Source organism: Haladaptatus sp. T7 (assembly GCF_026008575.1).
Lineage (GTDB): Archaea > Halobacteriota > Halobacteria > Halobacteriales > Haladaptataceae > Haladaptatus > Haladaptatus paucihalophilus.
Window position 1 is genome coordinate 1 of record NZ_BROP01000012.1, and the last position, 57,671, is coordinate 57,671.

Genomic DNA, 57,671 nt, shown 5'->3' on the forward strand with positions numbered 1-57,671 from the left:
TCGTGTCGTTCTCCCACGCGGCGACCTGCTCCGCGAGGTCGCGCATCTCGACCGTCCCGTCGCGTCCCTTGAGATACCGTAGTACGTGACGCCGACGAGGCGTTTGAAGGAGGTGGAAGATTTTATCCTTTGAGAGCTCAGTCTCGGCACTTACTTCCGGAACGGTATGCGTTCCTCCATCATTGGTGTGAACTTCTGTAGCGCTCATGACGGCTGAATTATCGCTAGAATAGGTAATAAACCAATAATGCGCTCCCAATTTGTTGCGAACGGTTGTGATGGCTTGTTATGCCGCTTAGCACACCTATAAGTTGTATGTCGTATTACTTGTCATTTATACTAAAATTACGTGAACTAACATGTGTGGGCGTGTCACTATCCTCGACACTACCGCTAGAAAACACCGTTTTCTGGCCCTGTACGGATGGTTTTACGACAGTGGTTGGTTCCTTCTATGACCCGTCTGTCTGCACTTGTCGGACCGTATTGTCCAATTACTGGCCGTACTATCTCTCGATTGGTCTATATTGTCGTACGAGATGTCTGCTGAAACAATTGTGGACGATGTTCCTCTCTTGCCCTCTCGTCTGTTAATTCCAACATTAAAATTATGAAATTTAAAGTTCGATTAATCGCCCTATAGTAAACAGGGAACGAGACGTAGAAAGATACGCCCAGCACGGAGGCGGGGTCTTACAATATCCGGCCGCGAGGGTCGTTAGCGCTCATGACTCCAATACCCCTCGTGCTCAGTTCTCTATCCACGAGCGGCGTCGAACGGCGTCCTGTCTTGCCCTTCGACGACCCACGTAATCGGTGGTCGGTGTGACATTCCGGTTGAATCTTAGCCCATGTTCGATTCCCGAAAGTTTAATGTGACGTAATGAAATACCACAACCGAGTTCGGGTTCCTCGACAATGGCACATGGCGCATCTAACTCCGATGGCCCTCTCAACGAACCGGACGGCTCGTCGAAGGGCGCTGCACAGGACGATTCCGCTCTTTCCGCTCCACCGAGAACTCTCTTTGCCGAAATTTTTGTCTCACATGGGCGTCTCATTCTCGTTCCGACGATAGAATCGTCCCCTGAAGTGACCATTCAGATGGAAGAAACGCCGATGGCCGACGGCTCGCTTTTGTTCGTTTCCGTCGTCGGGGACGATTTTTCCCCGTTCGAGCGATCGCTTGAGACGGATGCGACCGTCCGTGCGGCGACACTTTTCTCCGCCGCCGCCGACCGGCGCGTGTATCGGATTCGGCCCGAATCGGATGTCGTTCCGTTCCTCCCTACCGCCGCCGACCTCGGTATTCGCGTCCTCGACGTAAAGAGCGGCACCGGTGGTTGGGTAATCCGTATCCAGATGCTCTCGCGTGAACCACTCATCCAACTCCGGAAAGCGTGTCTGGAGCACGGGATCACGTTCCGTGTGCGGCAACTATTCGATGCGGACCCGAACACGGACCCTGACGGCGCTCGGCTGACCGGTCGCCAGCGCGACACGGTTCTCACCGCGTATCAATCGGGCTACTACGACGTGCCCCGTGGTATCTCACAGGGCGAACTCGCCGAGGAACTCGACGTCTCTACGTCGGCGATTTCGCAACAACTTCGGCGTGCAACCCGGCAGCTTATCGCCAGTACGTTTGCCGTCGAACAGGATTAGGCTTCGAACGGGGATTTCGACGCTTCCGGTTCGGACCCGTTGAGGAAGACGAGATTCCCGCGTCCGATTTGTACCCGTGTTATCTCGTCGTTTTCCTCCATCTTCGAGAGTTTTCTGCTCACGGTCGATTTCGACCACGAGGTTTCGGTCGTGATATCTGCCTGCTTCATCCGGCCGCCGTACTGGATGAGGAGCGACCGAATTCTCTCTTCGTCGGTGAGCATCTCCTCGTCGGCCAGATTTCCGACCGGCGGCTGTTCTGGTTCCCGTCTTTGTTCCGTTTGTTGGGGTGATTCTTCCGTGGTGGTTGCCACGGTCGTTTCCTCTTTCTCATCTTCCGGTTTCTTTCGCTCGAACAGCCCGGACAGGACGGAACGGATGGAAGAAAGCGGTCCGTCGCTCGGCTTGTCGTTCGATTCGGCGGACTCTTCGGTTTCGTTCGATTCGCTCGCCTCGTCGTCCGGAGAGTAGGCTGGAGTGGTCGTCCACTGGGCACCGTTGTCGGAAATCTCGACGACGACATCGAACAGCGTTTTCAGGGTATTCGTCGTCTCGGGGTCGTGAATGTCGGGGTCCATCTGGAAATAGCCGATGCCCCCCGCGGCCTGTATTCGGTGAGTGAGTATGTGGAGATATCGGAATGCGGTATCGAAATCGACGTATTCGAGGAGGACGGTCAGCGTCTGTACCGAGACGACCGGCTGCGTTTCCCCGTTCGACCACTCCTTCAGTCGGTCGCTCAACGGGACGATTATCTCCATCGGGTCGGTCGGATCGACGACCTCCGTCGTCACGTTGGACGTCTGTTCGTCGTACGTTTCGGACTGTGCCATCCCGCTCGCGTGGATGAAACGAACCTCTCGCGGTGATCTGCCCACGCTCCGTTCCCAGTCCCCGAGCCACTGTCCCGGTGGTTGCGTGTAGGTGACGGCCGCGAGGCTGACGTTTTCGGGTCGCGTCGAAGCTACGAGCTCCATATGTGCCCGGTTGCCATCAGGCGTAAGAGGGGCGAGGACGAGAACGTTTGACGCTCCCTGGAGATCTTCTTCTATTTTGCGGACGTTCATTTATTCCATTTCCCAATATATAATTTTATTTTTACATTACCGAGGCTATTTTGCATGCTAAATACACTGGAACTCGATATCAATGTATTGCTCTCCTATACTATCCCCTAATATACGTTTGTATTCTTGGTCGTTGAATCCCCAGCCGTTCCATCATCTTTGGCCGATTTTTTATAGAAATTCGAACCGTTTTTGTCTCGTCGTTTTCGGCGCAAGTGTGAGGATATTTCGCAAGACGTTCGGATAGACATGGAGGTGTACACGTGCCTTCTCCGTCGCCTCGTACCCATCTATCGTTATTCATACCTGCGAGCCGTTGTGACAACCCGTATTCGTTATAAGCCATACAGTAGCCTACCCTAAAGCCAGTGTGTGACTATTACCATCCCTTATTAGCTACCCGGTTGTCAAAAAGTATTGGCTTGCAAATGCAGGTACTATCCTTCATGTCGCAGTGTGTTCGTGATAAGATTTGCATGCCCACGGCGTAATCGTGTCGAAAGTGCGTTCGGTGATATGTCGAGTTCCCCGGCCACGTGTTTCAACGTCGCTCCACGAGGGACGCTGAAGTAGCCGGAATCGAGCGCCGTTACCAGTGCTTCCCGCTGTTTCGGCGTCACTTCGTACTTCCCGAACGCGTTCGGATGTCGTGATTCGTACATTCGAATCAACTGAAACGAGAGGTCGTAACTCGAACAGTAGTCGTGGAACTCCGTCAGCGACGACTCGCTCGGAAACAACAGTTTGAGATACCAGTCGTTTCCATCGCTCGTCGCCTCCAGAATGCTAGCTTTCAACTCCGAGGCGGCGTGACCGACGGTCCCCGTGCGCTGCCGCCACGAGACGCGATAGAACCGTTCGTTGTCGTGGTTTTCGAGCAACGTTATCGTCTCGACGGTTACGTCCTCGCCGAGTGCACGCTCGAACCGCTCGACCGATTCCCCGCTCGCCCAGAAATACGGTGTCACGTACTCGCTGTCCGCAACGACGCGCTCTATTTCGACGTGAATATCGGAGATTCGCTCCAGCGTCTCGTGAAGGATGAACTCCTCCGATGGCACGGCGAACTCGGTCAAAACGCTCATCTCTCTAGCCGAGGCATGCGTTCGGGGATATTGTAGTTACCGGCGGCTCACTCGGTTTCTCTCCGCCATCTTTAGAACCCCTTCCGAAAAACTTTTATAAAAATGCGATCCATCGGTTTATTGATTGCAAGACGAGTGAGTGTCGTTTATGGATTATATTCGAAGACACTGCCGGTGTATGGATTGCAACCTTACATTTGATATAGCAACGGCAGTGAACCTCAACGCAACCAATGTCTGACGAGCCAACTGTTCTCATCGTTGACGACGAACATGCTATCACTGACTTACACGCACGCTGGCTCGAAGATTCCTACGAAGTCCGGAAGGCGTACAACGGAACCGAGGCTCTAGAAACTATCGACGAGGACGTCGATATCGTTCTTCTCGACCGTCGGATGCCCGACCGCTCCGGGCAGGAGGTTCTCGACGAAATCCGCGAGCAGGCGTTCGACTGTCGGGTGGCGATGGTGACCGCCGTCGAACCGGATTTTGACATTCTCGAACTCGGATTCGATGCCTACATCTGTAAACCGGTTTCCGACCCGGAACAGCTCCGTGAAATCGTCGCGTCGCTCGAAACCCGCTCGACGTACGACTCGCAAGTACAGGAACTGCTTGCGTTGTCGTCGAAGAAAGCGGCGCTCGAAGAACGCAAGGAATCGGACGAGTTGTCGAAAAACGAGGATTACACCGAACTCGAGACGCGGTTAGCATCGCTTCGAAACGAGCTTTCGTCCACGGCTATGGAGTTGGACGACGACGACCTTCGTGCGGAGTTTCACGACCGCAACGACTCGGGGTCCAAACTCATGAAATCCGCAGAGGGGGGGAACGCGTCGGAGTCCAGAGACTAAGGGTTCCGAACGTGCGGTTGTGTCGGATAGTCGATTAAATTGTGAATCTCGGTCATGAATCCACTACGAAAATAACATCTATGATACTGGCCTCCACGGCGCGTCTCCAGAGGGGTTTCGCGTCATCTCCTTTGAGACACTCCGCGTTCCGACGGCTCCGTTTGGCCGACTACGTACGGGAACGATAACATGAGCGAAAATCGGTCGGCATCCAGTCTGGAGTCGGTCACGAAGGGGAGTATCCTTCTGCTTATCGACCACCGCCGAAACCGTCGTTTGTTGGCCGACTGGCTCACGTCGGAGTACGAAGTGGTGCTTCCGAAACACGGCGTCGATACGTCGTTCGACCTGTGTATCGTCGACGAAGCGTCGTTCAGTCGCTATCGTGACGAACTCGAAGCCAAAAAGGAGGCGTCCCTCCCGACGTTCCTTCCCTATCTCCTCGTCACATCGACGAATTCCCCGGCGCGGACGCCGGAAGTGTGGCAGGGCGTCGACGAGGTTATCACGACACCCATCGAGAAGGCGGTGTTACAGGCGCGCCTGGACGGATTGCTCGAACGGCGGCGGCTTTCCGTCGAAATCGAGCGGGAGAAAGAACAGAGCGAACATCGGTTCCGAACGCTGTTCCAGACGGCCCCCGACCCCGTGTTCGTTCTCGATGCGGACGGAAGGATTCAGTCGGTAAACGACGCGTTTTGTCACGTTTCCGGACGCAACCGGTCTGCTGTTCTCGGCGAGCGGCTCGAAAACATCGATGCGTTCCCCAACGATTCCATCGACGAACTCACCGCGGATATGCGCGAACGGAAGCGAGGTAACTCCTCTCCGTACTCGGTGACGTACATGACCCCGGACGGGGAAAACCGCTACGCCGAAATTAACACGACGCGGATGCGTTTCGACGAGGAGAACCCGGAAATCATCGGCATAATTCGGGACGTGACCGAACACAAGCGCCGAAAGCAGGAACTACAGCGCCAAAACGAGCGCCTCGACGAGTTCGCCAGCATGCTCGCCCACGAGCTCCGCAATCCCCTCGGTATCGCCCAGGGGTACCTCCGCGTTGCGAGGGCGGAAGACTCCGAGGACGCCTTCGAGGAGGTCAGCGGTGCGCTCGACCGAATGGAACGGATGATAAACGAAATGCTCGACCTCGCGCGCAAACCCGATGCGCTCACGGAGAAGGAGGTGACGGAGTTTCACGAAATCGTCGAGGACGCGTGGTCACGTGCCGCTCCGCCCGAGGCGACGTTGATGCTGGAGAACGTGGAAGAGGAGATTTCGGCGGACATCGACAGGTTGAGTCAGGTGTTCGAAAACCTGTTCCGGAACGCCATCGAGCACGTCGGACGGGACGTCACCGTTCACGTCAAACGTATCTCGAACGGCGTCTGTATCGTTGACGACGGTCCCGGAATCTCGGACGACGAGCGCGAATTGGTGTTCCAGAGCGGGTACACGACGGACAACGGAACCGGTTTGGGCCTGTCGATTGTCCAGCAAATCGTGGAAGCGCACGGCTGGGAGATTAACGTATTGGAAGGAAGTGCCGGTGGTTCGCGGTTCGAAATCACCGGTATCGATTTCGAATAGCGGGTGAAGGGACCACCCGCCGTGTTGGAAACAAAATCGGGGGGTTCGCGCGGGATGGTAGTCGCGTCCCCCGCGGGTACTCCCGCGCTCGAATCGACGTGGTTCACCTGAAAAGAGCTTGCTCTTACCCGGGGTGAAAGTGAAGCGATACTGTTCGGCGTGTGGGAGAGGGCGGTGGTATCGACGTTCCCCGTCGAACGACGAACACGCTATCGCCAGTCCCTATCGACGCGATGGTCGATAGTCGGGTCTGCGGCGGCTCCGCGCTTCAAGGCCGCCCAGCGGGTACACTCTGGGCAGGCGAAAACGATGCCATCCTCGGTTCCCATCGTTCGCGCGAACGTGGGGTCGACGTGCTCGTTTCGGCAGTTCGGATTGCGACAGCGCCGACTTGAACGGCTGTGTCGGTTCCAGATACCGTGGCGGCCGGAACCGTCGGCGTCCTCCCGATCTGCCTTAGCCATGGATACTCACCTTTTCGCGTGCGAGTCGTTCGCCCGTCTTCCTGTCTAGAAGCTTCCAGAATTCGGCGTCCGTTCCGGATGATCGACTACACTGGTGACACCAAAAGTGGCTGTTCGTCGGTTCCCAGCTGGTGTGGCCGTTCGGACAGGTGTAGCGCCACTTCGAAATCGGTCCGTCGATGTCGTGTACGCTCATACCGCACCGTACGATAATTTCGTCCTAAATATCGACTCTTACCCGAGGCGAAAGTAAACGGCCGGCTGTTCCCGCCGCTTACCCTCCCTCTCCCCGCGTTTCGGACGCGTCTCGATTCACTGCCGAGTGAAAGTGAACGCCCGAAATCGCCCCGATGAATTCGAAATTTAGCAGTTTGGATGGTTTTTATGGTTTTTCTATTTTTTCTAGTTTTGCTAGTTTTTACGGTTTTGATAGCCCTTTCGATGGGTCCGCTATCTCGTGTTCGACCACGTTTCGCGTTCGTACGCCATGCCCCAGAACGCTGTTTCGAGGCGCGTGCTGGTCAGAAACGCGTCCTCCATCGCGTCGTGCATGCCGGGGAACGCCTCGGCCTGCTGGTCAACGAAGGTCCGCATCCACGCGACGGAGTTCCGAAACTCGTCGCTCGTGTACTTCTCGATGAACGGCGTGTAACGGTGGTCGCCGTCCGCGATGGATGCCATGTGGTCTGCGATATCGAGGTATCCCTGTCCACAGGGGTAGACGGCCGCCGCGAGTTCGGCGAGAGTTCCCTCGTAGGCCACCCGAAGAAGGTAGTTCGTGTACGCGAGGCAGGTCGGTGCCTTCTCCACCGATTCGAGTTCCGCACGGGAGATTCCGTACTCGGCGGCGAACGCCCGGTGGAGGTCCATCTCGTCGGCGAGAATCGCGTGAGCGACGTCGAACGCGTGGGTCATCGTCTCTTCGTCGCGCGCCTTGCATCCGGCGAGTGCGAATACGCGGGCGTAGTCTTTGAGATATAGATAATCCTGTTCGACCCAGTGACGGAACGCCGCCGGGTCGAGCGTTCCGTCGGCCAGTTCGACGACGAACGGGTGTGCTTTCTGTTCCTCCCAGAGTCGGTCGCCTGCCGCGAGCAGTCGGTCGCTAAACGCCATGTCTCACGGTTTATTCTCCTGTGGTATAATCTAGTGGTATCGGCGGCGAATCACCCACCTCGTCGCCGGACCATCTCCGCCATCTCCGCGAATAGAGCGTGGAAAACGCCGGAACTACGGAGCTACGGAAAAACGGAACGCCAGAACGGCCCAAAGCGGACCGAGTTGGTTTACAGTCGGTCGAGCACGTTCTCGACGACTTCGTTCTTCGGTACTTGCTCTTCCTCGCCGGAATCCATGTTCTGGACGGTTACGACGCCCTCGTTCAAGTCGCGTTCGCCGACGACGACGGTGTACTCGGCGTTGATGCGGTCGGCGTAGCCGAACTGCTCGCCGACGCTTCGTCCGGTGAGGTCGGTTTCGACGGTCAATCCGGCACTGCGCAACCCCTTCGCGTACTCCAGTCCGATTTCGCGCACCGAATCCGAAATCGTCAGCACGTAGGCGTCGGTCGAAAGCGCCTCGTCGGGCCACTCGCCCAGTTCCTTGAGCAAGTGCATCGTCGTGGAGTAACCGAACGCGAAGCCGATGGCCGGTACTTCGCGGCTTCCGAACTGCTCGATGAGGTGGTCGTAGCGTCCGCCGCCGAACAGCGCGCGGAGGTCACCTTCCGTCGAAAACGCCTCGAAGACGAGGCCGGTGTAGTAGTCCATCCCGCGCACGATGGAGAGGTCGAACGTACACATATCCTCGACGCCGTAGGCCGACAGCACGTCGTAGAGGTCGTGCATCCGCTCGATGGCGTCGTCCGCCGCGTCGCCCTCGGGCGCTTTGTCCGAAAGTTCGACCAGCGCGCTCTCCATCTCGCCGCTGATGGCCGTGAGTTCGTCTATCTCCTCGGCGGTCGCGCGGTCCACGCCTTCGAGTTCGAGGTTGTCGAGGAACTCCTCGCGGCTGAGCTTTTCCTTCTTGTCGATGACGCGCATCACGTCCTTGCTCCCCTCCACGTCCATCGCTTTGAGGAGGGCGTCGAGCAGTTGCCGGTCGTTCAGCCTGAACTCCACCGCGTCGGCGACGCCGAGTTTCTCGTAGATGGTGGCCGCACAGGCGATGATTTCCGCGTCCGCTTCGACCGATTCGACGCCGAAGATGTCGATGTCGGTCTGGAAGAACTCGCGGTCGCGGCCCTTCTGGACCGCCTCGTAGCGCCAGCGTTTCGACGTGTCGAACCACTTTATCGGCGTTCCGAGGTCTTTTCGCTGTTGAACCAACCGTGAACGGGTCGGCGTCTGCTCGGGAATGAGCGTGACTTCGCGTCCGCCCTTGTCCTCGAAGCTGTAGGTCTGCTCGACGATTTCGTCGCCCGATTTCACTCGGAAGAGGTCGGTCGGTTCGACGCTCGGGGCGTCGATTTCGCGGAAGCCGAACTCGCGGGCCGTCTCCTCGACGGTATCCACGATTTCGCGCCACGCCGCCCACTCCTCGGGGTAGCGGTCGTAAAAGCCCTTGAGGCTCTCGAGTTCGTCCATGCTTCGGGTATCGAAGGCGAGCGATTTACGTTTGGCTATCTCGTGCGTCTTCCTGCTCGATTTCGAACACCGCGGCGATATCGTCGCCCCGCGTCTTCGAACCGCCGAGTTCGAGGTCGATCCGCGTCCCGGACCCTCGGAACTGGCGTCGTTCGGTCCGTGAGAGGGCGGCGGAGCCACAGGACATGTTTTCTTTTCTATTCGCTTGCTTCGTAACGCCGCGCTACGGGTTTGACGACCCCTGTTTCGCTTCAGGCGACGTATAACAAAACGCCATCCCCTCGACGGCATTGTCGATGGGGTCTGTGGGTCTGGTTTCCGGGAGGACAGTTGCACTGCTACTCGTGTTGTCGCTCGTCGCCGGGACGTTCGTCCCGCCAGCGACGGCGCAGTCGTCGTCGGATCCACCGCGAGTCTCGATTTCCGTCGAGCGCCGTCCGGCGAATCACGGGGTGGTTCGGTACCACCTCGATTTCGAGACGCCGGGTGACGCACACCGATTCTGGCTCATCAATTACACCGGAAACGTGGTGTCTTCCGAGGGATTCGTCGCCGACAGCACGAAGAACGGAAACCACGCGCTCCGGTGGGACGGGGAGACGGAATCGCCCTCGATGACGATAACCACGAGCGTGAAATCGGGGAACGGCCGGGAGTTCGCGGCCACCGACGACTGGACGCTCGCGCCGACGCCGCGGGTGTCGGTCGCGTGGGGGGAGAGCGGGGACGACGAGTGGAGCTACTTCCATCCGTTTCAGGACGAGTATCCTAATCGAGACGTCTCGTTCGCCGACGCCGGTGTTCTCGGGTCGGCGTTCACCTACGTGGGCAAGTACGACGAGCACGTCCGCAGTGAGAACGGGCAGCGATTCCGGATGATAGTCGCCGCCGACGCGTCTCCCGCCGAGTCGCCGCGGAACGTTTTCGACTCGCTCGCCGCGGCGAGCAAACGGATTCCGGGGGAGACTCCGAACGACGTGTTGCTGTTCGTCCTCCCCGACCCGATATGGCGCGGCGGGTACGCCTCGCCGAGGTACGACGAACTGTGGGTACACGAGGCCGCTCGGCTCGACGACCCCCAGAACCTCTGGCTGCACGAGTACATCCACACGCGTCAGTCGTTCGACCTCGGCGACCGAATGAGCTGGTTCCGCGAGGCGAGCGCCGCGTACTTCGCGTCCGACTTGGCCATGCAGCAGGGTCGGACGTCGAAATCCGCCGTCGCCGATACGCTCTCGTTGAAGTCGTACGACGAGTCCGTGCTCTCGAACACGGACACGTGGGCGAACCGCGAGGTGCCGTACTACCGCGGTGCGCTCACTCTCTGGGCGCTCGACGAGAAGATACAGAAGGCAACGGACGGAAAGCGGAGTCTCATGGACGTGTTCGACCGGATGAACCGACGGGACGGGACGGTCACCTACGCCGACTTCACGAAAATCGTCGCCGACGTGGCCGGACAGTCGATGACACCGTGGTTGGACGAACACGTCACGACCACCACGAAGCCGAACCTCGAGCCGTTGCGAAATTCGGATAGTGCGGGATCGAACGTCGGGAAGGCCGCTAGCGATTCGAACGACAACGGCAACTCCGGGAAGGAATCCGACGGATTGAGCGACGTCCAGCCCCCCGCCAAGACGGGCGACCTTCCTTCGACACTCGTCCTCTGGGGCGGGCTCGGTCTCGTCGGGTTGGTGTTCGGGTTGACGCTCGCACAGTACGTCTCGGGCTTCGTGTCCCGCTTCCGTGGGGGGGAGTAGACGGGGGATCCGTCTTCCGCTTTTAGGTCAGTGGAGCGGGAGCGACCGCAACAGCGTCGCCAGTCCGACGACCAGCAGCCCGAGTATTTTCAGCCACACTTCGATAGCACTTCCCCACACCTTCAGCAACTCGCCGAACCGACGCCACCGCGTCATCGATTCGGCGGGCGATTCGTCTCTCGAATCGTTTGACGGGGAGTCCCCCGTCGTTGTACTACTGATTCTCATACAACCATTCCTCGATTCAAAGGACGGACCGTGACGGACCGGCCTCCTCACCGAACTTTATTTACTACGTACGGGTATAAAAACCATTTTCTAACGTTCGGTGAAAGTGCAACGGGACGACGTAGCACGTTCCGCTCACTTCGACAGTACACCCTCGTAGTTCGCCGCGAGCGGATACCGCCACCCGACGCCGAACGCCTTCGGCGACACCTTCAGCACGGGGGCGGCCTGAAAGCGCTTGTATTCGGCGCGATGGAGCATCGAAAGCACGCGCTCGACGGTTTCGCGGTCGTGACCCGATTCGACCAGTTCGTCGGTCGTTTGTCCCTCGTCCACGTATCCCGCGAGAATCGAATCGAGTATCTCGTACGGCGGGAGGTCGTCCTCGTCCGTTTGGTCCGCTCGAAGCTCGGCGGAGGGCGGTTTCTCGATGACGCGCTCGGGAATGGTTTCCTCATGCTCGTTCAGGTGTCTTGCGAGGTCGTAGACGAACGTCTTCGGGCAGTCGGCGATGGGAGCGAGCGCTCCGCACATGTCGCCGTAGAGGGTGGTGTACCCCACCGCGAGTTCGCTCCGGTTGCTCGTGGCGAGAAGCAGACGACCCTGTTCGTTGGCGATCGCCATCAGCGTCGTCGCCCGGATTCGAGCCTGTACGTTCTCCTCCGTGACGCCCGGCGTCTCGTCGAGAATCGGCGTCAGTTCGCGCTCGAACGCTTCGAAGGTGTCCTCTATCGGGAGGTCGAGAAAGTCGATGCCGAGGTTTTCGGCGAGCTCGCGGGCGTCGATTTCACTCGCGTCGCTGGTGTATCGGGTCGGCATGCCGACCCCGAGGACGTTCTCCGGGCCGAGCGCGTCGGCGGCCAGCGCGGCCGTTATCGAGGAGTCGATACCGCCCGAGAGACCGACGACGACGTTTTCGAACCCCGTCTTGCGGACGTAATCCCGGATTCCGAGGGCGAGCGCCGACCGGATTTCGGCCGGACCCGTCGCGGGTTCGTCGGCGACGTCGTGCGTCGCGGGTGACTCGACATCGAGCGGGACGTCGTAGACGGCGAAATCCTCCTCGAAGGCGGCGAGTCGGCAGGCTATCGTCCCGTCGGGTGCGACGACGAACGACCGACCGTCGAAGACGAGTTCGTCGTTCGCTCCGACTTGGTTCACGAAGACGAGCCATTTGCCGTGGTCGTTCGCGTGTGCGCCGAACAGTCGCTCTCGAAACGCACCTTTCCCGCCGTAGAACGGACTCGCGGAGCAGTTCACGAGCAGATCCGCTCCCGCGTCAACGAGGTCTTCGATGGGGTCCTCGTCGTACTCCGGCCGTTCCCACACGTCGGGTTCGTTCCACGCGTCCTCACAGATGCTCACGCCGAGTTCGGTTCCGTCGGGGAGCGCGTGGACCGATTGCCGCGTCGCCGGTTGGAAGAATCTGTCCTCGTCGAACACGTCGTAGGTCGGGAGGAGTCGCTTTTCGGTTTGGCCGGTGACTTCGCCATCCCGACAGACCGCAACCGCGTTTTGTACTTCCTTCCCGTACGGCTCCGGATTTCGGGCGACGAACCCGACGAGGGCGGTGATGTCGGTCGTCTCCGCCGCGATTCGGTCGAGCGCGTCGCGTTGTGCGTCGACGAACGCCGTTCGTTTCACGAGGTCCTGTGGCGGGTAGCCGACCAGCGCGAGTTCCGAAAACACAACGAGGTCGGCGTTCGCTTCGCGTGCGCGGTGGATTCCGTCCACGATTTTTCGTTCGTTTCCCGCGATATCACCCACGGTGTAGTTCTGCTGTCCCAGTGCGACCCGAACTGTGCTCATCTCTCCCACTGTGTATCGAACGACGCCGAACGGGAAAATCGTACTGTCGTCGTGACCTACGTCGGCTAGGAACGCGGCTACCGACGATGGACGAGGCGTGATGAAGCGACCTCGCTCTCTCCCGGTTCGATTTTCCTCGCGTTCGCGGCAAAAGATAAAGGTACTCGCCGTTCTCGTTCTGGCATATCATGGCAAGAGATTTCGACGTGCCGTGGCTTCACCTCACACCTGACGAAGAGGTACTGTGGGCTGGCCATCGAAGCGTCTATCTCGTCCTCCCGCCCATCGTTCTCGGTATCGTCCTCCTCTTGATCGGTGCAGGAATCGCTGGAAGCGACGTCTTCGGCGGGTTCAGTTGGGTCGGCATCCTCCTCATCCCGGTCGGTTTCGCCATCGCCATTCCCCCGTTCGTTCGGTGGCGGAGCGAGTGGTTCGTCCTCACGACGGAAGAAGTGTATCACAAACGCGGCGTTTTCGCACAGGACGTCACGCAGATACGACTCGACCGAGTACGAAACACCGCCTTCTCACAGTCGCTTTTGGAGCGCATACTCGACTATGGAACGGTAACAATACACACGGCGGGCGTTACGACGGACAATCTAGTGTTCGAAAACGTTTCCAATCCGCAATCTGTCAACGGACTGTTGACTGAACAGCTAGATCGCGTCTCTCCTCGACGGTGAATTTCGGGGCGTCTGTTTTCGGTTTTCAGGCTCCGAAACCGCAACATACGCGGTTTGAAACTAACTGAAACGGTGCACGACGAGTTTCTGTTTTTATTACCCCCCGAAGAGATGGCAAAATCGAGGACAGCGAAAAATGAGCCAAACTGACAGTGCATCTCTCTGGACAGGTCCCCAAGAATTCGAGGGTTCGTTGAAAGCCCTCTTAGATGCGGCCCGCCGCGGTGGCGTCACCTTCGACCGTTCGTGGGCGTTTCGCCGCGACGACGACCATCCCGACCTCATGGTCGAAGTGACGCGACTCGTGACCGACTCCGACACCGCGCATTCCTGTGACGAATACGCCCCGACGATGGGGGAAACGGAGTTCGAAACCGAACTGTCATCCCTCCTCCGTAGTGCCTCTCGGTCGGGTATCGGCTTCGACCGTGCGTGGACGTTCCGTTGTGCCGATGGTATCGACCTGATGGTCGAAATCACGCGGCTCGCCAAGCGATAAGAACAGTCCTCCTCCAAACGGCTCACCCTAACGCCGCTCTCCCTGGCGCCTTTTCACACCGCTTCGACGTCCTGTAGCTTGCCGAGCGGCTGTCGCTCTTCCGCCACTGGCTTGAGTCGGTCCACTTGCGGGTCGAGCCATCCACCGGCCCACTGGGTTTCGACGCGGAGATAGTCCCCGGCAAACGTTTTCACGAGGATGGTGAATCGGTCGTTCGTCCGGTCGATGTCGTGAACGTGACAATCGATATCGACATCTGCGACGGTAACGCGGAGGGGGTCTTCGATTTCGAGGCCGACGAACGAATCAACCAAGTCGGAAACCTCGTGGCGGCTTTCGGTCGCACTCATTACACCTCCCTTTTTTCTCTAGACGCAAAAAGGGGGAATACGGTTTCACACCGTTCTATTCGTTACCCGACAGCAGAAAAGTCGCCTCCATCTTGCGATTTTAGTTATTTTATGTTGAACTGACGCCAATATAGCTGACCCTATATAAAGAATGGGAACACGAAGGTCAACACCTTTCCCCTGTTCTCCGAAATGAGTTGATAGAGATGATTCGGGTGTGCCACGACGCAAGCGAGGGATATCTATGAGTCAGGTCGCCAGCCACGTCGTCAAGGAGGCGGACGGGTACCACGGCGCTATTCCGGTCTGTCTCGGCGATTATCGGCTTCTGCGGAACGTCTACGGTGCCATCGAGTGGTCGGATGGGAAGGAGTCGGTGTTCTGTCGTCGCGTCGGCGACGAGTGGCAAGCCCTCGTCGCTCGGGAGGGTGTCACGCGGACACTTCTCGCCGGACTCGGGTCGAAGAATCACGCGCTGTGGCTGCTCCGTGAATACATGGAGTTCGGCCGAACCTACGAGGGAACGGACGTCTGGTCGGAACTGCCATCCCGCGAGCAATCGAACCCGTTTCGTGACATCCTTTCGTCTGACCGCTCCCCGACGCGACTGTAGTCCCGACGTTAGTCCGTGAATAATTATACGCCTTCTAGCGGAAGGTACTGCTATGCAGGCAATCGTTCTGGCTGCGGGTGAGGGTACACGAATGCGACCGCTTTCCGCATCGTGTCCGAAACCCATGTTGCCGGTCGCAGAGGAACCACTCGTCGCACATACCGCGCGCGCCGCCGTCGAGGCGGGTGCGGACGAACTCGTCCTCGTCGTCGGGTACGAAGCTGACACGGTTCGGGAGTACTTCGGCGCGGAGTACGCCGGTATCCCGGTCAAATACTCGGTACAGGAAGAACAGCGCGGGACCGCGGACGCGGTTCGTGCGGCACGCGAACACATCGACGGCCCGTTCGCCGTCCTCAACGGCGACAACCTCTATGACACCGCGGCCGTGAAACGACTCCTCTCGAACGGTCCGGGGGTCGGGACGTATCACGTCGAGGACCCCTCGAACTACGGCGTCATCTCGACGGACGGCCCGCGCGCGACGGGCATCGTCGAGAAACCGGACGACCCGCCGACGAACCTCGCCAACACGGGGGCCTACGTCTTCCCCGAGGAAGCACGCGACTGGCTCGACGTGGGCGAAAGCGAACGCGGGGAGTTCGAAATCACGGACGTCGTGGAACGCGTCATCGAGGAGTACGACGTCACCGCCGTCGAAGTGGAGCGATGGCTCGACGTGGGTCGTCCGTGGGAACTGCTCGAAGCGAACGAGTGGAAACTCGACGAATTGGAACGCGACGTCCGCGGGGACGTGAGCGAGCGAGCCACGCTCGACGGGAACGTCGTCGTCGAGGAGGGTGCCACCGTCAAATCCGGCGTCGTCATCGAGGGACCGGCACTTATCCGCTCGGGCGCGTCCGTCGGCCCGAACGCCTACATCCGCGGGGCGACGCTCGTGGACGAGAATGCGAAAGTCGGCCACAGCGTCGAAGTCAAAAACAGCGTCCTGTCGCCCGGTGCGACCGTCGGCCATCTCTCGTACGTCGGGGATAGCGTCCTCGGCCGGGACGTGAACTTCGGTGCGGGGACGAACGTCGCCAACCTCCGCCACGACGGAGAGTCGGTAAAACACACCGTGAAGGGCGACCGCGTTTCGACGGGGCGACGGAAGTTCGGCGTCGTCGTCGGCGACGACGTGAAAACCGGTATCAACACCAGCCTCTATCCCGGCGTCTCGCTCTCGGAGGGGTCGATGACACACCCGAACGAGGAAGTCTCTCGCGACAAGTAGTACACCCGCTGCGCTTTTCGTTACGATTCGGTTTCAGTAGTCACTCGCATCGTTCGCGTCCGAGAGAACTGCGGTGGAGAAAAGGTGCCTAACGGACACTACCGCATTTCCTCACGGGCGCGGTTGGCTTCCACCGGGTCGTTGGCGCGACCTTTCTTCACTTCGGTCGCCGTCATACATTCGAAACACCCGTACACTTCGTTTCGGTTGTTCCCGAACACGCGGGCGAACTGCGGCGTCACGAACGAATCGCAATTGCGACACTGCGTATCGGCCATCGTGCTGTCGTCGGCGTTCCGGGAACTGCTCATGTCTATCGACATCGTTTCCGCCATCACAGGGTACCACCATTATTATCCAGCAATTAAGGAGCTGAAACTGGGTGAAACAGTGTCGAAACTTTGTACTGTTGAAACCGTTTCCCCTTGCCTGTGCGTGGTTTTTTAGTATCTATTTAGCTATACGAATCCTCTTCGTGTGGCGACCGTGCGCCGCTGGGTTTCGCTCCATCGAGGTACACAATGTTCCCCCGACCGACGCGCAATCGGTTGATGTCGCCCCGTTCTTCCATCCGGGAGAGAAGTCTGCTGACTTTCGACTTCGACCACCCGGTTTCGTCGACGATATCGACTTGTTTCATCCGTCCGCGGTTCTCGTTGAGCAGCTTGAGCACGAGTCCTTCGTCTGTGAGGATGTCGTCCTCCTTCTCGTTCTCCGCCGGTTCGGTCGGTGACGGTGGTGGTGTGTCACCGACAACCGGCGTCGATGCGTTTGCATTCGGTTCGTCGTTATCGTGGTTGTTTCGCCAGAAGGCAACCGCACCACCGCCGATAGCGAATCCGAGGAGGCCGATAAGGAACCATTGTAGGCCGGAGAATCCTCCAGATTTTCCCTGACCTCCACCCGTGGTCGCCGTGGACGACGTGGTGTCCGCCGTGCTCATCGGTTTCGGGTCCGTTCCGTCGTCTATCCCGTCACCGTCGCTGTCCGCGTTCCTCGGGTTCGTCCCGACGAGGATCTCCTTTCCGTCGAGGAGACCGTCGCCGTCGGTGTCGTTGCTGATCGGATTCGTCTTCCGTTTGTGTATCTCTTCCCCGTCGTTGATGCCGTCACTGTCCATGTCGGGGTCGTTGAACGCGTCCTTCGGCCAATCGTCCGTTCGTATTTTCGAGACCTCGAACTCGTTCGTCAGACCGTCCTGGTCGAGGTCGCCCTCTTTCGTGATGACCGTCTGATTGATACTGCGGCTGTCGAACGTGGGGACGTTGCTCCCGAAAGTCGGTCGAAGGCGGAAGTAGAGCGTTCGCTCGCCGGTTTTCGTCGCGTTGGAACCGTTGAGCGAGACGGTCGCTTTCGACCCGTTTCCGATCGTCGTGCTCTGACAGTCGAGTTCCTCCGGGTCGCTGCCGGTACGGTTATCGTACAGGCAGACCGAGTACTTTCCCTCGCTCGCGTTTATCTGATATGTGACATTGGCGGTGTATTTCTCCGATTGCCAGACGTACGTCACGCCGTTCGTCGTCGTGACGACGCCGTTACCGGTTCGATTTATCGAGATAATCCGTCCGGTATCTGCCTCGCCTTTCCCTCCGACTGACGCCGGAACCAACGCGACACCGACGACGAGGAAAGCGACAAGGATAGCGCAGATAGACCACCAGTCACGGTTCCGGGGACCGAACATTTGTTTCGACTACGTAGTGGGGTGCTTAGTTCCTTTGGCATATAGTTCTGTGTCAGACAAATGTTAATCATATACATTTATATTTAATAATACACATATTAAAACAGACTATTCAGCGACGATCAGACCGGGGCCTGAACCTTACCGAAGTATGAACTGCATCGCGGAGATCATCGCGTAGAGACCGACGACGAACGCACCGAGAGCGTTGGTCGAGGCGGCGGAAATGAGCGGCGCGTTCAGCCACGCGGCCGCGAACGTTCCCGCGCTCAGTGCGGTCGCCCAACGGTAGTAACTGAACCAGCGGTCGTCCTCCGACTCGATGTCGATATCGGTTTCCGACACGTCGGTGTCGGCGTCGGTGTCTTCAGTCGGTTCGAGATAGGGGTCGAACTCGTCGGCTAACTGGCCGCGTTCGACGATGCCGCGGCTTTTGTTGTACTCGATGATACCTTCTTCGTCGAGTTTCGGCAGGTGGGATTGGTACAGGGCGATGTACACGCGCTGGCGTTCGTCCGAGGCGAGCGCCTGCACGGTCGTGTCGTTCTCCCACGCGGCGACCTGTTCTGCCAAATCGCGCATTTCGACCGGCGTGTCGTGTTTTTTCAGGTATCGGAGTGCGTGTCGCCGACGTTGCGTCTGGAGGATGTGGAAGATTTTGTCCTTCGTCAGCGTGACCGGTTCATCCTCGTTCGGCAACGACGGGGCTTCAGAGAGAGTTTGCGTCGTAGCGCTCATGGTTCTTCGATGGATTGCATACGGCGACACATCATAAATCAGACCGACTCTCTCGCTTTCTTGCGAGCCGTTGCATTCCGTTCACGTCTTGCGATTGTACGGTTTGAACAGAGTGAACTGAGCACGAATTTATGTTTCTTCGGAGAGTATTCACTAGATTCGAAAAGTGTGTGGGAGTGTCTATCTTTTTGCCACTGACTGAAAAATAGTCAGTGCCATGAACGATACGATTACTACCCCCGTCGTTTCCGTCGGTGACAGCATCCCCAACGGGCCAAAATTGAAGACGCTACCACCGAATAAGAGCGTCGAGAGTACCGAGAGCGCCAGATAGTAGTGTGCGTATCGCGGTTGTGTCATCCGATGTTTTCTTTGACTCCCTTATAGAGGTTCAACAGCAGTCCCGGAAGCTGTCGTGGTTCCGGCCGACGCGACTGACGGAGGTATCGAAATCCCGTCCGGAACTGACCCTCGTCCAAATAGTGGCGGGCGAGAATGTAATGATGTGCACCGGTCACGTCGATTCCCTGCTGCTCGAGCCGTTCGACTTCCTCGGAGAACGTCCGACGGAAGTGTTCGTCGGCTTTGGCGACCGAATCGGCCGGTGGCGACCCTGTTTCGTACCGGAGCAGCAGGGTCTCGTTCACACAGGCGAGCTTTCCGTGTTTGAGGACGCGGATGAGGAACTCCGGGTCCTGGAACCGGGAGAACGACTCATCGAACCCGTCGATTTCGCGGACGATATCGCTCTCGACGATGAGCGTCGAGCCCGCGCTCGTATGGAGGTCGTCGCTCAACGTCGGCCCGATGAGTTCCTTCCCACCTTCCGCACCCTCGGTCTTGTTCCGGCGTGAGATGAGTTGTGTCACGGCCTTCACCAACGGATTCTGCCCGTCGGGGTGGACGGTTTCCGCCTTGCAGTACGCGGCGACCCACTCGTCGGACCGCAGTTCGAGCGTGAGGACCTGCTTTTCGAGCTTCGTGGGGAGCCACACGTCGTCCGAGTCGAGAAACGCCATGTACTCTCCTTCCGCCCGTTCGATGCCGGTGTTTCGTGCGGCGCTCGCGCCCTGATTTTCTTCGTGTTGGACGAACTGGATTCGGTCGTCGTCGTAGGATGTAACGACTTCTTCGGTGTCGTCCTGCGAGGCGTCGTCCACGATGATAAGTTCCAAGTCCTCCAGCGTCTGTGAGAGGACGCTCTCGATGGTTCGAGGGATGGCGTCCGCGCGGTTGTACGTCGGCACGATGACGCTAACAGTCGGTGCCATTTGTTGCTCAATCGTGTGCGTTCTCCGTGCTTTATTATCGACTTGCTAATCGTGGAGGGCCACCGCGAGCAGGACGATTGCAACCAACAACAGCACCAGAGACGCCAGCGAGAGGCTCGACGGGCCGACGCCGCCCGAGAACGTCGCCGCCTCGACGGCGACGAGTGCGACCACACCGGTTCCCGCGACGTGAACGAGTTCGATTTCGTGCGTGTCCTGACCGCGACCGAGGTGTTCGCCGACGTTGATGGCGTGCTCGCCAGCATCCCACGCGACGACCGTCGCGGCACCGGCCAACAGGAGCGTCCCGAGCGTGACCGCGTTGAAGATACCGGATGCCAGCACGCCGATGAAGACGAGCGCGGTACCCACCTTAACGAGTGCTCGGGACCCCGTTCCGCGCGCCGGGACGAGCGCGAGCGCGAGAACGATGACGCCCATCAACCCGGGAATTAGCCGAATGTATCCGCTTAGTTTGGTAATCGCGGAGAACGCGACGCCGAGCGACCCGGCGAACCCGGCGACACCGACGAATCCGACCACCGAACCGGAGACGAGCCAGTCGCGTCGCCACAGACCGACACCGGCGGCGAACGCCGCCACGCCGAGCAGTTCCAACGCGAGCGACAGCGACGACGCGCCGAGTTTCCACAGCGCGAACAGTGCGATACAGACCGCGAGTCCGCTCGCGACGCGCGTCGGCCGTTGCGTGGCGGTCGTCGTTCTCGTCGCCCCCGCGCTCATGCTCGAACCCTCCTCGGTCGGTCCAGTAACGCCGCGGCGAGCGGCGTCTCCGGGTCCCACTCGACGACCGGAATGTCCGCCTTTCGGAGCTCACTGAGGCGGTTTTCGCGTTCGACGCCCGCGAGACGCTGCCCGACGCTCTCGTCGGCGGTGACGTCGGGACTGATGACGCTTATCCGGTGGCCGTACGCGTCGAGGCGGCGCGCCGTCTCGACGATGGTTTGGTCGGAGAGCGGCGAGAGCAACACCACCTGTGCCGCGCTGGGAAGGCGCGTTCGAAGCTGTTCGACCTGTTCCTCGTGGTCTGCCTCCTCCGTCGGCGGGAGCGATGCGAACGCCGTGTGTGTCGCCAGCAGTCGCTGGGCGTTGGCCCGGTGTGACCGCCCCGCGCCGGGTTCCAACCAGCACTGTTCGCGTCCGAACGCCGCGAGGCCGACGAGATTTCGGTCGCGGTGAAGCGACGCGAGCAACTGCTCGGCCGCGGAGACGCTGTAGGCGACGGCGTGAGGTTCGTCCGTCGTCGCTCGGTAGGCGACCCGCCGCGCATCGACGAGGACGACGACCGTCGCGGCGTTTTCCTCGCGGTATTCGACGGTCGTCAGGGAGCCGGTTCGGGCGTAGCGGTTCCAGTCGATGCGGTGCATCGCGTCGCCAGCACGGTACTCCCGAGTCCGGTGGAATTCGATGCCGCTCCCGCCTTTCTGGGCGACGATACGGCCCACTTGGTCGAGCGTTTTGTCTCGGAGCGGTCCCTCGGCTCCGGTCGCGGTGCAGTCGAGTTCCGTATCCGCGGCCACGGTGGTCTCGACTTCCCGCGCGCCGCTCAAATCGCGGACGACGACGGTTGCGGGTTCGAACGGGTGTTTGCCGTGTTTGGCCTGTATTCGGTAGGAAAAACGCACCGAGCGGCCGGGCCAAAAGACGGCACCGTTTCGCGGGGACCCGCCGGAAACGGAGAGCAGCGCGGGCACGCCGTCCACGATTCGGACGTCGGGGAGGAACCCGCCCTCGTTCGTCACCGTGACCGTGACCGTCACTTCGTCGCCGGGTCGCGGCGTGCTGTTGCTCAGCCGCCGTTCGAGTCGGAGCTTCGGCTCCGGGTCGGCAACCACACGCGGATAGGCGGCAAAGACGACGCCGACGACGGCGAGCAGGAGCATCGACGGTCTATCGACCGCCAGACCGACCGCGCCTGCGGCGAGCGAAAGCGCGATGACGCCCCGCCATCGGTGCGTTTCGGTCACAGCTCTTCACCCCTGTCGGCGATTTCCGCAGCGGTTCGGTGGGCGCAGTGTTGGTGCCACGTCCGGCCGGTAAGCAGGGACGAAACGCGGCGGCCCGCGCTCGAATTGGACACGTCAGAGCCGCTGAGATACGCGGCGGCGATCGAGTCGTCGGTCCACTTCCCAGTTTCGACGAGGCGTTTCGCCTCGTTCCGAGAGCAGTTCTCGGCGCGCATGACCGTTTCCACCGCCGCCGTTCGAAGGCGTTCCTCGACGACACGCCGTCGCTTTCGACCGACGACCGGAAGCCGATAGCGCCACGACCCGACGGTTTCGTCGAAATCGTGTCCGGCGGGCGGAACGGTGACGGGGCGCTCCGGTGCGGGCATGTCGGCTTGAACGAGGTTACCGTCCCTCCCCGACGTGAGGACCGGTATCGCCACGAGGAGGCCGACCCCGCCGATGGCGACGACGAGCAGGTAGTCGTTGCCGAGCGCGGTGACGAGCGAGCGAACCGGCACCGCGTTCGCCCCGCCAGCGACCGCGAGGACGAGCGCGACGGTGCCAGCGAGCCCGAGCGTGACGCGACGACCCTTCATGTTTCACCTCCGAGTCTATCGCTACCGTGACGGATTCGGTCGAGTCGGTCGTCGGTGATCGGTTCGCCACCGTAGCGGACCTCCTCGAACGTCCGCGTCAGCGTTCGAACGGCGTCCTCGTCGCCACCGGCATCTATCGCCTCCCGCGCACACTCCCCCGGAGTCTTAGTGTGCGGACGGTCCACCCCGAACCGTTCGACCATCGACCACCACGCCCGTTCGATTTCGTTCGACGGGTCGGGCGTCGGCGCTGGTGGCGACGCCGGGCCGTTACTGGACGTCGTTTCTGTCGCCGAATCGTCGAACAAGTGGTCGCGGAACCGGACGCCGACCGCGACACCCCCGACGAGCACGGCGACCGGAACGACCCAAACGAGGACGCGCATGAGCTTTCGGAGCAGTGCGAGGAGGTCTTCGAGGAAGTCGAACTGCTTCCACGAGGCCTTCGACTTCGACTGCTGTTTCTGCGTGTTCGTGTTGGATTGCTTTTGCTGCTGTTGGCTCGCCTGTCGGTTCGCCTGCTGCTTTTTCGACTGCGATGACGCCGGTGACCCCTTCGACTGCGCTTCCCGCTTCAACTCGCCCGCGTCGTTCGGGTTGATGGGAAGCGACTTGTAGTTGATATCGATAACGTCGTCGGGTTTGGTGTGGACCGATGTACCGAGCGTCGAAGCGGAGGTCCCGATAGCGAAGATACAGCACAGCGCGATACCCGCCGCGAGGAGCCTATCCGTATTCATACCGAACCCCTCCACACGCTCGATGAGCCAGTTCCACCGGTAACATGAATAGAGTATCACGTCTTTGCGGGTTAATTATAGACCTCGTAAACACTCAGTAGGGGGACCAGAACGACCGACAAGGGATGGTTCCGGTCTGTTGCAACCCGGTGTTTTCGGAGTAACACCTCCGCGCTTAGTCACCCGATAATAAACATCGACGGATGCCTTTCACCACGTATGTCGAGCGACACGCGTGCGCAAGCCGTCGAACCGCCGGATTCCGGGGATGTTCCCAGGAATCACGACTTGGATGCTCTGGCGGACAAGAACTTGCTCATCGTCTCACACAGCTACAACCACTTCGTCAAGGGCCAGGTCGACGTCCTCGCCGACTACTTCTCGGAGGTGTACGTCCTCGTTCGCTACAACCGGTTCGCCGACATCTCCCGCTATCTGCCGGTCGATTACGCCAAGCCGTTCAGCAAGGACGCGAAGATAAACGAAGAAGACAAACCGGACAACGTTACCGTCATCAGCACGCCGCTGCTCTATCTCCCGCTCGACCTCCACCGTCGGTTCCTCGGCGACCAACACGCTCGAAAGGTGAAGAAACTCCTCGACGACGTGCCCGTCGAATTCGACGTGATTCACGCCCACCTGACGTGGACCGCCGGATACGTCGCACGCGTCCTCCAGCGCGACCTCGGGATTCCGTTCGTCCTCACGGTCCACGAGAATCACGACCTGTTCATGGACCAACTCGAATCCTCGAACGACAAAATCGACCGAACGTGGGCCGCCGCCGACGCCATCGTTCGCGTCAATCGGCAGGACCAAGACACGCTTCGGCGGTTCAACGACGACGTGTTCTACATCCCGAACGGGTTCAGTCAGGACCGCCTTCGGCGCGTTCCACAGGCTGATGCGAAGAAGAAACTCGGCATCGCGGACGACACGAACCTGCTCTTCGCGCTGGGACATCTCAAGGAACGCAAGGGGTTCCACCACCTCATCGACGTGATGCCCGAGATTATCGAACGGGAGGGCGACGTCGTTTGCGCCATCGGCGGTCACGGCGGAATGCGCTCGGAACTCGAAGAGCAGATAGAGGAGTTGGGATTGGAGAACGACGTTCGGCTGCTGGGGTACGTCTCGAACGACGACCTCCGGTACTGGATGAGCGCCTGTGACGCGTTCGTGCTTCCGAGTTACAGCGAAAGCTTCGGCCTCGTGCAGTTGGAAGCCATGGCGTGCGGGTCGCCCGTCGTCTCCACGATAAACGGCGGGAGCGAAGAGGTCGTCACCTCCGAGGACCACGGTTTCCTCGTCGATAGCCCGGAGGACCACGACGCGCTTTCGGACGCCGTGGTGCGCGCCCTCCGAAAGGACTGGGACCGCGACGGAATCGAGGCGCACGCCGAACAGTTCACGTGGGAACGCGTCTGCGTGGATATCGCACACCTTCACGCGGACGTGTTGAATTTGTAGTACTGTTTACTTTAGAGCACTATTCCGTTCGGATACGGAATCGTTCCGTGGCCGAACCGCGGTCTTTCCGTTCTTTTGTCGCCCTCAATTCGTGACATGAGTTGTCACACGTCGATTACTTAAAGAATGGAACTACTAAGCCACAGACTTTGGCCGAAAGATACTAGTAGATATTATTGTTGACCGTCAGGGCTGCCAACGCACCGGATATCCGGTAAATCGGGGTTGTGTTCCTCTCTCACGACGGTTGTCAGGAAACTCTGGGATTCAGAATGACTCATCAAAGCGACACACACGACACTAACGATTCGAAATCATCCATCGGAGCGACGCGCCGAACGTTCTTGAAAGGGGTAACCGCCGCGGGAGTATGTGCCATAGGGACGCAAACGATGTCCGGGACGGCGAGCGCCGAAATTCCGTACGCGAGCGACTACGGGACGGTCGTCAACTTGGTCGACGACGCGGGTGCGGACCCGAACGAGGGCGATTCCATCACGCCGCTGCTTCGAGAGTACGCCGACGATGACACGCTTCTGTATCTTCCCGGTGGCCGGTACTACATGGACGAACAGTTCCGCTTCACCGGCTTCAACAACTTCGGCATCATCGGCGAGGACGACACGACCATCGTTCCGGCCGACTACTACGATTTCGACGACGGCGGCGACTGGAACTACCGCCTCTTCCGTCTCGGCATCGCCTACAGCCCGGGTCGTGACCTCCGATTCCAGAACATCACCGTGGACCAAACGGCGGACGACACCGGGGTCCGCGTCATCGAAACCGCGATGGACGACGGTCTCATCGTCCGGGACGTTACCATCAACGGCCAGCACGACAGCGGGACGTGGGGTCCGGGGCGGTTCGTCATCACCGATTCCAGCGGCGAGGGACTCGTCGATAACTTCAGCGCGGCGGACGGCGGCGCGTGGAGCGGAAATACGCCGGCCGACCAACTGTGGCGCGGTCCGACGGGTATCATCTGCAACCGCTACAACAAGGGGAGCATCACGTTCAAGGACTGCGAATTGGGTCGGTTCCCGGACAACGGTCTCTACGCCGCCAACGGGTCGGGTCAGATAATCGTTGACGGCGGCTACTACGAGAACAGCCAAACGGCGAGCATCCGAATCGGCGGGCGCGATAGCATCGTTAAGAACGCGACCATCTCGGTAAACGAGAGCAGCGGCCACGGTAACCAACACGCCATTCGCGCGGAGAACGCGGGATACATGCGGATTATCGACTGTGACGTCGAAGTTACGGACCCGAACGGCGACGCCATCAAGTCGAAGAACGTCGGATTGCTGTACGTCGACGGCCTAAACGTCAAAACGTCGGGGAACGACGTCTGTCACGCGCTCCGATTGCAGGACGACACGCGCCAATCGCGTATCAAGAACTCCACGTTCACCCACGAAGCGTCCGGCGGCTTCTCGCTCTGGATTCAGGACGGCGAGGACCCGGTACACGTCGAGGACAGCCGTTTCGTCGGAAACGGCGGCGACGAAAGTGCGCGGGCGGCCGTCCGATGCGACCGGGACGAGTGTAACTTCCGGGACCTCTACGTCAAGCAGTTGGGTTCGTCCCGCCGTCGAGCGTTGGTCAACACCGGGGAAGACAACTTGGTCTACAAAGGGGAGTTCCGTTCCAAGGAGTACCCCATCATCGACCACGGCGTCAGCTCGTGGATAGAAGGGGTTTATGCGAACTCGGAGCGCGACCTTCCGGGACTTCGACTGACCGAATCGGCGAGCGATACGTACGTCAAAAAGAGCCACATCGTGGACGGAATCCGCGACGATAGCAACGAGGTAAGCGGCTGGGGGAACGACTTTAGCGCCTGATTCGGCCGGGAGCGGGCTTAAGGGACGGATAATAATATAGACACGAATCCTGTGCTCCGATACATGAACATCACGGAGACGATTCGGCGTGTCCGACGTGGCATCAAGGAGCCACATCTCGTTACTCGGGAGCTGAATAAGCACTACTATAAGCGTAAAGAGCCGAGTCCCGACGCCGTCGAATTTTTCGACGAGGACTGGGACAACCTCATTATTCTCGACGCCTGCCGCTACGATACCTTCAAAAAGTGCAACACGCTTCCCGGAGAGCTTCAGTCACGGCAAACCAAATCGAGTTCGACGCCGGACTTTCTCGCCACGTATTTCGACGGTGCCGACCTCCGCGATACCGTCTACGTGACCGCGAATCCCCAGCTCTACCGGAAGCGCGACCGGATAGACGTACAACTCCACGACGTCATCAACATCTGGCAGGACGAGGGCTGGGACGACGAGTTCCGAACCGTCCGCCCCGAAACGGTCGTCGATGTCGCGAAGGACGCCGCCGAGCAGTACCCGGACAAGCGATTGGTCGTCCATTTCATCCAACCCCACTATCCGTTCATCGGACCGACGGGGAAAGAACACCTCGACCTCGACTCGCTCGACTTCTGGAACCGCGTGATGGCCGGGGAAGTGGACGTTCCGGTCAGCGTCCTCTACAAGGCCTACGAGGAGAACGTCGAGATGGTGCTCCCCCACGTCGAGGAACTGCTCTCGACGCTCCAGGGCAAGAGCGTCGTGACGGCGGACCACGGCGAAGCGTTCGGCGAACGCGCGCGGCCGATTCCGATGGCGGAGTACGGCCACCCGAACGGCATCTACATCCCGCAACTGACGACGGTCCCGTGGCTCGTCCACCAGAACGGTGCACGGCGGAGCATCACCGAGGGTGACGAGGGAGAACACATGGAGGAGGACGTGTCGGTCGACGTCGAGCAGCGATTACAGGACCTCGGATACGCGTAAAACCGTCTCTATCCGATTCATAATAAAGTCCCTTTAGAAACACTGTGATGATAGATACTGGAATGACGAGCACTGCATCGAGGGGGCGTACGTGCAACGGAGCATTCTGAGCGGCGTCCTTTCGGTCGCCGGGACGAAAGTCCTCACACTCGTCATCGGTATCATGACGACGCCGATACTGTATCGGTTACTCGGACCGACCGGCATCGGCGTCTACACTACCGTTCTGTCGGTGTTCTCCCTGTTCATGATACTCGTCAGCTCCGGCATCTCGGACGGCGTTCGGAAGTTCATCGCCGAGGAGCACGAGATGGACTGTTGGGAGGAGTACGTCGTCGGGTTTTACTTCCGACTCGCGCTCGTGCTCGCAGTCGCGGGAGCGATACTGCTCGCGCTTGCGACGTGGACCGGGGTCGTCGCGTGGATTTTCGGCCCGGAGTACGAGTTGTACTTCTACCTCCTCACGGTGATGACGATAGCGAGTCAGTTCCAAGCGTACGCCCGTCGGACGCTGATGGGGTTCGGTTTGGAGCGATACTCGGAACCCCTGAAGGTCGTCCAGCGAGTGACGTTCATCGTCGTCGCCCTGCCGCTGGTCTACTACATGCGAAACCGAGGAATGCTCGAAATCGCGGTTCTCGGCGCGTTAGCCGGGAAAATAGCCGCGGCGACCATGGTGGCGGTCATCGGGTTCGCGCTCATCATAAAGCGGACGTCGCTCCGTAGTTTCCTTCGGTCGACGCCGGAGGACTTCCCGCGGCGCCGGATGCTCGCGTTCAACTCGCTGTCCATCGTGCTCATCCTGCTCCTCATGTCGCTGTACCACGTCGACATCCTGATGCTCCAGCTGATGTCGGGGAGCAACGAACAGGTCGGATACTACCGCGCGGCGCTAAAACTCGCGGAGTTCCTGTGGTTCATTCCGATGGCGCTCCAGACGGTGTTCGTCCACTCCACGTCCGAACTGTGGTCGAACGGGAAGACCGAACGCATTTCGAAGTTGTCGGCGCGGACGACCCGCTACACGTTCCTCCTGACCGGCGTGATGGGGCTGGGTCTGGCGGCGCTCGCGAACATCGCCGTCCCGGTCTACTTCAGTGCGAAGTACCTGCCCGCGGTGACGCCACTGCTCTTGCTGTTGCCGGGGTCGCTCGGGTTCGCGGTCGCCCGACCCATCCTCGCCATCTCGCAAGGGAAGGGCGACCTGAAATACCCGATTATCGCCACGGGGACGGCGGCGGGCATAAACTTCGTCCTGAATTTCCTGCTCATTCCACGGTACGGGATGCAGGGAGCAGCCGTTTCGACGAGTATCGGCTACGGTTCGATGTTCGTCTTCCACCTCTGGAGCGCCCGAAAGGTCGGCTTCGACCCCCTATCGGACGCCCGCCTGGGACGGATTTTGGGGACGACGATACTGTCGGCACCCCCCATCTTCGTTCTCGCGCGAGTACTCGACGTTCGCCCCCTCATCGCGGGGTTCCACGTCCCGTTGGCCCTCGCCCTCGTCCCACCGCTCGGACTGGGCGTCTTCACGTTCTTCGCGTTCGCGACGGGAGCCCTCGGTTTCGGAGAGGTCTTCGATACGCTCTCGTCGTTCCCCGAACCGCTCGGCTCGCGGGCCGAAACACTACAGACCAAAGTGAGAGAAAACACGATGTCATCCGACTCGATACAGAAGCTGATGGTCGTCACCGGCATTCTGCTGTTCGTCTCGGGGATCGGGTACGCGTTCCTCGACCCCGGAATCGGCGGAATCGGCGGAGTCGGCGGTGCGAACCAAGGATCGTCCATAAATAACACGCAAACGGTCGCGGGAACGACGGTGGCCGAGACGACGCACGGTACGACGCCGACGAAATCGACGACGCAAGCGAAATCCACCACGGAGAAGACGAGTACGTCGCCGTCAACGACGACAACGGATACGAATCCGCCACCATCCACGACATCCGATACGAATCCACCGACGTCCACGACGACGACCACATCGCCGCCCACGACCACGACTACGAGCGGTACGACCACCACCACGACACCACCGACGACCACGACTACCATCAGCACGACAACGACGACCACGACCACAACCACGACACCGCCATCGACAACCACGACTACCACCAGCACGACAACGACGAGTGGCGCGAGTACGACGTCACAGTCGTCCACGACGACCACGGGGTCGACGGCGGGCACCACATCGTCACCGACGGACACAACGTCATCGACGACGAGTAGCGGTTCCACGTCGAATACGACGACGAATTCGTCGTCGTGGTTGTGAGCGACGATACGAACGACGACTTCAACCAGAACGCGGACTGAACCGCGGGAACGGTAGTTCTGGATGAGCACTGAACGGGGGCGAAAGGGGACCGACGGTGCTGTTTTTGCTTTCGGACTGAACGAGACAGCCTGACCGCCGTACTCGATCGGTTCGAGAGCCGAGAGACGCGAGCGAGACAGACATTTAGCTCCGAGCGAGGAGCATGGGCGTCCAAGCGGCGCGGTCGTCGCGGGCGATGTGCGCGACGTGGACGGAACGGGAACGGACGAGCGACGGAGAGACGCGTCTCACGGATGCGTCACGGACGACGGCGAGATGAAAAGCGAACGACCGTCGGTTCAGCGGGTCGAAACGCGGGCGGGGAAATTCCGGCCCGCGGCTAAAAGAGACGCACGATAGCCGTGCGGGGACGGGCGGAGAAAGCGAATGACAGGCGTCGAAGGGGCTTAGATGAGCATTCCCTTCTCTTCCAGATCCGAGATGGTGACCACTTCGACGTTCTTGTTTTTGATGTACTTCAGGATGTTCTCGAATCGCTTCTCGGGAACGCCGTTTTCCCCGCCGATCTTGTGGAACAGGAGCGGCGAGAGCTGTTTGTACTTGGCGGCGTGGTCGATCTTCTGTTTGACGTTCTTGAGGTCACCCTGACCGTACATCCGCGAGATGATGGTGTTCTTCTGAATCGCCGGGAGCGCGTTCGGCGACGCGCCGAACGAGAGCGTCAGGTCGAAGTGCTTCTGCGCGAGGTCGAACGTGTTCGGCCCGACGACGTTCTTCGGGACGGCCATGTACTTGTGACCGTCGTAGCCGTACTTCTTGAGCCACTGCTGGCACTCCTTCATGAGCTTCTCCTGCTCTTTTTTCGGCCGCTTGTCCATCGGCGTCGCCTGCGTGTTGGGATGGCAGATCATGTCCCAACCGTCGTTTACCATCTCGTTCATCTGGGTCCGGTTGAGGAACCCGTCGTCGAAGACGGCATCCGAGATGATGGCGTCGACGCCGGAGAAGCCGTACTTTTTCATGGTTTTGTACGCCTTCGTGTACTGCGATTCGAGACCGTCGTCGAACGTGAGCATCACCATCCCCTTGTCGGGGGCGGGGACGGTTTTCAGGTCGTCCACGTAGAACTCGATGGGTTTCTGGGTGTTGGGGTCCGTCGAACGACCGATGATGCGGAGTTCGTAAACCTTCGAGAGGTCGATCTTCTTCGGGTCCATCTCGCTGGTGACGCCGAGGTTGACGCGAACCCACTTGCCCTTCGGCCCGTAGAGCGTCCGTTTCATCTCGACGATGTGGCCGCGGTCAGGCGCGTACAACTGCACGGCGATCTTCACGAAGTCGTGTGACGTGCACTTGAACGCGAGGGAGAGGTTCTTGCCGCTGAAGTCGGCGGGATTGTCACCGAAGTTGACGCGGTGAATCATCCCCTGCTTGGTCTGCTTGCTGCCGACGATGTGGGCGGACTGTGACCCTTCGTATTTCACCTTCGTGCTCTTCTTGAGGCTTCCCTGCCCGTCGACGGCGCTCCACGGGCCGAGCTTTTCGAAGCCCTCGAAGGTCTGTGGACCGGCGGGGGCGTCGTTACCACCCTCGGTCGTGGTTTCCTCGCCGCCACCGGTGTTCGTTCCGTTGCCCTTGCCGTTAGTGCTACTCGTCGTGGAGGAGTTATCGCTATCGTTGCCGATAACACCGGAACAACCGGCGAGACCAGCGGTACCGGCTGCGCCGACGGTCGTCAGAAACGTGCGTCGTGTCTGTCGTCTCATCGCTACCCTACCCAAACAGACATAGGTATTTTCTTATATGGCGCTTAAGGGCGCAATGTCAATGATTGTGCATGTGAGAAATCCGGGCGCGAAACACCGTTTGCAACGTTTCCAACAGCGGGAAAACACGGAGGAACTGAACTAGGCACCAGATAATTAATATGAGGGATTTGTTTGGGTGTTTTGATGGCGTCAGACAGGCAAAATCGAAGCATTACGAGTCGAAGAACATATCTTAAGCTCACCGGAGCAATCGCGGCGACGACCGCTGTCATGGGGTCTGCTTCTGCGAGCAAATCGGATTACGAAGACCAGTACGATACGGTCATTGACATAACAGACGTCGGGGCGGACGACGACGGAAACGAGTCCATCACACCCGTTCTTCAGGAACACGCGGACGACGATACGCTCCTCTATTTCCCATCCGGACGGTATTACATGGACAACCAGTTCCGTTTCACCGGCTTCGACAACTTCGGGATGGCCGGGGACGACGCGGAACTCGTCCCCGCGAGCTACCACGACTTCGACGACGACGGCGACGGAAACTACCGACTCTTCCGAATGGGCGTGGACTACGACCCCGGAACGGACCTTCGAATCGAGGGCTTCACCGTGGACCAGACGGCGGACGACACCGGCATCCGCGTCATCGAGGCCGCCATCGACGACGGCCTCATCGTTCGGGACATCGAAATCCTCGGCCAACACGACAGCGGGACGTGGGGACCGGGGCGGTTCGTCATCACCGATTCCGACGGCGAAGGACTCGTCGAACGGTTCCACGCGCCCGACGGCGCCGCGTGGGAAGGAAACACGCCGAGCGATTCGCTGTGGCGCGGTCCGACCGGAATCCTCTCGAATCACAACAAAGGGACGCTCACTTTCCGCGATTGCATCCTCGGAAGTTTCCCGGACAACGGCCTGTACGCCGCACACGGTTCCGGCTCGATTCAGATCGAGGGGGGCCGCTTCCAGAACAGCACGGGCGCAAACGTACGACTCGGAGGGCACGACAGCTACATCAAGGACGCGACGATCATCGTGGACAAGGAGAACCCGCACGGGATTTCCCAGCGCGGCCTCCGCATGGAAGACGGGAGCCTCCTCGTCGCGCAGAACGTCGATTTCCAGACGAACGTCTCGGACAGCCCGGCGATCTGGATTACCGCAGGTGCAAACTACAACTACGTCGATAACTGCACCGTCGCGGTTCATACCGACGACCCGTGTACGGGAATCTCGATTCGAGGATCGGGCGGACGGACCCGTATCAAGCGCACGCACGTGGAACACGAGACCGGCGGCGGCCCGGTCATCAAGATCCGCGATGGCGACGAACCCGTTTACCTCGAAGACGTTACGATCAGCGGCGAATCGCCCACCGAGGGGACCCGAAGCGCCATCCAGAACTACCGTGACGACTGTGAGTTCCGCGGCGTAAACGTCGATTACGGCGGTGGCTGGGGCCGACGCGCCCTGACGAACACCGGAGACAACTGCCTCATCTACGAGGGAGATTACGTTTCGGAAGACCGCCCGATAACGGACAAGGGTACGGGAACGTGGATAGAAGGCGTCTCCGCTCGGTCGCGGCGCGGCGACGTCGGCCTGTTGCTCAAATCCGAGGCCGAGGACGTCTACGTCAAGAAGTGCAACCTCGAAAACGGCATCGAGGACAACAGCGCCGACGGATACGACGGCTGGGGCAACGAGTTCTAACGACCGCCCGCTCTCCGCTCTCACTTCGGCTCGGTCCCTCGGGAGTTTACCGCGCGGATATGGTACGCGTCCGAGCGCTCGCTGAGGCGTTCGACGTCGAAACCGTGTTCGCGGAGATACGCTTCGATTTCCGCTGTCGAGGTGTCGTACTGTTCGCTCAACTCGTGGTGAAGTTCCGCGTAGACGACGCGAACGTCGGATAGGATATCGTCGAATCCACGGAGAACTTGGAGTTCGGCACCTTCGACGTCTATTTTGAGGATATCCGGTGCGGGGTACCGTCCCGTCTCGACCAGCGTTTTCCCTTGAAACACGTCGATTTCGAGCTCGCCATCGACCGAAAGGGCGTGTTTTCCCTCGCCGTAGTTTCGGCTCTCGACGGCGAGTGAGCCCGCACCGTCCTCGTCCGAGAGGGCGAACTCGGCGATATCCCATCGGCTGACGGGAACGTTTGCGGAGAGGTTGTGTCGAAGTCGAATCGCATTCGTCGGCATCGGTTCGAACGCGACGACCACGCCGCTATCGAGCCGTTTCCCGACGAAACAGGTGTGTGTCCCGATGTTGGCGCCGATGTCGTACACCACGTCCGATTTGCGGACATCGTTCAGCAACGACTCGATGACGGGTTGTTCGCCGACGAGCGATGTCACGCGGGAATATTCGGTCCGAGAGTCGGTGGCGAATTCGACCGTATATCCCCCGACGGTCACGGGGACGGACCAGAGATGGAGTGCCAGTTTGGCGTGCCAGTAGAGTGTCGCAATTGCTGGCGCGATACCCGCCTGTTTACAGAGATTCCACAGGCGGCTTTGGGCGGCCCATCGCTCCAAATCACGCATACAAAGCACAATCGGAGGTCGACTGATAAATATATATCATCGATAAGCGGGAGAACGGAGGCGAACGGCTCGACTTAGCAGCCCCATAACAAAGGTCGCAAAGAGTATCTGTTTCGATGAGCACCGGTTGCCGACACACGGCGTACGAGAGGAATCCAAAATCACACCGATGAACGTGTTGTTTCTTCCGAATCACGACGACAATCCGTACCAACTGCTGCTGGCGGATGCGCTCGAATCACACGGCGTCTCCGTCTCGCGTGGGAGTGCTAGCGGCCTCGCTCCCGTTCTCTCCGGAGTCGCACGAAACGACCCGGACGTGTTGCATTTCCACTGGCTCCACCAGTTCGTAATCGGGCGAACGCGAACGCGGAGCTATGTGGCCGCGGTCCGCTTCGCCTTCGAAGTGCTGATTTCGAAGTTGCTCGGCATCTCCATCGTCTGGACGGTTCACAACGTTCTTCAGCACGAGCGGCAGTTCCCGCGATTCGAACGGCGCGTGCGCGCGCTGTTCGCCCGGCAATGTGACGAGATAATCGTCCACAGTCCGGCCGCACGCGACCGTGTGATGAGCGCGTACGATCTCCCGGACGAACACGAGGAGCGAATCACGGTCGTCTCCCACGGGAACTACGTCGGGAGTTACGAAAACGAGGTCAGCCGCGGCGAAGCCCGTGAACGCCTCGGTTTGGGGGACGAAAAGACTGTGTACCTCTTCTTCGGAAACGTGCGGTCGTACAAGAACGTCCCGAAACTGGTGGAGACGTTCCGCACCATCGACGACGAGGATGCTCGTCTCGTCATCGCCGGAAATCCGCCGAACGACCGCGAGGAGAGCACGAAACTCGCGCGGGGATGCCGGGCCGACGACCGCGTTCGAACCGACTTCACCTACATCCCCGACGACGAGATTCAGCTGTACATGAACGCGGCGGATGCGGTCGTCCTGCCGTTTACGCGCGTTCTCACGTCCGGGAGCGTCATCCTCGCCATGTCGTTCGGAAAGCCGGTCATCGCGCCGCGACTCGGCTGTCTACCCGACGTGCTCGGGCCGAAAACCGAACTGCTGTACGACCCTGACGACCCGAGCGGCCTTCGGACGGCGATGAAACGCGCACCGACGCTCGACCTCGACGAAATCGGGCGGCAAACGCGCGAGCGCGCGATGTCGTTCGACTGGGATGTCGTCGGCGAACGGACGGCGGCGGTGTATCGGTCGGCGACCGACGACCGGCCGGTCGAGACGCTGTTGCCCGAAAGCGATGCGTACGACGCGACGGTACGCAGTTCGGCGGAAACGGTCACCGACGGCGGCGCGGACGGTGCGTCGGACGGCGAAACGGTGGATGTGACGGCTGGACCGAGCGCGAACGGGCGGAACACGAGGGAGGAGAGACGATGAGCGGACGGTCGCCGATCGAACTGCTTCGATGGGTGAAAGCGACGTTGACGCCGGGTGACGACATCTCGGGTCGTGCGGTGACGAGCGGTATCTGGGCGTCGATGGCGAACGTCATCGGACGCGGCCTGCAACTGGTCAAACTCGTCGTGCTCGCCAACATTCTGACTCCGGTGCAGTTCGGGTTGGTCGCATACGCGCTGTTGACGTTGGCGGCGATGCGCCGCTTTTCGAACCTCGGCATCAAGCAGGCACTCATTCAGAAAGAGGAGGACAACATCAACGAGTACCTCGACACCGCGTGGACGCTATCGGCGGTTCGCGGGGCGATACTGGCCTCCATCGGGTTCCTCGCGGCACCGTACATCGCGCGGGACTTCTTCGGCGCGCAACCGCCAGCGACGCAGGTGATTCAGGTGATGTCGTTGGTGCCGTTGATAACCGGGATTCAGAACCCCGGCATCGTCTACTTCCGCAAGGATTTGGACTACGACAAGCAGTTCGTCTACCTCGTCGGCAAAGCGGTCGCTGCGGTGAGCGTGACCATCGGATTGGCGTTGCTCTGGGGCAACGTGTGGTCGCTCGTGGTCGGCGACATCGCGGGCGTGGTGGTGGCGACGTCGCTGTCGTACGTCCTCCACGGATACCGCCCGTGGCCGAGCATCGATATGGACCAGACGCGGGAACTCGTGGGATACGGAAAGTGGATTACGGCATCGGGAATCATCGTCTTCCTCATCACGGAAGGGGACGACGTGTTCGTCGGATGGTTGCTCGGCAGCGCCGCTATCGGCCTCTATCAGTACTCGTACAAGGTGTCGAACGCCCCGGCGACCGAAGTGACGAAGGTGCTGACGAGCGTCATCTTCCCGACGTACTCGAAGCTACAGAACGACGCCGCGAACCTCCGCCGCGCGTTCTTCAAGACGGTGCAACTGACCACGTTCATCTCGATTCCGTTGGCGGCGGGCATCGTGGCGGTCGCGCCCGCGTTCGTTCACGCGTTCCTCGGTCCGGAGTGGGTGCCCGCGATTCCCATCATGCAGTTGCTCGCGGTGTGGGGGCTGCTCCGGTCCATCGGAGCGACGACCGGCCCGCTGTTCCAGGCGGTCGGCAAACCCGACCTCGCCACCAAGATACAGGTCGGAAAGCTCGCCATCATCCTGTTGACCATCTACCCGGCGACCGCGGCGTACGGGGTCATCGGAACGAGCGCGGTCATCGTCGGCAACTCCGTTCTGTTCTCCGAGCCGGTTTCGACCTACCTCGCCGTCCGCGAAGTGGAAGGGAGCTACAGGCAGTTCCTTCGCCTCCTGTTGTACCCGCTCGTGGCGAGCATCGGAATGGTAGCGGTCGTGGTCTTCGTCGGGACGAAAGTACCCGTCGGCGGTATCCCGAAGTTCGGAATCATGGTCGCAACGGGCGTCGTCGTGTACGGTGCCGCCATCGTCACCATGGAGCTGTGGGGGAACTACGGAATCCGCGACGTGTTCCGGACGATGGTCGGTGCTGTCGGGGAGTGAAAACGGTTTCAGAGGCCCCTAAACACAATTTTCCTGATGTTATACTGTGTATAGTTAACCCTCATTGACGCTATAGACAGCAGTAGAGCCAACCGTGACACGAGCGAGAGAGGAAGGCACGAGACGAAATCGGCGCGCAGTCCGATGCCGCCGTGGCACGGAGCGACCGCCCACAGACCCAACGGAGGAGCACGAAGGATGAACAAAGAGATATTTGGTGTCTTCGGTGATCGAGACGAGTTCGAACGGTTCCGCTCCGAGCGGGAGTTCGACGATATCGTGACGAGCGACGTTGCGACCGTCGGAATTCGAGATACGGGACTCGGAATTCCCGGTCGGAGTGCCTCGTACTCGGGCGAACTCGGGTCGTGTATCATCTGGGGAGAGGCGTACCCCAACAAACGCGGGTGGTCCGAACCCGCCCGCTGGCTGTTGGAACAGTACGCCGAAAACGGAGTGGACGCCATCAGGTCGCTCAACGGGTCGTACCTCGCGTTCATCGAACACGACGGGGACACCATCGTGCTCACCGACTCTATCCGGTCGTGGGAGTGTTTCTACACCGACGACCCCGGCGTGCGCGTGTTCGGGTCCGACGCGGCGGAGGTCGCAAAGACCATCGACAACCCGACGATGCGCCGACAGTCGGTCGGCGAGTTCCTTCACATGGGCGTCGTCCTCGGCGACAAAACGCTGTTTCACGAGCTCCACCGCGCGCCGTTCGACGGCTATCTCACCCCGGACGAGGCGGGCGAACTCGACCGGTTCGTCTACGAGGAGCGGGAGATGGACTACGCGAGCGAACTCGCGGACCGGATGCAGCGTGCGATTCGACTCCGTTCGCGTCAGCCGGGCAAGAAGGGTCTGTTGCTGTCGGCGGGGTACGATTCGCGGACGCTGCTGTCACAGCTTCCCGACCTCGACCACAGCTACACCGTCGGAATGCCGGACGCACAGGAAGTGAAGGTCGCCCGGCGCTTGGCGAAACAGTACAACGTGGACCACACGACGCTGGTGACGAACGACCGGTACATCACGCCCGGGGAACAGAAGGTGCGCGACACGCAGGGCATCAAGGAGTCCATCCACATCCATCACGCGGGCTACAACAGCGAGATGGAAGTGGACACGATGTATCACGCCCTGCTGTTCGACACGCTGTTGAAGGGATTCGGTCACAAGCGAACCGAGTTGAAGCTGTTCGGAAAGACCATCCCGACGAAGAAGATGGAGTCGGACCCCGACCCGGTCGAGGCGTCGCTCGACAACTTCGGCTACCTTCCCGAGCGGAGCAGGAAGGTCGCGGAGAAGTACACGTCCGACCCTGACGCCGCCGGAAAGTTCGTCCGGCAAGCCATCGATTCGGAGTTCGACCGCTGCTGGAAGCGGACCGACTCCGTGCAGAACGCTCTCGCGCTGTTCAGCATCCGGAACCAGCCGACGATTCCGTCGCGGACCCACCTCGCGGATAACTACCTCGAATCGTTCATCGCGGCCGACACGGAGCTGCTGGAGTGGCACCTGCAAACGCCGCCGGAGTACCGGAACACGTCGACGTTCATCCGAGCGATTCGGCAGCTGGACGAGGACCTGTTCCGTCACCGTCCTCCGGACCGGCCGTACACGTCGACGTTCTTGTCCCAGATGGAGCAGTTCGTGCGCCGAAAACTCCCGTTCATCACGGAGTTCCAACCCGCGTGGCCCGACCGACAGAAGGTGTACGACCGCTACAACTTGGACCAGCGGTTGTTCCCCGAAAACGAGACGATTCACGACCTTCCGTCGCGTCACAAGCTCCGGATCAACGATATGGTCGGCTGGGTCGCGCAGTGTTCGGAGAACATGGTCAACCCGACGGACGTTCTGCACATGCCGACCGAGGCACAGGGAACCGACGACGCGGGGTCGAAGCAGCGCGGAGCCGACGAAGTACGGTCGGAGAACTGATTAGGAGCCGTATAATAAAACCCGCTCAGGTCGATTTTCACGTCAATGAGTACGAATAGCCGCTGGTGGTTTCTCGACCTCGTACTAGCGCTTATGCTGACCGCTGTCGGCGGAGTAGCGGCGTATGTTGAACTCGGTGGACGAGTACGTGTCGCCCTCGTACTCCCGCTCGTCGTCTTTCTCCCGGGATACGTTCTCATCTCGGCACTGTTCCCGGAGGGCAGCGAGGGCGAAACACGGACGTTCGGATCGGGGAACGACGACGCCGCGTACGCCGTCGGCGGACCCGAGCGGGTGGCGCTCGCGGCGGCGCTCAGCGTCGCCGTCGTCCCCATGATCGCCGCGCTTTCGAACTTCACGCCGTGGGGCGTTCGCGTGCATCCGATTCTGTACGGCATCGTCGGGTTCACCGCGATTTTCGGAGTTATCGCGTTCATACGGCGACTGCGCGTCCCGGCCGAGCGACGATATTCGCCCGGGGTACCCGGCTTGCTGTTCAATCCGAGCGGCCGTTCGGGAAGCGGCGTAACGGTAGCGCTGAACGTCGGCATCGTAATCGCGTTCCTCCTGCTGGCGTCGAGCGTCGGGTTCGCGGTGCTCAACCCACCACAGGGGAAGGCGTTCACGGAATTCTACGTGAGCAACACGAACGACGTGAACAGCAAGACGAATACGATGTACGACACCGACCTCGCCGCTGACGGCGTGACGGTCAGCGTTCACAATCACGAGCGAGAGCGGACGGAGTACACCGTCGTCGCGGTCATCCAGCAGGTCGATGGGGGAGAGGTCACGAAGCAATCCCAGTTCGCCAAAGAGCAGGTGACGGTCGATGCCGGGGAGAAAAAGCAGGTGAAACTCACCGGCGACCCGGCGTTCACCGGCGAGAACGTCCGCGTCCAACTCCTCCTGTACAAGGGGTCTGCGTCGGGCGAACCGTACATGAAGGCTCGCGCGTGGGTTTCCTCGCGGAGCGGGCTCTCAGAACAGACGGATACGGGAAGCGATACCCAAGGGGCTGACAGCGGAACGAGTAGCGACGGCGGAGACGACCAACAGACGACGGAACAACAGCAAACGACACAACGGCAAACGACGGAACAACAACGGACGACACAACAGCAGACGACGAGTCGGCAAACGACACAACAGCAAACGACGTCGACGAGTTCGCAACCGCCATCGACGACCACCACCACGACTTCGACGGGGACCACTACGACGGGAACCACTACGACGACTACCACTACGACGACTACCGACGATGGCGGCTTCTTCTCGTAAAGGTCGGGACTCGTCTCACACAACTGACCCCTGTCGTCTCGAACGACGGCCGAACGGAAAGAAAACGGACTACTGGTACTGGGAGCAGACGCGACGGACGCCTTCCTCGAAGGTAATCTCCGGTTCCCAGCCGGTGGCTTCGGTGAACTTGCTCACGTCGGCCATCGTGTCGTGGACGTACACGTCCTCCGGGATGGGGTTCTCGACGTACACCGGTTCCACGTCGGTTCCGAGTTCCTCGTTGATGTACTCGACGACGGTATCGAAGTCGTAGCTTTCGCCCGTACCGAGGTTGTAGACGCCGGTGAGTTCGTTCTCGGCCGCGAGTTCGAGACCGCTGACGATATCAGAGACGTGCGTAAAATCGCGCGTCTGACTGCCGTCGCCGTAGATCTCCGGCGAGTCACCGTTCGCGATGTCGTCGGCGAACTGGGCGATGATGTTGGCGAACTCGCCCTTGTGTTCTTCCGCGCCGCCGTAGCCCTGATAGACGGAGAAAAACCGCATTCCGGCCATGTTCATGTCGTAGTGGTGGGCGAAGTATTCCGCATATCGTTCGCGGGCCAGTTTGGACGCCTCGTAGCCGGTTCGAGCTTCCACGTCCATATCTTCCGGGGACGGTTCCGTTCGGCTTCCGTAGATGGAGGAGGTGGTCGCGTAGACGACGGTATCACAGCCGTCCTTTCGGGCCTGTTCGACGGTGTTGACGAATCCCTCGACGTTCACCCGAACGCCCTTCGTCGGGTTCTCCTCGTGCATCGCGTAGGAAGACAGTGCCGCGAGGTGGAAGACGACGTCCACGTCCGTCGGCAAATCGTCTTCGAGAACGCTTCGTTCCTGGAATTCGACCGCCTCATCGAGGTTTTCTTCGGTTCCGAGATAGCCGTCGTCGATGGCGATAACGTCGTTCTCTTCGGCGAGATGATTGGCGAGATTCGAACCGATAAATCCGCCACCCCCGGTGACGAGGACGCGTTTTCCGTGCATGGTACAGCATGCAAGAGGATGTGAGAAAAGGGTTGCTCTCTTTAGGAGAACGGAAGAAACGGGGTCAGTCTATATCGTCCGGTTGGCACAGAGCATCACGTCGCCGTTGTTGTAGAGGATGCTCTGGTCGGGGCGACACAACTGTTGCTGTGACACCTGCCGCTGAACGGGAACGGTGGCGGTTATCTGCTCGCCGTCCTTCGTGACGTGCTTCACGAGGACGAACTTCGGCGTCCCCGTTGACTGATACCGACGGTAAACGGTTATCGGGTGGTCCGTCGGTCCGTCCCGATTGTCAGCGGAGAGGTTGGCAGCTGCTGCCGGATACGACCCCGTTCTCGAAAACACCGTCTGATACGGGTGGTCCGTGTGTATCACCTGACTCGGCAAGATGTTCGCCGAATCGGGAGACCCGGTCATGTCCGAGATGGTGTAGACGGCGGCGACTTCCGGTTTCGTGTACGTCAAGCGCGCCTGCTCATCTTTGAACACGGGGCTGTCGATAGCACCGTGACTGGACATCACCATCACGCTCGGATAGACGAGCGCGACGACCAGCAACGCCACGACGACGACGTTTCGGTTGAGATTGTGGACGAGATATCCGACGCCGAGGGCGGCGAGGATGGCCATCGGCGCGTAGAGGAACGCGAACCATCGCTGCGGGATGAAATTACGGATGCCGAACATCGGCAATCCGAGTGTGAACCCCGTCATCACGACGGTCGCGAACAGGAGCGTGAACACGGAATGCGAGATGCGCTTCCGCCGGAGGACGTACAGACAACCGACGACAGTCAACCCGAACAGGATGAGGAATCCCATCGTATCGACGTACGACGCCACTTTCTGCATGAGCGTCGGAGCGGGAAGGGAGATGTATTGGGAGTTGTTGCTCGCAAGGTTCAACAGACCCGCACTCGACACCAGCGTCTGTTCGAGATACAACAGCACGGTTTCGAGGAACGAGTTCCCGTTGTACGGGGTGAACGACCACATGAAGGTGATGAGTCCCACGTCGAACGCGAGCAGTCCCGCGAGGTTGACCGGCTCCAGCTTGCGATACACGCCCGGCCGACGCGCGGTCGTCTGGAAGAGTCCCAGTTTGAGGACGAACTGGGCGAGGAGCCCCGAGAACAGCACGACGAGCATGATGAACGTCGAGACCTGGTGAGTGAGGATGATGGCGATGGAGAGGAACACGAGCAGGCTGAAGTCCCGTGCGTTGTACTCCAATCGCATAATGCGCAGGAGCGCGTAGACGATGGCGACGAAGAACAACAGGCCGTGGCTCGTCGGAATGAGGTGAATTCCCCACTCGATGAAATAGTCACCGATGGAGTAGAGCATCGCCGCGAACACGGCCCATCGAGCCGGGACGAGCAGTTTCGTCGCTCCGTAGACGAACACTATCGTCATGGGCATCACGACGCCGATGGAGAGGTACAACGCGTTGCGGAGGGACACGTCGTACAACATCGACGAGGACGCGACGAGCAGGTGGAACAGCGGTGCCGCGATGTGTTTGTTCCCGTTCATCGCGGACAGGGAGTGCTGTTCGAGCACGCCTCCCGCCAACTGCGTCATGTGCGTCCAGATGTCGATTCCGATGTACGACGGCGTGGTGTACACCGCCATGAATCGGATGACGAACGCGAGTGAGAGTATCTGCACCAGCAGGAGCGACGGGAGGAAGTCCTCGTCGTCGACGAACAGGATTTGCAGCATGATGAGCGTCCCCGTCGCGCCCGAAAGGACGTGGAAGAGCAGGGACCGCTGACCCGCGTGCAGCGCGACGGCGACCATCGCGGCCATCGTTAAGAAACCGATGGTCGGCAGTATCTGGGCCACCGGCTGTGAAACGGACGGATACGCGTTCATCGTCTCGCGGTCGTTGCGAACCGCGAGCAGATAGAGCGCACATCCCAGTCCGAGGACGATGGGAATCGTCTTGATGTATATCTGTGAGGCGAAAAACCGCAGCGGAAACAGCCCGAGCGCGATTATGAAGCCGATAATCGCGGCGTCAACGTCGAAGCGTCGCTGTTTCAGCCAGCCGGACATTCTCCCGAACATCGATCAGTGCCTCCGTTCGTCGAATCGTGGTTCCATCATCGTATTTAAACCTCCGCGCCGGTCTGCGCCGTCCGACCGCGTGCGTTCCCGGAACGTCCCGTAATCGCACGCAAAATGACGTCCGTCGTGTCCACCTTGTCGTCGAGAAGTCGCTGCCGACGTTCCTGCCAGTCGGCGTCGCCTTCGAGGATGGAGACTGCTTGTTCGAGCGCTCGCGCGTGTCGGTCCTCCTGTTGATAGTTGAACAGGAGTTCGTAGCGCTCGTCCAGTTCGTCCGTGTATCCCATCGTGAGCGTGTTGACGTAGATTGCCGGGGTGCCGAGAACGGCGCTCTCAGCGGCCATCGTCGCACCCTCGCCGACGAACAGGTCGGCGAAGGCGAGTAGGTCGTGCATCCGATGAGGCGGAACGGTCGCCCGGCGCGATTCGAGCGACGAGGGGAGCGTCCGCTCCGAGGTGATGAGCACCTCGGAACCGGCGTCCTCCAACCGCTCTACTACGTCGCGCACGTCGTCGAATCCGCCCTGCCCAACGTCGTGTGAGGCACCCCACTCGACGAGACGAAGGACGGTGAACGTCTCGTCCGGGTCGAGGCCGAGGTCTTCGACCACCGTCGGGTCGGGGGTGAAACGGTCGGGGTGGAGATACGCGAGTTCGTGATACCCGGGATACCGCACCTGTTTCGAGCCGACGTTTCTCGTATAGCAATCAGGGGTGTAAACGGCGTCCGCGAACGGGAACGCGAGGTTCTGGATGAGCTTCGCGTGTTCCGTGTCGTAGAAGATGGCGCTTCGTGCACCCGTGACTTTCGCCACGTGCGCGGCCGCGACGCCGCCGATAGCGGTTATCACGTCGGGCTTCAACTGGACCGCGCGGCGGAGCAGGCGTGCCTCGTAGGTCGCCTGTACTCGCGCCAGTTGTGAGAGCCCCGAGGCGGTACCGGCCAGCACTTCGTGGCTGATATCGTATCGTCGGAGGAGTTCGACCGCCATCTCCTTCTCGCGGGCGAAGACGTGCACGTCGTGGTCGTCCGCCTCCAGTTCCGCGATGGCGTTGCGGAAGAAGTGAACGTGTGCCGGGTGCTGAATGGTGACGAACACCTTCATTTGTTCTCCCTCCGGTCGAGAACGACCCCGACGATGATGCCGACCACGCCGACGACGAGCGACGTGAGTGATTTTCGGCCGTCGTCGCTCTCCGAACCGGTGAGCGTCGCGCCAGCGGCCCGAACGCCGAGCGCGATACCGACAACGCCGCTAACGATGCCGACGAGGTAGGCGATACCGAGGGGATGGGTGCGATAGCGCGACCCGAGCCGCCAGAGGAAGTTCCTGAGGAGCATGAGCGACACCTTCGGAATGTAGTCGTTGTACTCGATGCTACTCTCCTCGTCGCCGTAGGTCGCGGGCATGTCCACGTCCGCCACGCGCATCCCGGCCACGTTCAGTTTCACGAGGATGTCGTTGCAGTAGCCGTAGTACTCGTACATCCCTTCGGGGTCGATGGCTTCGAGCGCGGGGAGCGAAATCGCGGTGTAACCGTTCTGCGGGTCCGTCACGTCCCAGTAGCCGCTGGCGATGCGCGTCAGCCACGTCAGCATCCAGTTGCCGAGCAGGCGAAACCGCGGCATCTCGTGGCGGAATTCGGGATTCGAAAGGCGGTTCCCTTTCGCGTAGTCCGCGTCCCCCGCCACGATGGGGTCGAGAAACCGCGTCATCATACCGGGGTCCATCTGGCCGTCCGCGTCGATGGTGACGGTGATGTCGGTCTGGTCCTCGCGGGCGGCGAGATACCCCGTCTTGATGGCCGCACCGGCACCTCTGTTCACTTCGTGCTGGATGGCGACGACCTGTCCGTCGGTGTCGTCACTCTCGCCAGCACGCGGCGCACGTTCGATTGCCGCGTGTGCTCTAATTTCGTCCCACGTACCGTCAGTCGAGGCGTCGTCAACAGCATAGACGCGGTCTACGAAGTCGGGAAGCGAGTCGAGGACATCGCCAACGAACCCTTCTTCGTTGTACGCGGGCACGACGACGCCTATCGTGTGCCCTTCGTACATCTACACCCTCCGGTAAGCGAACCCGGCGTCGGTTACTTTCTCCGGCTTGAACGAGCCCGTGACGTCCACGAAGCACGGGTCGTCGTTCATCTCCGCCGCGAGCTCCGCCAAGTCGAGGTCGTAGAACTCGTGGTGGGGCGTCGCGAGGACGATGCCGTCGAATCCCTCGACGGAGAACTCCTCGTCCTCCAGGATCGGAATCCCGAACTTCTCGCCCATGAGGTCGTTGTCGCCGTGCGGGTCGTAGCCGACGGTTTCGATGTCGAACTCGCGGAGCTGTCGAATGATGCCGTCCACTTTCGAAGTTCGGATGTCGGCCACGTCCGGTTTGTAGGTCATCCCGAGGATGAGGACGCGGCTGTCCCGGAGCGCTTTCCCGGCCTGATTCAGCTCCTTTATCATCATGTTCGAGACGTGAGCGGGCATGGACTCGTTCACGTCGCGCCCCTTTTGGATGAGGTTGGGGGAGAATCCGGCCTGCTTGGACCGGTGGATGAAGAAGTACGGGTCGACGGGGATGCAGTGTCCACCGACCAGTCCGGGGCGATAGTCGTGGAAGTTCCACTTCGTGCCAGCGGCTTCGAGCACCGCGCGCGTGTCGATGTCCATGTCCATGTTGTCGAAGGCCATCGCCAACTCGTTCACGAGGGCGATGTTCAAGTCGCGCTGGACGTTCTCCACGACTTTGCTCGCTTCCGCAACTTCGAGTGACGCGGCCTTGTGGACACCCGCGTCGATGACCGTCGAGTACAGTTCGGCGATGTCGTCGCGCACGTCGTCGTTCATTCCGCCGACGACTTTCACCACGTCACGGAGACCGTGCTCCGGGTCGCCCGGCGTCGCGCGCTCGGGCGAGTAGCCGACGAAGAAGTCCTCGCCGCACGTCAGTCCAGACGCTTCCTCGATTGCAGGGACGAGGGCTTCTCGGGTCGCACCCGGGAAGACCGTCGATTCGAGAATGACGGTCGTGTCGGGGGACATGTAGTCGCCCACCGTCCGCCCGGCCGCCTTCACGAAGTCGAGGTTCGGCTGGTCGTGTTCGTCCACCGGCGTCGGAACCGTGATCATCACGTAGTCCGCGCGGGTGATCTCTTCGGGGTCGTTCGTGTAGGTGATCTCGCTCTCGGCGATTGCGTCGTCGCCGAGGTCGCCCGTCGTGTCGATGCCGCCGCGAAGGGTTTCGACTTTGCCGTCGTCGATATCGAAGCCGACGACGTTGTACCCTTCCTGGTCGAAACCGACCGCCAACGGGAGTCCAACGTAGCCGAGACCGACGACGCATATCGTCGCTTCTCGGCTATCGTTTACGTCGTTCTGGTCACTTCCAGCGTAGTCCCGCTGGCTGTCGATGTCTCCTATCGTCGAGTTCATGGGTGATTGTCCTCCATTCGGTTGCTCTCCGTTACCGACCGACACCGGAGATCGGTCACGAGGGGAAGAGGAGGTAGATGCTTACCCTCGGTTCTCCGGTCGGACGCGATCCTCGTTGAAATCCATTAAACCCTGTAGGCTTTATTATACACTGACTAAGGGCCTCGTACCGCAGAATTGCCGTTTTTCGGGGCGAGTACATTGTGGAACGGGGGCAAAGAACAGATTCCGAATCGCAGACAAGCATCTAACAAGTATCTAAAGGAACTAGTCTCGGGCGCGTAATACGAATACACTCGTTCGAGATGCTACCCAGTACCCGAGATGACACCCAGTGTCCGAGAGGGATACCGTGTCACATTTAGTATGAAAATACATGTGGGTGAGAAATCGCAATACTGGACCGGGATAAACTCGGGACAACGGTCTGAAAAGTAAGAAAATCAAAATGAACAATGCGAAAAACTGGCTGCAACTTCCGGGAGTAGCTTCTCCGTTTATTACCTCCCCGGAAAATCCAGCATGTATGAGCGCAACGACACAACAGGTCGAAGAACAGTCTAATTCCACGGATATGAGTACGTCCGTAGAACTGAGCGAGGATCAGATCTATCACCTCCTTCAGAACGAGCGACGACGGAACGTTCTTCGGTACCTCCACGATACGGAGGGACAAGTCTCGATGCGCGACATCGCGGAACAGGTCGCCGCGTGGGAGAACGATAGCACCGTTCAGTCGATCACGTCCAGCGAGCGCCAACGCGTGTACATTCCGCTCTACCAGTCCCACTTGCCGAAACTCGACGAAGAAGGGGTTATCGAGTACGACCAGAGTCGCGGCACGGTCACAAAGACGGAAACCGCAAACGTGCTGTACGAATACTTGGAACCGACGACGACCGACGACACGACCGATAACGAGAGCGACGATGAGCCGACCCGATGGGAGCGCTACTACCTCGGTGCATCCGGCCTCGGAGCGACCCTTCTCGCCGGATCGACGCTCGGATTTTCACCCTTCGCACTGCTCCCGCACGGCTCGATCGGTCTCGCAATTCTCGGGATGTTCTGGACGCTAACGCTTGGACAACGGCTCGCCTAACGACCGAACAAAGTGGAGAAAACGGATACGTTTCCGTATTAGTTTGGCACTAATACAAGTAGTGTTTTTCATGTTTACACATCTCTATTCACGATATTTCCCGAAAAGGCGGGAAATATCGGTCGTAACCTACTAGTAAGGCAGGCTAAATACAAAAGGTAGAAGCAGTAGAAATCCAACCCCAAAGGAAAAATACCGAGCGCGGAAATACCAAACATAGAACGGTTCACCGCACGAAACAGGGTGCTAGACTTCACACCAATATGACAAACAGGCAACTAGCCGTCTTCTCCGTCTGTCTGCTTCTCCTCGCCACCGGCTCTCCCGTCGGTGCAACACCGTCAGGTAACCAACTCGTCATTCAAAGCGTAACGTATGCTGGGTCGGGTGTCGCGGAAACCGGGGCGAACACGACCTACCTGTGGCGATCCGAACCTCACAACCAGAGCGTGACGGTGTACACCGGAAACCGCTCCGGGAGTTACCAAGTCTGTACGAGTTTCCGTGCGCCGAACAACAACACCACGAACACCGCGACGTGCCAAGCCGCGTCGTTCTCCTCGAGCGGGGTGGAGCGTATCAACTTCTCGTTCGGCAGCGTTTCATCGGAGATTAATGGCGCGCAAACAGTCGTCGTTACGGTCGAAAACGGTGGGACCGTCATCGCACAGCGCTCTGTTTCGGTATACGTCATGGTGAAAACGGGAGACGATGACGGCGATGGGCTGACGAACGAGAAGGAGATCAAAATCGGAACCAACGTATCGAGCAAGGATTCGGACAAGGACGGCCTCGAAGACGGAGAGGAGGTGAACAACTACGGGACGAACGCGACGAAAGCGGATACGGACAGCGACGGACTCCGTGACAATCAAGAGATAAGCCTCGGCGCGAATCCGACACGAAAGGACACGGACGCGGATGGGTTGACCGATGGCCGCGAACAGGAACTCGGAACGAACGTCAGTCGGGCGGACACCGACGGCGATGGACTAACCGACATCGCGGAGGTGGACGTCGGAACTGACCCCGTCAAGAAGGACACCGACGGAGACGACCTGAGCGACAGCGAAGAGGTCGCAAGCGTCACGGACCCAACCAAACAGGATACCGACGGGGACGGACTGAAAGACGGAAAAGAGGTCACGATCGGGACGGACCCGCTGAACAAAGATACCGACGGCGACGGTCTGAACGACGGATTCGAACACCGCTTCGGGACGAATCCGAACAGTCGCGTTCTCACCGGTGGTCTGTACCTCGTCCTCCTCAGTCTACTCGTCGGAACGGTGTTGCTGGTACAACGGAACGGGACGAGCTGGCTCCCGATGGTGTTGGGAGGTGGCGACGAGACGAGTCACGAACCCGAACCGGAGCCACCGGTTCAGAGCGGAACGGTGACGACGGACGCGGACCGCGTGCTGCAACTCCTACACGAGAACGGCGGACGGCTTCCACAGGGAGAAATCATCGAACGAACCGGGTGGTCGAAATCGAAAGTGAGTCGCCTCCTTTCGAAGATGGAAGATCGAAAGCAGATCAGCAAGATCAACATCGGGCGGAAAAACATCGTCATCCTCTACGGACAGGAACCCGGAAACACGGACAACACATCCGAGAAACCACATAAAAGTGACTAAAACCACCGATTTTTCACTAGTTCTACCCATATCGGAGAGGAATTTAGCTATTAGAGATTACATTTGAACCCGGTGAGACGGCGGCAAGCACTCATACATTCGTCTTACATCCCTGCTAAGATACCCCCTTAATCAGTCTATAGTAATGGGGTTAGCGCGAAATGTCGAAGACAAGAGCCAGTCGTCTCCTGCGATTGGGGCGGCGGGTCTATAGGATACACCCATGAACTACCCTGACACACCAGACGGACGTGCGGCAGTTCGTTCCGGCTTGGTCCGCGATACGGGAGCGCATACCGGCCCGGAGCCACAGTACGAACAGCCCGCAGGACGAACGGAGGAGACGTAGGATGTGTGGAATCATTGCCCGCATCGGCGAAGGTGATGCGATAACGAAGCTCGTGACGGGACTCGAAAACCTCGAATATCGAGGCTACGATTCCGCTGGAGTCGCCGTCCAGAACGGGTCGGGGATATCCGTCTACAAGCGTTCAGGGCAGATATCGGAGCTGAAAGACGCCATTGTCGGAAGCGTCCCGAAGGGGAACGTCGGTATCGGCCACACGCGCTGGAGCACACACGGCCCGCCGACCGACGAAAACGCCCACCCGCACACGAGCGAGACGGAAAACGTCGCCGTCGTCCACAACGGCATCATCGAAAACTACACCGAGCTGAAAGAGCGGCTGGAAAGCGACGGCCACGAGTTCACGAGCGACACCGACACGGAAGTCATCCCTCATCTCTTCGAATACTATCTTCAGGATGCGCCCAGTATCGAGGATGCGTTCCGCAAGACCATCGGTGACCTCGAAGGAAGCTACGCGGTGGCCGCACTCGTCGATGGCGTCCACGCCATCTACGCGGCCCGACAGGGGTCGCCGCTCATCCTCGGGCTGGACAACGGCGAGTATTACCTCGCCAGCGACGTGCCGGCCTTCCTCGACCACACGGACAGGGTCGTGTACTTCGAAGACGGTGACATCGCCGTCCTCGAACCGAACGGCGTGACGATGACCGACATCGAAGGCAACATGGTCACGCGGGACGTGGAACGGATCGATTGGGACCCCGAAGACGCCGGAAAGGGTGGCTACGAGCATTACATGCTCAAAGAGATCAACACCCAGCCGAACGCACTCACCAACACCATCGAGGGACGGGTGCAGGACGGCGAGGTTACCCTCGAAGACTTCCCCGAAGGAACGTTCGAGGACGTCGACGACGTGCAGTTCGTCGCCTGCGGAACGTCGTACCACGCGGCGCTCTACGGACAACAGCTCCTCAACCAGACGGGAATACGTGCACAAGCGTTCCGTGCCAGCGAGTACGTCGATTCGGCAACCGGTTCGATCACCGAGAACACGCTCGTCATCGCCGTCACCCAAAGCGGGGAGACGGCGGACACGCTCGGTGCGCTCCGCGGGGCGAAAGAGCGTGGCGCACGAACCGTCACGGTGACGAACGTGATGGGTTCGACCGCGGCCCGCGAAGCCGACGATGCGTTGTTCATCCGCGCGGGTCCGGAGATCGGCGTGGCGGCCACGAAGACGTTCTCCTCACAAGCGGTCATGCTCTCGCTCCTCTCGCTCCGTCTCGCAGAGGATATCGAGGCGGTGAGTGCACCGGACGACCAAGCGGAACTGCTTCGGGAGTTGCAGAAACTGCCCGAGTACGTCCAAACGGTCCTCGACTCCACGGCCGCCAAGCGAATCGCGAGCCGATACACCGGCAGCGAGGCGTTCTTCTTCATTGGCCGCGGGCTGAACAACGCGGTCGCCAAGGAAGGTGCGCTGAAGTTCAAGGAGATCACCTACGAACACGCGGAGGGCTTCGCCTCCGGAGAACTGAAACACGGGCCGCTCGCGCTCGTAACGCCGGACACGCCCGTATTCGCGCTGTTCAACGGCGACAAGGACAGGAAGACGCTCCAGAACGCCGAGGAAGCACAGGCACGCGGTGCGCCCATCGTCTCGGTGGCGCACGCGGACCATCCCGCGGAGAAGATATCCGACGACTTCCTCGAAATCCCGAACACGCACTCCATGTGGTCGGGACTCCTCGCAAACGTCCAGTTGCAGTTGGTCTCGTACTACGCGGCGAAGAACTTGGGCCGCCCGATAGACAAACCGCGCAACTTGGCGAAGAGCGTCACAGTCGAGTAGGTGACGCGAGGAGTATCGGAGCCGTGGGTAGTGTCATGGGATGCGATCTAGTTTTCCCCGTGGTGGTTGGGTGCGGAGTCGATAGGCGTGAAACAGCGCGAGCGTCGTGAACGCGAGAACGGTCGTGAACGCGACGTAGATGACGGCCGTCTCGTCGAGCACCCACGCGATGGCCACCCCGGTCGTGCCGAAGACACCGAGTGAGAGGTATCGAGTACTCCAATCGGGAAGGGGCATCATCGAGATATCATCCCGAACGACCATTATTATCCACCGAGTAAACCGGGAACCGAATGTCAGATTAGGCGATGGACACGGCGGAAGGAAAGAACAGAGAAGAGATATGTGAAAATGGCTGAAACAAACGATATCCGGCGAGCCGAAACTTATTACTTGTCCCATCTAGTAGTAAGAAATGTCCCATCGTCGCCGTGGCAGACGCCGGCTGGGACAGCTGTCATCCATTTCCTTCTCGATGTCTAGATGGGGAGCGGTGGTAGCGTCCGGGAAAATCTTAGACGTAAAGAAGCTAATGGAGAAAATGCGAGGAAAGAGTACGATCCTACTTACTAGTGAAGATATGGGAAGTCATGATACAGATCGAGGGTCACTACGTCATATTCTCTGTGAGGGGATAGTTAGTGTCCAGAACTAGTTTGTAGAGAGATAAACCGAGTACTATTTTTCTGGAGAAAGAGTGAGACACGAGACGGTTTTAACGATGTTACGTACGTGCTTACCAGTATCATCAGCAACGCCACCGTATTCGATAGTAACGAAGTCACTTTCATGTCTAACGGTGATGTCGTTGGTAACTTCGTTAGGGTACTCTCGGTCGAGATTTCCGGCATCATCGTTACTACCAGGGATACCAAGATCGTCCCGGATTGCTGTTGCCACTTTATCCGCAGCGCTACGCGAAGCGGCAAACAAACGGAGTCGGATGGCAACGTCTGATGCCGGGGTCGCTCCAACTACTTGCGTGACTTTGTCGTACGCCGCTGACCGCTGTCCAGGCCGAATCTTGCACGACAGCGGGAGTTGATTGAACGAGAATCGAACTGCTCCGTGGTCAGTACCTTCGAACTTGTCCAGCGTATCGCCACCGACAGGTCCAACGTCTCCGTTTCGAGCATCGACGATACTTTTGACTACTGTCGTCGTTCCGAGTGCAAAGGAAGTATCAGTAAGGAGGGATACGCTCGTTTTGCCAACTGTGTGGATGGGATGGTCTCCGTACGACTCGGACTTTATCTGTTGGTCTGTCCCGAGAAGATCCACGATATCACCCTTACTCCAGTCAGCCCAGACGATTGCACCACCATCTGTGGGCGTGTCAGAACCGACGAGGACTAGTTCGGCAATATCGTTCGTATCGATTCCCGACTGAGACTTCTCGTCAAACCCTTCCACGAATACATCGGGAAGGTCATCGAATGTACTCGCATCAAGCAGGGTACTGACAGTCGCTTTCTGTGCCGCAGTTTTAACTGCGTCCGTATCGACCCAGATGAGCGGATCGCTTCCTTTCGGAACCGTTCCTATCGTAAGTCCACCGGGTCCAATCTGATCGTCGTCAGAGCCGAAAGACCAGATAGAACTTCCAGCAATTCCGAGACCAATTAGGGTACCACCGCTAACGAGTATGGTCCTTCTGGAGGGTCGTTTCGAGACCATGATGATTACTAGCAGTATGTGTAGTAACTAAACGATTTGCTTTGTTTTTCCTCGTTTACCCAATCAATAAGCGGAGCGACGTTCTTCAAACTCCACATGAAGTCGGCAGTAAACTCGAAATACTGCTGTTTGTAGAAGTCACCACAGTTCGTCTGATATTTCGCTGCGCTTCCGACCTCAAACACAGCATTGTTTTTTGATGAGTAGCTAGTTGGACTGTTGACTTGGAACTTATGCTTGGAGCGGCCGGTCTTCTTCGTTGTTTTGTCAATCAACACAGCGGCTGGGAAACTCACACTACTGCTGTAGCCGAGCGTCAACGACGGATCCTCCGCGATATTGAGGCTCAACGTTGCGGTTCGAGTCGTAGTGATATCGTCAACTTGCCCTGCTGGATCGGTTCCGACGATCAGATCATCGGTAGGAGTATTGTTGACATTTTGATCCCAGTCGTGGTAGACGATCGCGTGACGGTTGCGCCATCCTGTCTGAACTACCTCATCAGTGCAGTAATCGCTGTATCCCGCATTACACACCTGTCTTCCCGGCTCCATCCGAATTTTAGATCGTGCTCCGATTCGTGGGTTATCAGAGGAGCGTCTGATGTCGATCGTGAACTCCACGTTACCGGGTTTCGTGTTATAATCCGCATCTCCATCAAAACCCTGATAGTAGACGTCAGTGCTGCCGAAACTGTACCAATCCGACCAGTCGATATCATACGTCGAACTGGTGGTGATGGTATCAGTTTGTGCTGTCTGAAGTTCCCGGGTCAGCAGTTCATCGGCTTTCTGGTGGAGGCGCTCATTCGTTGACTTCGGCCTTGTCGTCGACTCCGTACTTATCGTACCTTCACTGGCCCTCGTTGAGGGGTTTGGCATTGCGACGTACTGCTCTTTCGGCGTTCCGTCGGTAGGTAACACGTTGTAGCCGATTATCAGTCCGTCACCGAACGGGTCAGACGGATCAAGGAAGGCATGATTTGGCTCCCCTCTCTCAGTCTGCGAGTGTTTATTCGCAAAAGATTTTCTAATAGATTTGATCTCGTCGATCGAAATCGGATCCTGAATCGTTCCACGAAGAGTTTTATACGGAAGCGACTGACCAGCAGTGGTTCCGCTCAAACCCGTCGCAGTGAGAGCAGCTGCCCCAGTCCCGATCCCTTTCAGTACGTTTCTTCTAGTTGGATTTTTTCTATTTTTATTCATCATATCTAATCAATTTATTATTGTATAAACATTTTTTGATTTTAACTTACCTATATTAATTTGATGTAATATAATATTATTGCATATATTTTAAGAATATTCCGTTATCTTGTTCTTTCTATAAATTTTCTAGGATAGTTTGAGGTTTTCAAAATCCCATAGACCATCAGCCAATTCGAACACAAAAGAGATGAGGAACAAACGGTGGGCAGCTATTCCGCGTACTCGGCGACGAAGGCGTCCGCCGTCTCGAATACGTCATCCGCGGCGTCGGGGTCGCGGGCTTCGGCGGCGATTCGAACCAGCGGTTCGGTTCCGCTGGCGCGGATGAGGAACCACCCTTCGTCGAGCGTGACGCGCACGCCGTCGATGGTGGTGGCGTCCGCGTAGCGGTCGGTGACGGCTTCCGAGAGGGATTCCATCAAGCCCGTTTTGTCGTCCACGTGCACGTTTTTCCGGCGAATCGGGTACTCACCGACGTCGGCGGCGAGTTCCGACAGCGGCCCGTTCTCGGCGACGAGTTCGGCGAGACGACAGGCCGCAAGCGGTCCGTCGGGACAGAGCGTCTGGTCGGCCCAAATCCACGCGCCGGACTGCTCGCCGCCGAAGACGACGCCGGGTTCGGTCGCGCGCTCCGCGACGTACACGTCGCCGACCTGCGTTCGTACCACGTCCGCTCCCTGTTCGGCTAGCACGTCCTCCACGATGAGGCTGGTATCGACGGGCGTGGCAATCGTTTCGCCGTCTCCGGCGTGCTGACGAGCGAAGAGGGTGAGGAGCACGTCGCCGGAGATGAAGTCGCCGTTTTCGTCCACGGCCATCATGCGGTCCGCGTCGCCGTCGTGGGCGATACCGAGGTCGGCACCGATTGCGGTCACGTGATCACAAAGCGACTGGCAGTTCTCGGCGGTGGGTTCGCTGGGACGGGCGGGGAACCGACCGTCGGGTTGGGCGTTCAGCGTCTCCACGTCGCACCCGAGTTCGTAGAGCGCGTCCGCGGTGACGGCCCCCGCTCCGTTGCCCACGTCCACAACGACGGAGAGGTCGGCGGCGGAGAGGTCGGAGGAGACGGCCTCGGAGAGGGTTTCGACGTGTGCGTCGTGTGCACCGTCCCACTGCGTTTCCTCGCCGGTCTCGTCCCAGTCCGCGAGGTCGAACGCTTCGTCTTCGATGACGCGGGTGATCTCCGCGCGCTGGTCGGCGTCGAACGCCTGCCCGGAGGGGTTCCAGAGTTTGATTCCGTTGTCGGTCGGCGGGTTGTGCGAGGCGGTGATGGAGACGCCAGCGTCGGCGTCCTTCCATTCGACGCTTCGAGCGACGGTCGGTGTCGAGGCGAGACCGATGTTCACGACGTCCGCGCCGCATTCACGAAGACCGGCCGAGAGAGCGTCCGCGAGAAATCGACCGCTGTCGCGGGGGTCGCGTCCGACGACGACGCGCTCCGCGCCGGTCGAGGCGAGCGCTCGGCCGACCGACAGTGCGAGGTCTCCGGTGACGACATCACCGACGGGGCCACGAATTCCGCTGGTTCCGAACATTGATTCGTACGACAGTCGGAACGGCCAAAAGGGTTCCCTTCGTTGAAAACCGTTCGACGCGAAGGAGCCGTGAGAAGGACGTTTTTGCCAATTTGACGGACAGTTCATCGGCATCAAATCGAGGATAGCGAAGGAGAGTAACGAAGGTAGCGGGGGAATAGTAGAACAGGGTAGGGAGAACAGTAGAACGGACAGGAAGAATGGTAGAACGGAGATATCAGGGAGAATAGCACGAGAGCATATCACGCATGGCACCGATAGTCTACGGGAACGAACGAGGATGTACAAGCAACTACTCGTGCCGACAGACGGGAGTGCCGGAGCGACGAGGGCGCTGAAACACGCCTTTCGTCTCGCGGAGCGGTTCGACGCGACTATCCACGTCGTTTACGTCTTCGATACGACGAACAGTCCACTCGGACTCGACAACGTGCTAACCGACGTTCACAATCCTCCGGGAGAGTCCGTCATCGAAGCTGCGATACGCGAGGGGGAAAAACGCGGGTATCCTATCGAGGGCCACGTTCTGAAAGGCGTCCCACACGAGACCATCGTCGAGTACGCCGTCGAAAACGGAATCGACCTCATCGTGATCGCAACCCGCGGTCGAAGCGGCATCGCACGGGGGATGCTCGGGAGCGTCACCGAGAACGTCATCCGCCGGTCGAACGTCCCGGTATTGACGGTTCGGGCGAGGGAATCCGACGATAACGCGGACTCGAAATCGAATCCGAGGGCGACCAGCGGACGAGACGACCGATGAACCGGACGTTCGAACGGTCGTGGCAACATAGTGGTGAAAACACCAACGTTATATTTGAGAATGCGAAATTGAGAATTAGATGAATCAAAATCAGGAGGCAGAAACCCCATGGGTAGAATAGAGAACGGCCGTAAAACGACGCCTACTGGCTCTGGAGGCCTGGTTCGATGAAATACTCGTTCCGGGAAATTCTCTCTTACCTCGGACCTGGATTCATCATCAGCGTCGCGTACATGGACCCCGGAAACTGGGCGACGAATATTTCCGGCGGCGCGAAGTACGGTCCGGCGCTCCTCTGGGTTATCGTCCTCGCCAGTTTCATGGCGATGGGAATTCAGATAATCGCGGCGAAACTCGGGATTGCGACGGGGAAGGGCGTCGCACAACTCTGTCGGGAGCGATTACCCCGACGCGTCGTCCTCGTGCTCTGGGCCGCCGCGGAACTCGCCATGATAGCGACGGACATGGCGGAGATAATCGGAGCGGCCATCGGGTTCAGTCTCATCTTCCACCTCCCGCTCTG

At 59.5% G+C, this 57,671-nt stretch carries 51 protein-coding genes and 1 pseudogene (1 of these 52 running past the window's edge); 22 read left to right on the top strand and 30 right to left on the bottom strand.

The features are described from left to right. A pseudogene (locus OPC11_RS21420) lies at positions 1-208 on the bottom strand (hypothetical protein); the annotation flags it as partial. Positions 209-1,104: 896 nt separating this feature from the next. Here OPC11_RS21420 and OPC11_RS21425 point away from each other — a divergent pair. Beyond that, positions 1,105-1,665, top strand: coding sequence for a helix-turn-helix domain-containing protein (locus tag OPC11_RS21425; protein WP_264783351.1), 561 nt, complete (start codon positions 1,105-1,107; stop codon positions 1,663-1,665). Here OPC11_RS21425 and OPC11_RS21430 read toward each other — a convergent pair. Continuing rightward, positions 1,662-2,642, bottom strand: coding sequence for a MarR family transcriptional regulator (locus OPC11_RS21430; protein WP_264783352.1), 981 nt, complete (start codon positions 2,640-2,642; stop codon positions 1,662-1,664). The two genes, OPC11_RS21425 and OPC11_RS21430, sit on opposite strands and share 4 nt — an antisense overlap. Positions 2,643-3,169: 527 nt before the next feature. Next, on the bottom strand, positions 3,170-3,817 hold the full coding sequence (locus OPC11_RS21435) for a helix-turn-helix domain-containing protein (RefSeq protein ID WP_264783353.1): 648 nt from the start codon (positions 3,815-3,817) through the stop codon (positions 3,170-3,172). A 233-nt stretch (positions 3,818-4,050) separates the two neighbouring features. On the opposite strand from OPC11_RS21435, the gene OPC11_RS21440 reads away from it, so the two are divergent. Both OPC11_RS21440 and OPC11_RS21445 read left to right on the top strand, forming a co-directional pair. Next, positions 4,051-4,674: a response regulator gene (locus OPC11_RS21440; RefSeq protein WP_264783354.1), complete on the top strand. Its 624-nt coding sequence runs from the start codon at positions 4,051-4,053 to the stop codon at positions 4,672-4,674. 189 nt (positions 4,675-4,863) lie between these two features. Beyond that, the gene (locus tag OPC11_RS21445; RefSeq protein ID WP_264783355.1) at positions 4,864-6,270 is read left to right on the top strand and encodes a PAS domain S-box protein; all 1,407 of its coding nucleotides are present in this window, start codon (positions 4,864-4,866) and stop codon (positions 6,268-6,270) included. A gap of 209 nt (positions 6,271-6,479) precedes the next feature. Here OPC11_RS21445 and OPC11_RS21450 read toward each other — a convergent pair whose 3' ends face one another. The 5 genes from OPC11_RS21450 to OPC11_RS21470 form a co-directional block, all read right to left on the bottom strand. Beyond that, the gene (locus tag OPC11_RS21450) at positions 6,480-6,734 is read right to left on the bottom strand and encodes a hypothetical protein (protein WP_264783356.1); all 255 of its coding nucleotides are present in this window, start codon (positions 6,732-6,734) and stop codon (positions 6,480-6,482) included. Beyond that, positions 6,727-6,930, bottom strand: a complete 204-nt coding sequence (locus tag OPC11_RS21455) for a hypothetical protein (RefSeq protein WP_007981228.1) — start codon at positions 6,928-6,930, stop codon at positions 6,727-6,729. The genes OPC11_RS21450 and OPC11_RS21455 overlap by 8 nt, the downstream gene beginning before the upstream one ends. A gap of 254 nt (positions 6,931-7,184) precedes the next feature. Next, the gene (tenA, locus tag OPC11_RS21460; protein WP_007981230.1) at positions 7,185-7,850 is read right to left on the bottom strand and encodes a thiaminase II; all 666 of its coding nucleotides are present in this window, start codon (positions 7,848-7,850) and stop codon (positions 7,185-7,187) included. A 170-nt stretch (positions 7,851-8,020) separates the two neighbouring features. After that, entirely contained in the window at positions 8,021-9,319 is a 1,299-nt protein-coding gene (gene hisS / locus OPC11_RS21465) for a histidine--tRNA ligase (RefSeq protein ID WP_264783357.1), read from the bottom strand. Positions 9,320-9,344: 25 nt separating this feature from the next. Then, complete coding sequence (locus tag OPC11_RS21470) at positions 9,345-9,506, bottom strand: hypothetical protein (RefSeq protein WP_264783358.1); 162 nt, start codon at positions 9,504-9,506, stop codon at positions 9,345-9,347. 109 nt (positions 9,507-9,615) lie between these two features. Between OPC11_RS21470 and OPC11_RS21475 the strand changes: the two genes are divergently transcribed. Beyond that, a complete protein-coding gene (locus OPC11_RS21475) occupies positions 9,616-11,082 on the top strand; it encodes a glycyl aminopeptidase (RefSeq protein ID WP_264783359.1) in 1,467 nt (488 codons plus the stop codon). 27 nt (positions 11,083-11,109) lie between these two features. Here the strand turns inward: OPC11_RS21475 and OPC11_RS21480 are convergent, their stop codons facing one another. Both OPC11_RS21480 and OPC11_RS21485 read right to left on the bottom strand, forming a co-directional pair. Continuing rightward, positions 11,110-11,310 (bottom strand): hypothetical protein, encoded by a 201-nt coding sequence (locus tag OPC11_RS21480; RefSeq protein ID WP_007981238.1) that lies wholly within the window; start codon positions 11,308-11,310, stop codon positions 11,110-11,112. Positions 11,311-11,445: 135 nt separating this feature from the next. Beyond that, positions 11,446-13,119, bottom strand: coding sequence for an NAD+ synthase (locus tag OPC11_RS21485; RefSeq protein ID WP_264783360.1), 1,674 nt, complete (start codon positions 13,117-13,119; stop codon positions 11,446-11,448). Between the two features lie 188 nt (positions 13,120-13,307). Between OPC11_RS21485 and OPC11_RS21490 the strand changes: the two genes are divergently transcribed. Both OPC11_RS21490 and OPC11_RS21495 read left to right on the top strand, forming a co-directional pair. Then, positions 13,308-13,805: a PH domain-containing protein gene (locus OPC11_RS21490; RefSeq protein WP_264783361.1), complete on the top strand. Its 498-nt coding sequence runs from the start codon at positions 13,308-13,310 to the stop codon at positions 13,803-13,805. A 136-nt stretch (positions 13,806-13,941) separates the two neighbouring features. Then, the gene (locus OPC11_RS21495; RefSeq protein ID WP_073096829.1) at positions 13,942-14,304 is read left to right on the top strand and encodes a hypothetical protein; all 363 of its coding nucleotides are present in this window, start codon (positions 13,942-13,944) and stop codon (positions 14,302-14,304) included. 53 nt (positions 14,305-14,357) lie between these two features. On the opposite strand, the gene OPC11_RS21500 is transcribed toward OPC11_RS21495, so the two are convergent. Continuing rightward, positions 14,358-14,654, bottom strand: coding sequence for a hypothetical protein (locus OPC11_RS21500; protein ID WP_069450747.1), 297 nt, complete (start codon positions 14,652-14,654; stop codon positions 14,358-14,360). A 244-nt stretch (positions 14,655-14,898) separates the two neighbouring features. Here OPC11_RS21500 and OPC11_RS21505 point away from each other — a divergent pair, with 244 nt between their 5' ends. Together OPC11_RS21505 and glmU are read left to right on the top strand one after the other, a co-directional pair. Beyond that, a complete protein-coding gene (locus OPC11_RS21505; RefSeq protein ID WP_007981248.1) occupies positions 14,899-15,267 on the top strand; it encodes a hypothetical protein in 369 nt (122 codons plus the stop codon). Positions 15,268-15,319: 52 nt separating this feature from the next. Beyond that, a complete protein-coding gene (gene glmU / locus OPC11_RS21510; RefSeq protein ID WP_007981250.1) occupies positions 15,320-16,501 on the top strand; it encodes a bifunctional sugar-1-phosphate nucleotidylyltransferase/acetyltransferase in 1,182 nt (393 codons plus the stop codon). A gap of 98 nt (positions 16,502-16,599) precedes the next feature. Here the strand turns inward: glmU and OPC11_RS21515 are convergent, their stop codons facing one another. The 8 genes from OPC11_RS21515 to OPC11_RS21550 all read right to left on the bottom strand — a co-directional run bounded on the left by OPC11_RS21515 (position 16,600) and on the right by OPC11_RS21550 (position 23,500). Continuing rightward, on the bottom strand, positions 16,600-16,836 hold the full coding sequence (locus OPC11_RS21515) for a hypothetical protein (protein WP_007981253.1): 237 nt from the start codon (positions 16,834-16,836) through the stop codon (positions 16,600-16,602). Positions 16,837-16,955: 119 nt separating this feature from the next. Further along, positions 16,956-18,185: a helix-turn-helix domain-containing protein gene (locus OPC11_RS21520; RefSeq protein ID WP_007981255.1), complete on the bottom strand. Its 1,230-nt coding sequence runs from the start codon at positions 18,183-18,185 to the stop codon at positions 16,956-16,958. Between the two features lie 141 nt (positions 18,186-18,326). Then, on the bottom strand, positions 18,327-18,923 hold the full coding sequence (locus OPC11_RS21525) for a hypothetical protein (RefSeq protein WP_007981256.1): 597 nt from the start codon (positions 18,921-18,923) through the stop codon (positions 18,327-18,329). A gap of 356 nt (positions 18,924-19,279) precedes the next feature. Further along, positions 19,280-20,194, bottom strand: a complete 915-nt coding sequence (locus OPC11_RS21530; protein ID WP_264783362.1) for a glycosyltransferase family 2 protein — start codon at positions 20,192-20,194, stop codon at positions 19,280-19,282. Between the two features lie 45 nt (positions 20,195-20,239). Continuing rightward, positions 20,240-20,938: a hypothetical protein gene (locus tag OPC11_RS21535; protein WP_264783363.1), complete on the bottom strand. Its 699-nt coding sequence runs from the start codon at positions 20,936-20,938 to the stop codon at positions 20,240-20,242. Next, a complete protein-coding gene (locus tag OPC11_RS21540; protein ID WP_264783364.1) occupies positions 20,935-22,182 on the bottom strand; it encodes a DUF58 domain-containing protein in 1,248 nt (415 codons plus the stop codon). The genes OPC11_RS21535 and OPC11_RS21540 overlap by 4 nt, the downstream gene beginning before the upstream one ends. Next, complete coding sequence (locus tag OPC11_RS21545) at positions 22,179-22,760, bottom strand: hypothetical protein (protein WP_264783365.1); 582 nt, start codon at positions 22,758-22,760, stop codon at positions 22,179-22,181. Before OPC11_RS21545 ends, OPC11_RS21540 begins: the two co-directional genes overlap by 4 nt. Beyond that, entirely contained in the window at positions 22,757-23,500 is a 744-nt protein-coding gene (locus tag OPC11_RS21550) for a DUF4129 domain-containing protein (RefSeq protein ID WP_264783366.1), read from the bottom strand. The genes OPC11_RS21545 and OPC11_RS21550 overlap by 4 nt, the downstream gene beginning before the upstream one ends. A gap of 219 nt (positions 23,501-23,719) precedes the next feature. Between OPC11_RS21550 and OPC11_RS21555 the strand changes: the two genes are divergently transcribed. The 4 genes from OPC11_RS21555 to OPC11_RS21570 all read left to right on the top strand — a co-directional run bounded on the left by OPC11_RS21555 (position 23,720) and on the right by OPC11_RS21570 (position 30,076). Beyond that, entirely contained in the window at positions 23,720-24,970 is a 1,251-nt protein-coding gene (locus OPC11_RS21555; RefSeq protein ID WP_264783367.1) for a glycosyltransferase, read from the top strand. 272 nt (positions 24,971-25,242) lie between these two features. Next, positions 25,243-26,820: a twin-arginine translocation signal domain-containing protein gene (locus OPC11_RS21560; protein WP_081460921.1), complete on the top strand. Its 1,578-nt coding sequence runs from the start codon at positions 25,243-25,245 to the stop codon at positions 26,818-26,820. Between the two features lie 63 nt (positions 26,821-26,883). After that, positions 26,884-27,789 (top strand): hypothetical protein, encoded by a 906-nt coding sequence (locus tag OPC11_RS21565; RefSeq protein ID WP_007981147.1) that lies wholly within the window; start codon positions 26,884-26,886, stop codon positions 27,787-27,789. A gap of 91 nt (positions 27,790-27,880) precedes the next feature. After that, positions 27,881-30,076 (top strand): polysaccharide biosynthesis C-terminal domain-containing protein, encoded by a 2,196-nt coding sequence (locus tag OPC11_RS21570; protein ID WP_264783368.1) that lies wholly within the window; start codon positions 27,881-27,883, stop codon positions 30,074-30,076. 449 nt (positions 30,077-30,525) lie between these two features. On the opposite strand, the gene OPC11_RS21575 is transcribed toward OPC11_RS21570, so the two are convergent. Then, a complete protein-coding gene (locus tag OPC11_RS21575) occupies positions 30,526-31,845 on the bottom strand; it encodes a polysaccharide deacetylase family protein (RefSeq protein ID WP_007981152.1) in 1,320 nt (439 codons plus the stop codon). Between the two features lie 273 nt (positions 31,846-32,118). Between OPC11_RS21575 and OPC11_RS21580 the strand changes: the two genes are divergently transcribed. Continuing rightward, entirely contained in the window at positions 32,119-33,570 is a 1,452-nt protein-coding gene (locus OPC11_RS21580) for a hypothetical protein (protein ID WP_007981154.1), read from the top strand. A gap of 20 nt (positions 33,571-33,590) precedes the next feature. Here the strand turns inward: OPC11_RS21580 and OPC11_RS21585 are convergent, their stop codons facing one another. Then, on the bottom strand, positions 33,591-34,409 hold the full coding sequence (locus tag OPC11_RS21585) for an FkbM family methyltransferase (protein WP_264783369.1): 819 nt from the start codon (positions 34,407-34,409) through the stop codon (positions 33,591-33,593). Between the two features lie 169 nt (positions 34,410-34,578). Between OPC11_RS21585 and OPC11_RS21590 the strand changes: the two genes are divergently transcribed. From OPC11_RS21590 to OPC11_RS21605, 4 genes are all read left to right on the top strand, one after another. Further along, positions 34,579-35,811 (top strand): glycosyltransferase, encoded by a 1,233-nt coding sequence (locus tag OPC11_RS21590; RefSeq protein ID WP_264783370.1) that lies wholly within the window; start codon positions 34,579-34,581, stop codon positions 35,809-35,811. Continuing rightward, the gene (locus OPC11_RS21595; RefSeq protein ID WP_007981157.1) at positions 35,808-37,331 is read left to right on the top strand and encodes a lipopolysaccharide biosynthesis protein; all 1,524 of its coding nucleotides are present in this window, start codon (positions 35,808-35,810) and stop codon (positions 37,329-37,331) included. The genes OPC11_RS21590 and OPC11_RS21595 overlap by 4 nt, the downstream gene beginning before the upstream one ends. A gap of 198 nt (positions 37,332-37,529) precedes the next feature. Further along, the gene (locus OPC11_RS21600) at positions 37,530-39,278 is read left to right on the top strand and encodes an asparagine synthase-related protein (protein WP_264783371.1); all 1,749 of its coding nucleotides are present in this window, start codon (positions 37,530-37,532) and stop codon (positions 39,276-39,278) included. A 45-nt stretch (positions 39,279-39,323) separates the two neighbouring features. Continuing rightward, the gene (locus OPC11_RS21605) at positions 39,324-40,562 is read left to right on the top strand and encodes a DUF1616 domain-containing protein (RefSeq protein WP_264783372.1); all 1,239 of its coding nucleotides are present in this window, start codon (positions 39,324-39,326) and stop codon (positions 40,560-40,562) included. A gap of 69 nt (positions 40,563-40,631) precedes the next feature. On the opposite strand, the gene OPC11_RS21610 is transcribed toward OPC11_RS21605, so the two are convergent. The 5 genes from OPC11_RS21610 to OPC11_RS21630 form a co-directional block, all read right to left on the bottom strand. Further along, entirely contained in the window at positions 40,632-41,549 is a 918-nt protein-coding gene (locus OPC11_RS21610; RefSeq protein ID WP_007981160.1) for an NAD-dependent epimerase/dehydratase family protein, read from the bottom strand. A 69-nt stretch (positions 41,550-41,618) separates the two neighbouring features. Further along, positions 41,619-43,625 (bottom strand): hypothetical protein, encoded by a 2,007-nt coding sequence (locus OPC11_RS21615; protein ID WP_007981161.1) that lies wholly within the window; start codon positions 43,623-43,625, stop codon positions 41,619-41,621. A 44-nt stretch (positions 43,626-43,669) separates the two neighbouring features. Then, on the bottom strand, positions 43,670-44,731 hold the full coding sequence (locus OPC11_RS21620) for a DUF354 domain-containing protein (protein WP_069450730.1): 1,062 nt from the start codon (positions 44,729-44,731) through the stop codon (positions 43,670-43,672). Then, positions 44,728-45,684, bottom strand: coding sequence for a glycosyltransferase family 2 protein (locus OPC11_RS21625; RefSeq protein WP_264783373.1), 957 nt, complete (start codon positions 45,682-45,684; stop codon positions 44,728-44,730). Before OPC11_RS21625 ends, OPC11_RS21620 begins: the two co-directional genes overlap by 4 nt. Beyond that, complete coding sequence (locus OPC11_RS21630; RefSeq protein ID WP_007981165.1) at positions 45,685-47,055, bottom strand: nucleotide sugar dehydrogenase; 1,371 nt, start codon at positions 47,053-47,055, stop codon at positions 45,685-45,687. Positions 47,056-47,581: 526 nt separating this feature from the next. On the opposite strand from OPC11_RS21630, the gene OPC11_RS21635 reads away from it, so the two are divergent. The 3 genes from OPC11_RS21635 (at position 47,582) to glmS (ending at position 51,962) form a co-directional block, all read left to right on the top strand. Further along, positions 47,582-48,157, top strand: a complete 576-nt coding sequence (locus OPC11_RS21635) for a hypothetical protein (RefSeq protein ID WP_007981167.1) — start codon at positions 47,582-47,584, stop codon at positions 48,155-48,157. A 263-nt stretch (positions 48,158-48,420) separates the two neighbouring features. Further along, complete coding sequence (locus OPC11_RS21640; RefSeq protein ID WP_264783374.1) at positions 48,421-49,797, top strand: helix-turn-helix domain-containing protein; 1,377 nt, start codon at positions 48,421-48,423, stop codon at positions 49,795-49,797. Between the two features lie 350 nt (positions 49,798-50,147). Continuing rightward, a complete protein-coding gene (gene glmS, locus OPC11_RS21645) occupies positions 50,148-51,962 on the top strand; it encodes a glutamine--fructose-6-phosphate transaminase (isomerizing) (RefSeq protein ID WP_264783375.1) in 1,815 nt (604 codons plus the stop codon). A 33-nt stretch (positions 51,963-51,995) separates the two neighbouring features. Here glmS and OPC11_RS21650 read toward each other — a convergent pair whose 3' ends face one another. The 4 genes from OPC11_RS21650 to glmM form a co-directional block, all read right to left on the bottom strand. Continuing rightward, the gene (locus tag OPC11_RS21650) at positions 51,996-52,226 is read right to left on the bottom strand and encodes a hypothetical protein (protein WP_007981175.1); all 231 of its coding nucleotides are present in this window, start codon (positions 52,224-52,226) and stop codon (positions 51,996-51,998) included. A gap of 414 nt (positions 52,227-52,640) precedes the next feature. After that, complete coding sequence (locus tag OPC11_RS21655; protein WP_264783376.1) at positions 52,641-53,639, bottom strand: hypothetical protein; 999 nt, start codon at positions 53,637-53,639, stop codon at positions 52,641-52,643. Between the two features lie 8 nt (positions 53,640-53,647). Next, positions 53,648-54,850, bottom strand: a complete 1,203-nt coding sequence (locus OPC11_RS21660; protein ID WP_264783377.1) for a hypothetical protein — start codon at positions 54,848-54,850, stop codon at positions 53,648-53,650. A gap of 209 nt (positions 54,851-55,059) precedes the next feature. Then, complete coding sequence (glmM, locus tag OPC11_RS21665) at positions 55,060-56,385, bottom strand: phosphoglucosamine mutase (RefSeq protein WP_264783378.1); 1,326 nt, start codon at positions 56,383-56,385, stop codon at positions 55,060-55,062. 280 nt (positions 56,386-56,665) lie between these two features. Here glmM and OPC11_RS21670 point away from each other — a divergent pair, with 280 nt between their 5' ends. Both OPC11_RS21670 and OPC11_RS21675 read left to right on the top strand, forming a co-directional pair. After that, on the top strand, positions 56,666-57,148 hold the full coding sequence (locus tag OPC11_RS21670) for a universal stress protein (RefSeq protein ID WP_264783379.1): 483 nt from the start codon (positions 56,666-56,668) through the stop codon (positions 57,146-57,148). Between the two features lie 167 nt (positions 57,149-57,315). Then, positions 57,316-57,671 carry the beginning of an Nramp family divalent metal transporter gene (locus tag OPC11_RS21675; RefSeq protein WP_264783380.1) on the top strand. The gene runs 877 nt beyond the window's last position, so 356 of the gene's 1,233 nt are visible here — the first part of the coding sequence; it begins with the start codon at positions 57,316-57,318; the stop codon falls past the right edge of the window.

Excerpts from the sequence above, each read along its gene's own strand:
- OPC11_RS21425 (WP_264783351.1), top strand. The coding sequence starts at position 1,105 with ATGGAAGAAACGCCGATGGCCGACGGCTCGCTTTTGTTCGTTTCCGTC.
- OPC11_RS21430 (WP_264783352.1), bottom strand. The coding sequence starts at position 2,642 with ATGGAGCTCGTAGCTTCGACGCGACCCGAAAACGTCAGCCTCGCGGCC.
- OPC11_RS21435 (WP_264783353.1), bottom strand. The coding sequence starts at position 3,817 with ATGAGCGTTTTGACCGAGTTCGCCGTGCCATCGGAGGAGTTCATCCTT.
- OPC11_RS21440 (WP_264783354.1), top strand. The coding sequence starts at position 4,051 with ATGTCTGACGAGCCAACTGTTCTCATCGTTGACGACGAACATGCTATC.
- OPC11_RS21445 (WP_264783355.1), top strand. The coding sequence starts at position 4,864 with ATGAGCGAAAATCGGTCGGCATCCAGTCTGGAGTCGGTCACGAAGGGG.
- OPC11_RS21450 (WP_264783356.1), bottom strand. The coding sequence starts at position 6,734 with ATGGCTAAGGCAGATCGGGAGGACGCCGACGGTTCCGGCCGCCACGGT.
- OPC11_RS21455 (WP_007981228.1), bottom strand. The coding sequence starts at position 6,930 with ATGAGCGTACACGACATCGACGGACCGATTTCGAAGTGGCGCTACACC.
- tenA (WP_007981230.1), bottom strand. The coding sequence starts at position 7,850 with ATGGCGTTTAGCGACCGACTGCTCGCGGCAGGCGACCGACTCTGGGAG.
- hisS (WP_264783357.1), bottom strand. The coding sequence starts at position 9,319 with ATGGACGAACTCGAGAGCCTCAAGGGCTTTTACGACCGCTACCCCGAG.
- OPC11_RS21470 (WP_264783358.1), bottom strand. The coding sequence starts at position 9,506 with ATGTCCTGTGGCTCCGCCGCCCTCTCACGGACCGAACGACGCCAGTTC.
- OPC11_RS21475 (WP_264783359.1), top strand. The coding sequence starts at position 9,616 with ATGGGGTCTGTGGGTCTGGTTTCCGGGAGGACAGTTGCACTGCTACTC.
- OPC11_RS21480 (WP_007981238.1), bottom strand. The coding sequence starts at position 11,310 with ATGAGAATCAGTAGTACAACGACGGGGGACTCCCCGTCAAACGATTCG.
- OPC11_RS21485 (WP_264783360.1), bottom strand. The coding sequence starts at position 13,119 with ATGAGCACAGTTCGGGTCGCACTGGGACAGCAGAACTACACCGTGGGT.
- OPC11_RS21490 (WP_264783361.1), top strand. The coding sequence starts at position 13,308 with ATGGCAAGAGATTTCGACGTGCCGTGGCTTCACCTCACACCTGACGAA.
- OPC11_RS21495 (WP_073096829.1), top strand. The coding sequence starts at position 13,942 with ATGAGCCAAACTGACAGTGCATCTCTCTGGACAGGTCCCCAAGAATTC.
- OPC11_RS21500 (WP_069450747.1), bottom strand. The coding sequence starts at position 14,654 with ATGAGTGCGACCGAAAGCCGCCACGAGGTTTCCGACTTGGTTGATTCG.
- OPC11_RS21505 (WP_007981248.1), top strand. The coding sequence starts at position 14,899 with ATGAGTCAGGTCGCCAGCCACGTCGTCAAGGAGGCGGACGGGTACCAC.
- glmU (WP_007981250.1), top strand. The coding sequence starts at position 15,320 with ATGCAGGCAATCGTTCTGGCTGCGGGTGAGGGTACACGAATGCGACCG.
- OPC11_RS21515 (WP_007981253.1), bottom strand. The coding sequence starts at position 16,836 with ATGGCGGAAACGATGTCGATAGACATGAGCAGTTCCCGGAACGCCGAC.
- OPC11_RS21520 (WP_007981255.1), bottom strand. The coding sequence starts at position 18,185 with ATGTTCGGTCCCCGGAACCGTGACTGGTGGTCTATCTGCGCTATCCTT.
- OPC11_RS21525 (WP_007981256.1), bottom strand. The coding sequence starts at position 18,923 with ATGAGCGCTACGACGCAAACTCTCTCTGAAGCCCCGTCGTTGCCGAAC.
- OPC11_RS21530 (WP_264783362.1), bottom strand. The coding sequence starts at position 20,194 with ATGGCACCGACTGTTAGCGTCATCGTGCCGACGTACAACCGCGCGGAC.
- OPC11_RS21535 (WP_264783363.1), bottom strand. The coding sequence starts at position 20,938 with ATGAGCGCGGGGGCGACGAGAACGACGACCGCCACGCAACGGCCGACG.
- OPC11_RS21545 (WP_264783365.1), bottom strand. The coding sequence starts at position 22,760 with ATGAAGGGTCGTCGCGTCACGCTCGGGCTCGCTGGCACCGTCGCGCTC.
- OPC11_RS21550 (WP_264783366.1), bottom strand. The coding sequence starts at position 23,500 with ATGAATACGGATAGGCTCCTCGCGGCGGGTATCGCGCTGTGCTGTATC.
- OPC11_RS21555 (WP_264783367.1), top strand. The coding sequence starts at position 23,720 with ATGTCGAGCGACACGCGTGCGCAAGCCGTCGAACCGCCGGATTCCGGG.
- OPC11_RS21560 (WP_081460921.1), top strand. The coding sequence starts at position 25,243 with ATGACTCATCAAAGCGACACACACGACACTAACGATTCGAAATCATCC.
- OPC11_RS21565 (WP_007981147.1), top strand. The coding sequence starts at position 26,884 with ATGAACATCACGGAGACGATTCGGCGTGTCCGACGTGGCATCAAGGAG.
- OPC11_RS21575 (WP_007981152.1), bottom strand. The coding sequence starts at position 31,845 with ATGAGACGACAGACACGACGCACGTTTCTGACGACCGTCGGCGCAGCC.
- OPC11_RS21580 (WP_007981154.1), top strand. The coding sequence starts at position 32,119 with ATGGGGTCTGCTTCTGCGAGCAAATCGGATTACGAAGACCAGTACGAT.
- OPC11_RS21585 (WP_264783369.1), bottom strand. The coding sequence starts at position 34,409 with ATGCGTGATTTGGAGCGATGGGCCGCCCAAAGCCGCCTGTGGAATCTC.
- OPC11_RS21590 (WP_264783370.1), top strand. The coding sequence starts at position 34,579 with ATGAACGTGTTGTTTCTTCCGAATCACGACGACAATCCGTACCAACTG.
- OPC11_RS21595 (WP_007981157.1), top strand. The coding sequence starts at position 35,808 with ATGAGCGGACGGTCGCCGATCGAACTGCTTCGATGGGTGAAAGCGACG.
- OPC11_RS21600 (WP_264783371.1), top strand. The coding sequence starts at position 37,530 with ATGAACAAAGAGATATTTGGTGTCTTCGGTGATCGAGACGAGTTCGAA.
- OPC11_RS21605 (WP_264783372.1), top strand. The coding sequence starts at position 39,324 with ATGAGTACGAATAGCCGCTGGTGGTTTCTCGACCTCGTACTAGCGCTT.
- OPC11_RS21610 (WP_007981160.1), bottom strand. The coding sequence starts at position 41,549 with ATGCACGGAAAACGCGTCCTCGTCACCGGGGGTGGCGGATTTATCGGT.
- OPC11_RS21615 (WP_007981161.1), bottom strand. The coding sequence starts at position 43,625 with ATGTTCGGGAGAATGTCCGGCTGGCTGAAACAGCGACGCTTCGACGTT.
- OPC11_RS21620 (WP_069450730.1), bottom strand. The coding sequence starts at position 44,731 with ATGAAGGTGTTCGTCACCATTCAGCACCCGGCACACGTTCACTTCTTC.
- OPC11_RS21625 (WP_264783373.1), bottom strand. The coding sequence starts at position 45,684 with ATGTACGAAGGGCACACGATAGGCGTCGTCGTGCCCGCGTACAACGAA.
- OPC11_RS21630 (WP_007981165.1), bottom strand. The coding sequence starts at position 47,055 with ATGAACTCGACGATAGGAGACATCGACAGCCAGCGGGACTACGCTGGA.
- OPC11_RS21635 (WP_007981167.1), top strand. The coding sequence starts at position 47,582 with ATGAGCGCAACGACACAACAGGTCGAAGAACAGTCTAATTCCACGGAT.
- OPC11_RS21640 (WP_264783374.1), top strand. The coding sequence starts at position 48,421 with ATGACAAACAGGCAACTAGCCGTCTTCTCCGTCTGTCTGCTTCTCCTC.
- glmS (WP_264783375.1), top strand. The coding sequence starts at position 50,148 with ATGTGTGGAATCATTGCCCGCATCGGCGAAGGTGATGCGATAACGAAG.
- OPC11_RS21650 (WP_007981175.1), bottom strand. The coding sequence starts at position 52,226 with ATGGTCGTTCGGGATGATATCTCGATGATGCCCCTTCCCGATTGGAGT.
- OPC11_RS21655 (WP_264783376.1), bottom strand. The coding sequence starts at position 53,639 with ATGGTCTCGAAACGACCCTCCAGAAGGACCATACTCGTTAGCGGTGGT.
- OPC11_RS21660 (WP_264783377.1), bottom strand. The coding sequence starts at position 54,850 with ATGATGAATAAAAATAGAAAAAATCCAACTAGAAGAAACGTACTGAAA.
- glmM (WP_264783378.1), bottom strand. The coding sequence starts at position 56,385 with ATGTTCGGAACCAGCGGAATTCGTGGCCCCGTCGGTGATGTCGTCACC.
- OPC11_RS21670 (WP_264783379.1), top strand. The coding sequence starts at position 56,666 with ATGTACAAGCAACTACTCGTGCCGACAGACGGGAGTGCCGGAGCGACG.